Genomic DNA, 56153 nt, shown 5'->3' on the forward strand with positions numbered 1-56153 from the left:
GTGGCTGATGGCGATGCCAAGCTTACCCACCGCTTGGGTGATGTCAAACGAAAAATCTGCCCCCGGCATCTTGCAATCCGCGCAGGGCTTGCGCCCCCTGCGATTGCGGTGGCGCGGAATGTTTCATTGTCGATTTAGGTCGCTGCCGCCACACTCCATTCAGCCACTCCCGCCCCACCCGGACGCCCCGCGCGGCGTCCCCGCATGGAACCCCGGCCCTTATGCGACCGCTCCCGACCCTGCTCACGCTTGCCCTGGCCGCCGCCTTCGGCGGCTTCACCGCCAGTGCCATCAACGCCCACCTGGACAACCGCGCCCAGGCCTCCACCGGCGCCATGCTGCCCGCCACCGCGGCGCTGCCGGCGGCGGTCGCCGGCCAGCCGGTGCCGTCGCTGGCACCGATGCTGGAACGGGTGATGCCGGCCGTGGTCAGCGTCAACACCAAGCAGGTGGTGCGGGTGCGCAACCCGTTCTTCGACGACCCGTTCTTCCGCCGCCTGTTCCCGCAGGTACCGCAGGAGCGCATCAACGAGTCGCTGGGCTCGGGGGTGATCATCGACGCGGCCAGGGGCTACGTGCTGACCAACCACCACGTGATCGAGAACGCCGACGATGTGCAGGTGACGCTGGCCGACGGGCGCACGGTCAAGGCCGAATTCCTCGGGTCGGACCGCGACACCGACATCGCGCTGATCCGCATTCCCGCTGAAAAGCTCACCGCGCTGCCGCTGGGCGACAGCGACCAGCTGCGCACCGGCGATTTCGTGGTGGCCATCGGCAACCCGTTCGGCTTCAGCCAGACGGTGACCTCGGGCATCGTCTCGGCGGTGGGCCGCAGCGGCATCCGCGGGCTGGGCTACCAGAATTTCATCCAGACCGACGCCTCGATCAACCCGGGCAACTCCGGCGGCGCGCTGGTCAACCTGGCCGGGCAACTGGTCGGCATCAACACCGCCAGCTTCAACCCGCAGGGCAGCATGGCCGGCAACATCGGCCTGGGCCTGGCCATTCCCTCCAACCTCGCCCGCGACGTGGTCGAGCAGCTGATCACCAAGGGCGTGGTGGTGCGCGGCACGCTGGGCGTGGAAACCCAGAACCTGAGCCCGCAGATCGCGCAGGGGCTGGGCCTGGCCGAAGCGCGCGGCGCGCTGGTCACCCGCGTGCTGGCCGGCTCGGCCGCGGCGGCGGCCGGGCTGCGCGCCGGCGACGTGGTCACCGCGATCAACGGCCAGCGCGTGGACAACGCCCAGGCACTGCACAACTTCGAGGGCCTGCAGCCGGTCGGCCGCGTCGTCGAGCTCGACGTGCGCCGCGACGGCAAGCCGCTGCAGCTCAAGGCCACGCTCAAGGAACAGCCGCGCGCGGTGACCGGTGATACGCTGGACCCGCGCCTGTCCGGCGCCACGTTCGTCGACCTGCCCGAGTCCGCGCGCCAGTCCGGCCTCAACGGCGTCCTGGTCAGTGAGGTGGCGCGTGGCAGCCGCGCCGCGCAGTCCGGCCTGGCCAGCGGCGATATCGTGCTGGCCGCGAGCAGCGGCGAGTTCGTCGACCTGGCCAGCTGGCGCGCCAGTTTCAGCCCGCGCCCGCCGCAGCTGGTGCTGCGCATCGTGCGCGGCACCACCCAGGGACAACTGCTGATGCGCTGATCGGCCGGCGCTCGTAACGTTCCTTACACCCGGCCGCTGGTATTGCTTTCCCTGCGCCGCCCCGCTGGCGTCCCCCCGAACCGAAGGAGACGAAACAATGAGCCCCACGAACACCGACACCATGAAGGACCACCTGGGCGACGCCGGATCGCACCTGAAATCGGCCGCGCGCGCCGCCGGCACGGCGGTCAAGGACGCGGCCGGCCTGGCCGGTGACGAACTGCGCCTGGGCAAGGCCAACGTGAAGGCCGAGCTGTCCGACAGCGCCCTGTCCGGGCTGGCCGCGGCCGAACTGTCGGGCGCCGCCGCCAAGGAACAGATGGACGCGCTGATGGACAAGGGCAAGGACCTGATCGACAGCGCCGCCGACCTGATCCGCGAGCGCCCGCTGGCCTCGTTCGGCGTGGCGTTCGCCGCCGGCTGGATCATCGCCAAGCTCGCCCGCAGCAACGACTGACGCGGGCGTGGGCGACAACGCGCCACCATCGGGCGCCACCGGAAACGGCAACGACGAGGCCGGCAAGGCAGCGCCCGGGCTGGAGGAGAGCATCCGCGAGGTCGGCAGCGCCGGCCGGCAGACGCTGGATGCGGCGACCCACACGCTGCGCTCGCTGCGGCGGCTGGCCTCGGCTGATTTCGCGCTGGCCCGCAGCGCCTTCGGCCGTGGCCTGGCCTGGAGCGGCGTGGCCATCGTGTTCGGCGCCTCGGCGTGGCTGCTGCTGGCGGCCACGCTGATCGCCCTGCTGCACGCGCTGGGCCTGTCCTGGTTCGTGTCGCTGCTGGTCACTTCGCTGGCCAGCCTGGCGGTCACCGGCTATGCGATCTGGCGGGTCAGCTACTTCTTCCACCACACCGGCATGCATGCCACCCGCCGGCAGCTGTCGCGACTGGGCCTGTTCGATGAACCGGCCGAGGACGACCCCGACGCCGACGTCGAGATCCCCGGGGACCGGACGCCATGAACTTCGATGCCCTGCAGCGCCGCGTGCGCCGCGCCGAAGCCGTCGTGCAGGTACGCATGGACGAGACCGTGCGGCAATGGCACACGCTGGAAGCGGCCTGGCGCCGCAGCTGGACGCCGGGCCGCATCCTCATCGCCGGGCTCGCCGGTGGCTTTGTCGCCGGCAGGCTGGAACCCGGCGGCGCCTTCAGCGGCGCGCGCTGGCTGCAGATGATCGGCTCGGTATCCGGGTTGGTCGCCTCGGCGCAGGCCTCGATCGCCACGCTGCAGGAGGCCGGGCTGGCCGCGGCCGCCGCGGCGACCGCGGAAGCGGCCGGCGACGACGCCCCGCAGGCGGACCCGCCCACGCCGGCAGCAGGGGCGACGCCCGCGACCGCGGGCACGCCGCCGCAGGCAGCAGCCGCCGCCACCGAACTGTCAGAATCCTGAGCCGCGTGGCCGCCGGCCACGCCCCTTCCGCACCGGAGTGCCGCCCGATGTCCGCACTGCCGTCCGACACCGCTGCGCCCGACACCGCCGCCACCACCGAACCGGCCGCGCCGGCGCCGCGCCCGCGCGCCTCCACCGCCCTACTGGTGCTGGCCACGCTGGCGGTCGGCGCGACCCTGTGGGCCGCGCAGGACGTGGTCCTGCCGGTGCTGCTGGCGATGTTCTTCGCCCTGGTCGGCAACCCGATCATCCGCCTGCTGCAGAAACTGCGCCTGCCGCGCTTCCTGGCCGCGCTGCTGGTGCTGGTGCTGGGCCTGGCCAGTGCCGGCGCGCTGGCGGTGCAACTGGCCGGGCCGGCCGCCGACTGGTTCGCCGAGACGCCGCAGCAGCTGCGCGAGGTGTCGCGCAAGGTCCGCGACCTGGTGCGGCCGGTGCAGCAGGCCAACCAGGCCGCCGAGAGCTTCGCCCGGGCCGCCGGCGGCGAGGACAACCGCAAGGTGGAAGTGATCCGCACCCGGCTCGACGACCCGTACAAGGTACTGGTGCGCACGCCGCGGCTGGCCGCTTCGGCACTGGCGGTGGTGCTGCTGACCCTGTTCTTCATGATCTACGGCGAAACCCTGCAGCGGCACGTGATCGCGCTGCTGCCCAACCGCCAGCAGAAGCGTTTCACCACCGACATCCTGCGCGCGATGGAACGCGAGATCTCGCGCTATGTGCTGACCATCACCATCATCAATGCCCTGGTCGGGCTGGCCCTGGCCGGGGTGCTGGTGCTGCTGGGCATCGCCGCGCCCGAGGCGCTGCTGTGGGGCACGGTGGCGATGCTGCTGAATTTCGCACCCTACGTGGGCCCGCTGATCGGCATCGCGCTGATGCTGCTGGTCGGCCTGACCCAGTTCCGCGAGCCGCTGGCCGTCGCGGCGCCGGCGCTGGCCTACCTGGCGCTGCATACGCTGGAGGGACAGCTAGTCACCCCGATCGTGCTCGGCCGGCGCATGGCGATCTCGCCGTTGATGCTGGTCCTGGCGCTGATGCTGTTCGGCTGGCTGTGGGGCATCGTCGGCCTGTTGCTGGCGGTACCGCTGCTGGTCTGCGCCAAGCTGGTACTGGCGCGGCTGGACGGCATGCACGGCTGGGCGCGCCTGCTGGAATAGGCAAGGCGCCGCGTGCCGCGCTGCCGTAAAATGGCCCGGTGAACTTTCCTGTCCTAGCCATCACCCTCGACCTGGACGACACGCTCTGGCCGTTCGCACCCATCGGTGCCCGCATCGACCAGGTGCTGCACGACTGGATGCGCGTCCACAGCCCGGCCACGGCGGCGATGTACCCGGTGGAGGCCATGCGCGAACTGCGCGTGCGCACCTTCGACGACAACCCGCACCTGCACTACGACCTGAGCGCGCTGCGCCGCCTCACCCTGGCCGAAGCGCTGGAAAAGAGCGGTGCCGGCCTGGCGCTGCTGGAACCGGCCTACGAGGCGTTCTACGCCGCACGCAACCAGGTGGAGTTCTATCCCGACGCGCTGGACGCGCTGCGGCGCATCGCCGCGCGCGTGCCGGTGGCCGCGGTCAGCAATGGCAACGCCGACCTGCAGCGCATCGGCATCGGCGACCTGTTCGCGTTCCAGCTGGGCTCGCGCGAATTCGGCGCGGCCAAGCCGGACCCGGGCATCTTCCACGCCGCCTGCGCCCGGCTGGGTGTCGAGCGCACCCATGTCCTGCACGTGGGCGACCACGCCGAAATGGACGTGGCCGGGGCCATCCGCGCGGGCCTGCGCGGCTGTTGGATCAACCGCGAATCGCACCCCTGGACCCACGCCGGCCTGCAGCCGGACCTGCAGTTCGACACCCTCACCGGGCTGGCCGACTGGCTGGACGCGCAGGAGTGAGGCCATGTCGCAACTGGGCCGCATCGAGCACTGGAACGACGGCAAGGGCCATGGGTTCGTGCGCCCGCTGCAATCGCAGGCCGGTGCCGGCGACGCGGCGCGCGCCTTCGTCCACATCAAGGCGATTGCAGGGGCCGGCCGCCGCCCCGCCGATGGCGACCTCATCCGCTACGACTGCGAGCGTGATGCGCGCGGCCGTTTGAACGCGGTGGACGTCACGCTGGTCAATGCCGCTGGGATGCGTACCCGGGCGCAGCGGCGCGTGGCGGCGAAGACCACCGCCCGCCAGCGGCGTGGCGCGGCCGCGCCGATCGACGCCGTGCAGCGTTGCATTCTTGCCTGTGCGCTCATCGCGCTGGCCGCCGGCGGCGCGCTGCGGCTCTGGCCGCTGCCGGTGACGCTGGCCTATGTGGCGATGGGCACGGTGTCGTTCTTCGCCTATGCCCGGGACAAGAACGCCGCCGGTAACGGCCAATGGCGCACGCGCGAAAGCACCCTGCACGCCTTCGACCTGCTGTGCGGCTGGCCGGGCGGCCTGCTGGCGCAGCAGGCATTCCGCCACAAGACCCGCAAGATCGGCTTCCAGCTCGGCTTCTGGACCAGCGCGGTGCTGAACTGCGCCGCCCTCTACTGGCTGCTTCCACGTATCGGAACGGCATCATGACAACGGGCGGCCGGCCATCGCGCGCCACCGCCCCCCATTACCAGGAATGACCCCCATGTCTGCTTCGCCATCCATTGGTTTCACCTCCGATGCCAACAACGCCCTGCCGCTGCACGTACTCGACAAGGCGTCGTTCGCTGCGTGGCTGGACGCCCAGCCGGCGGCCACGCAGGCGTGGCTGAAGAGCCAGCAGTTCACCGCCGCGCCGGGCAGCGTGGCGTTGCTGCCCGGCAACGACGGGCTGGCCGGCGCGGTGCTGGGCGTCGGCGACCGCGCCGATGCCCATGCCTACGCGCACGGCCCGTTCGCACTGCCGGCCGGCAGCCGCTGGCAGCTTGCCAGCGCGCTCGATGCCGCCGGGCTTTCCAACCTGCACCTGGGCTGGGGCCTGGGCAGCTACCGCTTTGCCCGCTACCGCAAGCCGGCACGGCAACCGGCACAACTGCTGGCCACGCCGTCAGCGGAGGTACAGGACGTGCTTGCCGCGTGCCTGCGCGTGCGCGACTGGGTCAACACCCCGACCGAGGACATGGGCCCGCAGCACCTGGAAGACGCCGCGCGCGCGCTGGCCGACGCCCACGGCGGCACGCTGGAAGTGATCGCCGGCGACGAACTGCTGGAGATGAATTTCCCCACCATCCACGCGGTCGGCCGCGCCTCGCACCGCGCGCCGCGGCTGATCGTGCTGCGCTGGGGCCAGGACACCGCCCCGCACCTGGCGCTGGTCGGCAAGGGCGTGTGCTTCGACACCGGCGGGCTGGACCTGAAGCCGGCCGACGGCATGCGCAACATGAAGAAGGACATGGGCGGCGCCGCGCATGCGCTGGCGCTGGCCGGGCTGGTGATGGCACAGAAGCTGCCGGTGCGGCTGACCCTGGTGGTGCCGGCGGTGGAGAACGCGGTCGGCCCCGACGCGTTCCGCCCGGGCGAAGTGATCACCACGCGCAAGGGCATCACCGTGGAGATCGACAACACCGACGCCGAGGGCCGCCTGATCCTGTGCGACGCACTGGCCTACGCCAGCGAGATGCAGCCCGACGCGATCATCGATTTCGCCACCCTGACCGGTGCCGCGCGCATCGCCCTGGGCCCGGACCTGCCGGCGCTGTTCGCCAACGACGACACGCTCGCCCGGCAGTGGCTGGAGGCCGGCGAGCAGACCCGCGACCCGGTGTGGCGCATGCCGTTGTGGCGGCCGTACCAGCGCTACCTCAACAGTGGCATCGCCGACATGGCCAACGCCGGCTCGCGCATGGCCGGCAGCGTCACCGCGGCGCTGTACCTGGAGCGCTTCGTCGACGAGGGCCGCGCGTGGGCGCACCTGGACGTCTACGCCTGGAACGACAGCGACCGCCCGGGGCGCCCGGCCGGCGGCGAGGCGCTGGCGCTGCGCTCGGCGTGGGCGATGCTCAAGGCCCGCTACGGCTGATGCCGGCACTGCCGGCCGGAGCGGTCCGGCCGGCGCTGCCCGGGGCGGGGAATATCTGACGAAAAATTGAATTTTTCCGGCTGCCCGGTTCTGCGACGATGTGCGGGCCCTTCCCATGCTCGACCCAGGCAGGACCGCGACATGCCACTGCTCCCTCCTCCCCCTGCAGGCCAGGATCCACAGGCGCCCGGCCGCCACACCGCCTTGCCCTGGATCGCGCTGATCGCGCTGATCCTGGGTGCCGCCGCGCTGGCCTTTGCCTGGCTGGCCGGCTGGATCGGCCGCGAACGGCTGACCGCGCAGCGTTTCACCGACACCATCGAGGCGACCGGCGCGGCCCATCCCGGCTTCCGCCGCGCGCACAGCAAGGGCGTGTGCGTGAGCGGCTGGTTCGAACCCAGCGCGCAGGCGCCGTCGCTGTCGCGGGCACGCGTGTTCACGCAGCCGCGGGTGCCGGTGCTCGGCCGGCTGTCGATCGGCGGCGGCGATCCGCATGGCGCCGACGGCAATGCGCGGGTGCGCAGCATCGCCCTGCGCCTGGCCAGCGACGATGGCCAGGAATGGCGGATGGCGATGAACAGTTTCCCGTTCTTCGCGGTGCCCACGCCCGAGGCGTTCTACGAACAGACCCGCGCGCAGGTGCCGGATCCGGCCACCGGCAAGCCCGACCCGGCGAAAATGGCCGCGGTGCTGGCGAAATACCCCAGCGCGCAGGCGTTCCAGCAGTGGGCGCGGACCGCGCCGTGGACCGACAGCTGGGCCAACACCACGTTCAACGGCATCAACAGCTTCTGGTTCACCAATGCGCAGGGCCAGGCGCGTGCCGTGCGCTGGCGCTGGCAGCCGCAGGCGCCGGTGGTCGAGCTCGACCCACAGGCGCGCAGGCACGCGGACGCGGATTTCCTCAGCCAGGACCTGCAGCGCCGGCTGGCCGCCGGTCCGCTGCGCTGGAACCTGGTGGTCAGCCTCGCCGGCCCCGGCGATGCGGTCGACGATCCCTCGGTGCCGTGGCCGGCGTCGCGTCCGGAAGTGATGGCCGGCGTGCTCAGCCTGGAGCGCATGCAGTCGCAGGAACAGGGCGCCTGCGGCGAACTGAACTTCGACCCGCTGATCCTGCCCACCGGCATGCGCGGCAGCGATGACCCGGTGCTGGCGGCACGCTCGGCGATCTATTCGCAGTCGTTCAACCGCCGCGAGCGCGAACGCGCCGCCGGCGCCCCGGCGCAGCCGCGGGAGGCCACGCGATGAGCACCGGCAACGGCCATTTCAACCTGCTGGCGCGGGTGTTGCACTGGTCCATGGCGCTGATGATCGTGGCCATGCTGTTCATCGGCGTGAGCATGGTCGCTTCGCTGCACCTGCGGCCGCTGCTGATCGACCTGCACCGCCCGCTGGGCATCGCCATCGGCGTGCTGGCGCTGCTGCGCCTGTACAACCGGCTGCGCCACCGCCCGCCACCGCTGCCGGCGGACCTGCCGCCATGGCAGGCACTGGCGGCCAGGGCCTCGCACGCGGTGCTGTACGCGCTGATGCTGGCGATGCCGCTGATCGGCTGGGCCATGCTGTCGGCCGGCGGTTATCCCATCGTGCTGTGGGGCGGCGTGCACCTGCCGGCGATCGTGCCGCATACGCCGGCGCTGTACGCGGCGCTGCGCGCTGCCCACGGCGTGCTGGCCTATGCGCTGTTCGCCACGGTGCTGGCGCACGTCGGCGCGGCGCTGTTCCACCTGTGGGTGCGGCGCGACGGCGTGTTCCAGGCGATGGCCCGCGGCAGGGACTGAGGTTCCACCGCGCGGCGTGGGCGCCCACACCGCGCGGCGCCGCCGCAAGCCTCGCGCTGCCGTCGCCTCAGGTATCGCCACCTGGCGACCGGTGGCGGCGGATCCCGACTACAGCCAACCCTTCTGCCGTGCCAGCCGGTGCGCCTCGATGCGATTGGCCACGCCCAGCTTGCCGATGCAGTCGGACAGGTAGTTGCGCACGGTGCCGTGCGACAGCCCGAGCTGTTCGGCGATCTCGTTGGCCGAGCGGCCCTCGCCCGCCAGCCGCAGCACCTGGCGCTCGCGGTCGTTGAGCGGGTCGGCCTCGGACCAGGCTTCCACCGCCAGTTGCGGATCGATGGCGCGGCCGCCGCGGTGCACCTGGCGCAGGGCCTCGGCCAGCTTTTCCGCCGGCGCGTCCTTCAGCAAGTAGCCCTGCACCCCGGCGTCCAGGGCGCGGCGCAGGAAGCCGCCGCGGGCGAAGGTGGTGACGATCACCACTTTCGCCGCCAGCCCATGGCGCTGCACCCGCTGGGCCAGCTCCAGCCCGGTCAGCCCCGGCATCTCGATATCGGTGACCAGCACGTCCGGGGCCAGCCGCTGCAGCTCGCGCCACGCCGCCTCGCCGTCGGCCGCGGTGCCCACCACCTCGATGTCCAGTTCCAGGTTCAGCAGCGCCGACAAGGCGCCGCGCACCATGGCCTGGTCTTCGGCCAGCAGGATGCGGATCATGCGCGCGCCTCCATTGCCGGTGTGGGTGCCTCGGGCGCGGTGCCGGGGGCGGCGCCCGGTTCGCCGAGCGGCACGGTTACCGCCAGCCGCGTGCCGCCGCCGCGCGGCGAGTCGATGCGCAGGCTGCCGCCCAGTGCCGCCACCCGTTCGCGCATGCCGGCCAGGCCGTTGCCGTTGGCGGATACGCCGCCGCGGCCGTCATCGGCCACCTCCAGCACCACCGCCCCGTCCTCCACCCGCAGCGCGATCAGCGCCTCGCTGGCCTGCGCGTGGCGGGCGATGTTGGTGACCGCTTCGCGCAGCACCATGGCCAGCCCGCATTCGATCCAGGCCGGCATGGGCGGTGGGGGTGTGTGCCGCAGGTGCACCCGCGAGGACTCCAGCAGCAGGTGCGCCGAGGCCAGCTCGGCGGCCATGTCGGCGGCGCGGAAGCCGGTGACGGCGCTGCGCACCTGCGCCAGCGCGTCGCGCGCGATCTGCTCGGCCTCGGCCAGCTCACGCCGCGAACGCGCCGGGTCGCGCTCGAACAGCTTGCGCGACAGCTCCATTTTCAGCGTGATCAGCGACAGCGTGTGCCCGAGCAGGTCGTGCAGGTCGCGGCCGATGCGCTCGCGCTCGGCGGTGGCCGCCAGCCGGCGCACCTCCTCGTGCGACAGCCGCAGCGCGGCGTCCTTCTCGCTGCTGGCGCGCTCGACGTTGACGATCAGGCCGATGATCACGGTCAAGGCCGGGATCCACGCGACGACCTGCCACGGGTAACCGATCCACGCGGCCAGCGCGACGAAGCCGGTGTTGAGCAGCGCCAGCTCCAGCAGGTAGCGGCGCACGCTGATGCAGCGGTTGGAGCGCAGCATCACGCAGCCGAACACGAAGTAGTTCATGCCCGACGGATAGCTGCGCAGCAGCGCCATGGACAGCACGATCATCGCCAGCGCGAACAGCGGTGCGTTGCGCCGCGACGCCACCAGGGTCATCACGAACAGCACCAGGAACAGCGGGTACGACCACAGCGTGATCAGCACCCAGCGCAGGGTGAAGCCGGCGCCGAACATCGGCGTGAGGAACACCCACACCGTCCACAGCAGGTGCACCGCGTCGATCCACGGCCATTTGCCGAGCTTGAGGTTGTCGGCCACCACCGAATCGGGGGCGGGCGTCAGCCAGGCGGGGATATGGCGGTGGTTCACGAGGCGGTTCCTGTCGCGCAGGCGTCGATGATGCCATCAGCCATGGCGGCGCAGGCGGTGCACGGCCAGCGCCAGGACCACGGCGGTGAACCCGGCCAGCCACAGCACGTGCGGTCCGGCGGCGCCGGTGCCCAGGCCCAGCGCCGACTGCGCCAGCGCGTTGAGGTGGTAGCTGGGCCACAGCGGCGCCTGCGCGCGCAGCAGCGGCGGCAGCATCTGCAACGGGAACCACAACCCGGACAGGAACGCCATGGGCAGGTACAGCAGGTTGACCATGGCCGGCGCGCCCTGGCCCTTGACCAGGGTGCCCAGCAACAGCCCCAGCGCGCAGAACGGCACCGCGCCGAGGATGCAGACCAGCGCCAGCCGCAGCATCTGCGCCGCCTGCAGCTGCACGTGCGCCAGGGTCAGCCCCAGCGCCTGCAGCAGGCAGGTGATCAGCGCCGCCATCAGCATGGCCATCGCGGTCTTGCCGAGCAGGTAGGCGGCCGGCGGCATCGGCAGCGCGCGCTTGAGGGTGAGCAGGCCGTTGTCGCGCTCCAGCGCCAGCGACATGCCGAAGCCGAACAGGCCCGGCGCCATCACCCCGAAAGTGGAATACGACGCCAGCAGGAAGCGCGGCACCTCGGCCGCGCCGCGGCCGCCCAGCACCACCGCGAACATCACGAAGAACACCGCCGGGAACAGCAGCGTCGGCAGCAGGAACGACGGGCTGCGCAGGTAACGCAGGCATTCGGCGCGCGTCTCCTGCAGGTAGGCGGCAACCACGCGGCCGCGCGGCATCGGCGGCTGGGTGGCGGAACAGGCAGGCACGGTGTCCATCAGGCGGCCTCGCGCAGAACGGAGCAGGCGACGCGGTCGTCGCGGGTCAGGTCGCAGAACGCCTCGTCCAGGCCGGCGGCCTGTACTTCCAGGCCGGCCAGTGCCGGATCGGCCTCGAGCAGGCGCCGCACCACGGTTTCCACCTGGTCGCTGGAGACCTGCAGCCAGGTGCCATCGTGATCGACCTGGCGTACGCCGGGCCAGCCGGCCACGGCGCTGGCCGCGAGCGTGGACCGGCAGCGGATACGGCGGGTCTGTACCCGGGCGCGCAGCGCGTCGACGCTGCCGTCGCTGACGATACGCCCGCGCATGAGCACGCAGACGCGGTCGGCCAGGTGCCCGGCCTCCTCCAGATAATGCGTGGTCAACACCACGCCCACGCCTTCGCCGGCCAGCGTGCGCACGGCGGCCCACAGCCGCTGCCGCGCCGGCAGGTCCAGGCCCACCGTGGGCTCGTCCAGGAACAGCAGCCGCGGGCGCCCGCACAACGCGATGGCGAACTGCACGCGCCGCTGCTGGCCGCCGGACAGCTTGCCGTAGGGCCGCCCGAGCAGATCCTCGATCCCGGCCATTGCCGCGCTCTCGGCCAGCGGCCGCGGCGCCGGGTAGTAGCTGGCAGTCAGCCGCAGCAGCTCGCCGACCTTCAGCGTCGGCGGCAGCGCCGCGTCCTGCAGCATCACGCCGATGCCGCGACGTGACCCCATCTGCTGCGGGTCCCGCCCGAACAGGCGCACCTGGCCGGCGTCGGCGCGCAGCAGGCCCAGCAGCAGGCCGATGGTGGTGGTCTTGCCGGCGCCGTTGGGCCCAAGCAAGGCCAGCACCTGCCCGGCATGCAGGTCCAGGTCCACGCCATCCAGCGCCTGCAGCGCGCCATAGCGCTTGCGCACCCCGCGCAGGCTCGCCAGTACTTGCCCCCTCGCGTCCATCCACCCACCTCCGCTGATCGATGGCGCCACGGTATCCAGCCGCGCCGCCGGCGCGCAGTGGCGGCGGTCAGGCCAGGCGGGTGACACCCGTCACCTGCGCGGTGGAAGCGCGCCACCTAGAATCGGTCCCCGCCACCGGCCGCCCGCCAGCGCCGGTTTGGGTTACCTTCCGTCACTTCTTCCCGCCTCCCGTTCCGGTACCGATGAACACCTCCGCCGACCTGCTCAAGGAACTCCGCATCGACCGCTCGGCGCCGCCGCCGACCGGCCCCGCCGCCCCGCGCCGCTGGCTGTGGTGGGTGCTGGGGCTGCTGGCGCTGCTGGTGCTCGCGGTCGTCGCCGGCATTTTCTTCAGCCGTGGCAAGCCGGTGGTGGTGGAGACCGCAGCGGTGGTCGCCATCGGCCAGGACAGCGCCAGTGCATCGGTGCTCGACGCCAGCGGCTACGTGGTGGCGCGGCGCATGGCCACCGTGTCGGCCAAGATCACCGGCAAGGTGCGCGAGGTGATGATCGAGGAAGGCATGCGCGTGGAGGAGGGCCAGGTCATGGCCACCCTCGACCCGATCGACGCCAACGCGCAGCGCGCGCTCAACGCCGCCCAGCTCGACGCCGCGCGCAGCCAGGTCGACGGCCTGCAGGCGCAGTTGCGCCAGGCCGAGGCCGACGCCCAGCGCCTGCAGCAGCTGGTCGGCCGGCAGCTGGTGTCGCGCTCGCAGTACGACCAGTCCGTGGCCCAGCGCGACAGCCTGCGCGCGCAGCTGGCCACCGCCCGCCACAACGCCACCGTCGCCCGCGACGCGCTGGCCATCGCCGACCTGGGCGTGGACAACAATGTGGTGCGCGCGCCGTTCGCCGGCGTGGTCACCGCCAAGGCCGCGCAGCCGGGCGAAATCGTCTCGCCGCTGTCGGCCGGCGGCGGCTTCACCCGCACCGGCATCGGCACCATCGTCGACATGGATTCGCTGGAGATCGAAGTCGAGGTGGGCGAGGCCTACATCGGTCGCGTGCAGCCGAAGATGCCGGTCGAAGCCGTGCTGAACGCCTACCCGGACTGGAAGATTCCGGCCGAAGTGATCGCCATCATCCCCACCGCCGACCGCGGCAAGGCCACGGTCAAGGTGCGCGTGGCGCTGAAGGTGAAGGACCCGCGCATCGTGCCGGAGATGGGCGTGCGGGTGAGCTTCCTGGAAAAGCCGGCGGCCGCCGGCGAGAAGAAGCCCGAGGGCGTGCGCGTGCCGGCGACGGCGATCGTGCAGCGCGGGCAGGACACGGTGGCGTTCGTGGTCGGCGGCGACGACACGGTGCAGGCGCAGGCGCTGAAGACCGGCATGGAAATGGGCAAGGACCGGCAGGTGCTGTCGGGCCTGTCGGCGGGACAGACGGTGGTGGTGAACCCGCCGCCGACACTGAAGGACGGCGACAAGGTGGCACTGGCCAGCGACGCGGCGCAATGACCGGGTGCCCTTCTCCCCGGGGGGAGAAGGTGCCCGGATGGCGGATGAGGACGCACGGCGCCGGGGATGGCTGATCCATCCGGGCTCCATCGCCCCTCACCGCAAGCCCCGCTCCAGGGCACACGCGCCAGTGGCACGCAGCCCGCGCCTTCTCCCCCGGAGGGCGAGGGGCCTGAAAACTGATCTCCGCGGTTGCTATTGCTGTTGCTGTTGCTGTTGCTGTTGCTGTTGCTGTTGCTGTTGCTGTTGCTCGTGACTCTGCTCCCGCTTTTGATTTCCGCCCCCCCTTCCGCAGCGACGGAGCCGGCGGGAAAAACCCGAAGGGCGACGTGCATGGATGCACGTCGTTTTTCGACGAGACAGGGATGTCTCGTCGAAAAATCCCGCCGTCGGAGTGGACCCGGCGCGCGTAGCGCGTCGGGCGCGTAGGCAGGGCGTGCTTTCTCTTGGTTACTTCTCTTTGCACGAGCAAAGAGAAGTGACTCGCTCCTGCGAAGCAGGAGTGACAGCCCTGCTTTCAAGCTCTCGCTTGGGTTGTTGTTTCTTTCCAAAGCAAAGCCCCAAGCAACGGCTCAAGCAGGATCAGGAGCTTTCGCTCCTCCTTTGGGGCCCGCCGGGCTGCGCCCGCCGGTTCCCTGCGCTCCTCGCGGGCCAGGGGGACGGCCCGCTCTACGGCCTGAAGAAGTCAAAAGAAAACTGCAAAAGCAACCGCAACCGCAACCGCAACCGCCGAAGCATCGCCCCATTCACCGCTCCCGCCCACGCGGGAGAAAAAGCAGAACGGCGCGGCAGCGCCACCCACCGCACCACCGCAGAGGACCACCCATGACCGCCCTCGTCACCCTCCGCAACATCACCAAGACCTACCAGCGCGGCCCCGAGAAGGTGCAGGTGCTGCACGGCATCGACCTGGACATTGACCGCGGCGACTTCGTCGCGCTGATGGGTCCGTCCGGTTCGGGCAAGACCACCCTGCTCAACCTGATCGGCGGACTGGATACGCCCAGCGGCGGCGAGATCGCCATCGAAGGCCAGCGCATCGACCAGCTCGGCGCCGGCCAGCTTTCGACCTGGCGCAGCCACCACGTCGGCTTCGTGTTCCAGTTCTACAACCTGATGCCGATGCTCACCGCGCAGAAGAACGTGGAGCTGCCGCTGCTGCTGACCAACCTGTCGGCCGGCGAACGCAGGCGCCGCGCACAGATCGCGCTGGCCCTGGTCGGCCTGGCCGACCGCCGCGACCATCGCCCCAACGAGCTGTCCGGCGGCCAGCAGCAGCGCGTGGCCATCGCCCGCGCCATCGTCTCCGACCCGATGTTCCTGATCTGCGACGAGCCCACCGGCGACCTCGACCGGCAGAGTGCCGAGGAGGTGCTGGGCCTGCTGCAGCTGCTCAACCGCGAGCACGGCAAGACCATCATCATGGTCACCCATGACCCGAAGGCGGCCGAGTACGCCACCCACACCGTGCATCTGGACAAGGGCGAGCTGGTCGACGCCCCGGTGCACTGAAGGAGCCCGGCCATGAACATTCGACACGATCGCCGCGCTTCGGCGCACCGCCGCCCGCGCCACGGCGCGCAGGAGGGCAGGCCATGAAGTACTTCTCGCTGATCTGGGCGCAGCTGTTCCGCAGCCGCACCCGCACCCTGTTCACGCTGCTGTCGGTGGTCACCGCATTCCTGCTGTTCGGCATGCTCGATTCGGTCCGCGTGGCGTTCAGCAGCGGCGGCAGCAGCGTGGCCGGCGCCAACCGCCTGGTCGTCGCCTCGCGGCTGTCGATCACCCAGTCGTTGCCGATCCGCCTGGAATCGCAGATCCGCCAGGTACAGGGCGTGCACGACGTCACTTACGGCATGTGGTTCGGCGGCATCTACCAGGACCCGAAGAACTTCTTCCCCAACTTCTCGGTGGCGCCCAACTATTTCGACGTCTACCGCGAGTTCGAGATCCCGAAGGAGCAGCTGGACGCGTTCCACAACACCCGCACCGGTGCCATCGTCGGCGCGACGCTGGCCAACCAGTTCGGCTGGAAGATCGGCGACACCATCCCGCTGCAGGCCACGATCTTCCCGCGTGGCGGCAGCAACGACTGGCCGTTGCAGCTGGTGGGCGTGTTCCACTCGAAGAACACCGCCACCGCCGCCAACGACGAGCGCCAGTTGATGATGAACTGGAAGTACTTCGACGAATCCAACGACTACATCAAGAACCAGGTGAGCTGGTACACGGTCACGCTGGACAATGCCGACCACGCCTCGCGCGTGGCCCAGGCGATCGACGCGATCTCGGCCAATTCCGACCACGAGACCAAGAGCCAGACCGAGTCGGCGTTCCAGCAGGCCTTCATCAAGCAGTTCGCCGACATCGGCATGATCGTCACCTCGATCATGGGCGCGGTGTTCTTCACCCTGCTGCTGTTGACCGGCAACACCATGGCGCAGGCGGTGCGCGAGCGCATCCCGGAGCTGGCCACGCTCAAGACGCTGGGCTTCAAGGACGGCACCGTGCTGATGCTGGTGATGGTCGAATCGGTGCTGCTGGTCGGCCTGGGCGGCGCCCTCGGCCTTAGCCTGGCGGCGCTGGCACTGCCGCTGATGGCCCCCAAGACCATGGGCATGCTGCCGCCGCAGGTACCACTGCAGACCTGGTTCATGGGTCTGGGGCTGATCGTGCTGATCGGCCTGGTGGTGGGCGTGCTGCCGGCGCTGCGCGCCAAGCGGCTGAAGATCGTCGACGCACTGGCCGGGCGCTGAGGAGAACGACATGATCAAGAAACTCTCGATCTTTCTGGCACTACTGCTGGGCATCGCACTGGTGAGCTTCACCGCTCGTCCGTTCTCGCTGTTCGGACTGGCACTGATCACCGGTGGCATCCACGGCGCCCTGCAATGGTGGCGCGGACCAAAACCAGTGCGACCGGCGCAGCCACGGCGACAGACATGGAGCTGGGCATGGAATCTGCTCACCATCGTTCTGCTCGCCATCGGCCTGGGCATCTGGATCGCCCTCCCCTGGGTCGGCGTGCTGGCCGTGGCGGTCGCCATCGCATTGTGGCTGCCGCTCACCCGCAGCGGGCGGCTGGCGCTGGCCGCCACCCGCATCGGCATTTCCAGCCTGCCGCAGCGCTGGGGCGCGTCGTCGGTGATCGTGGTCGGCATCGCCGGCGTGGTCGGGGTGCTGGTGGCGATGCTGGCGATGGGCGAAGGCTTCCAGGCCACGCTCAACAGCACGGGCGATGACACCACCGCCATCGTGCTGCGCGGCGGCTCGCAGGCCGAGACCAACTCGGTCATCACCCGTGACCAGGTGCCGCTGCTGGGCACGCTGCCGGGGGTGGCGCGCGACGCGCAGGGGCGGCCGCTGCTGTCGGCCGAGCTGTCGCAGGTGGTCAACCTGGTCTCGCGTGCCGACGGCACCGACGTCAACGCACAGTTCCGCGGCGTCGGCGACATGGGCTGGGCGGTGCACGACAAGGTCAGGATCGTAAAGGGCCGCCCGTTCAAGCCGGGCCTGCGCGAGATCGTGGTCGGCGAGGGCGCGCAGGGCCAGTTCCGTGACATGGAAGTGGGCAAGACCCTCACCCTGGGCAACCAGGCGTGGACGGTGGTGGGCGTTTTCGCCTCCGGCGACGCGCACGATTCGGAGCTGTGGACCGACGTGCAGACCCTGGCCACCACCTACCAGCGTGGCGCCTACCAGTCGATCAGCGTGCGTACCGAGGGCAAGCCCGGCTTCGAGCAGTTCAAGGCGGCGGTGGCGGCCGACCCGCGGCTGAAGCTGGACGTGGAGACCACCCGCGCCTACTACCGCAAGCAGGGCGGCGGTTTGAACACGCTGATCAGCATCCTCGGCAAGGTGATCGGCGCGATCATGGCCATCGGCGCGGTGTTCGGCGCGCTCAACACCATGTACGCGGCCGTGGCCACCCGTGCCCGCGAGATCGCCACCATGCGCGCGATCGGCTTCCGCGGCCTGCCGGTGGTGACCGCGGTGATGCTCGAGACCATGCTGCTGGCGCTGGTCGGCGGCCTGCTCGGCTGCGCGGTGGCGTGGCTGGTGTTCAACGGCTACAGCGTGTCCACCATCGGCAGCAACTTCAGCGCGGTGGTGTTCAAGTTCCACGTCTCGCCCGAGCTGCTGTGGAGCGGGCTGAAGTGGGCACTGGGCATCGGCCTGGTCGGCGGCCTGTTCCCGGCGTTGCGCGCGGCGCGGCTGCCGATCACCACCGCGCTGCGCGAGACCTGACGGCCACGGTGGCGGCGCGTGCGCGCGCCGCCCCTTTGGCGACTACGGCGATCGGCCGGCAATGGCGGAGTTTGCCTCTTCACGCATCGATCCGTTTGGTCCATGATGCGCGCCCGCTGGAAACCCGGCGGGCAGCGCAGCTGCATGGCACGGATGCCGCGTCCCTCCCCCAACGGTGATCGCATCTGTTCAGGGCGCCCTTCCCGGGCGCCTTTTTTTCGTAGTCAGTAAAGGAAAACCGATGTACCTGAAGTCGACCCCGCTTCGCTCCGCCATCGCGCTGGCCCTGGCCACCGCATGCAGCGCCCCCGCCTTGGCGCAGTCCGGCAATGACGGCACCACCACCCTGGACCGCGTCGAGATCACCGGCTCGCGCATCCGCCAGGCCAGCGTCGAGACCGCCAAGCCGGTCATCGCGCTGAGCCGCGCCGAGATCGAGAAGAAGGGCTACGTCAACGTCGCCGACATCCTGCAGGACGTCACCGCGGCCGGCGCGCCGGCGCTGAGCCGCGCCTCGGCGCTGTCCTCGGCGCGCGATTACGGCGGCATGTTCGTCAGCCTGCGCAACCTCGGCCCGGAGCGCAGCCTGGTGCTGGTCGACGGCCGCCGCATGGGCGTGAGCGCCGGCGGCTACTCCGACGTGGGTTCGATCCCGTCGGCGATCGTCGAGCGCGTTGAAGTGCTGACCGACGGCGCCTCGGCGCTGTACGGCTCGGACGCCATCGCCGGCGTGGTCAACATCATCACCCGCAAGAACTTCGACGGCGGCCAGGCCAATGCCTATGTCGGCCAGTACGGCGAAGGCGACGGCCAGAAGCGTTCCTACAGCGCCACCTGGGGCAAGACCTTCGCGCGCGGCTGGGTCACCATCGGCGCCGAGAAGGTGAAGGAAGACCCGGTGCTGGGCGGCGCACGCGAGTTCACCGCCTATCCGAACGGCCCCTACCACCCCACCGACGGCCTCAACGGCACCACCGCCTGGGGTTCGGTCACGGTCGATGGCAAGGTGCTCAGCGTCGGCCCCGGCGGCGACCCGTCCAAGGTGGAGGACTTCAAGCCGCTCGACCGTTCGGCCTACGCCAACACCAAGACCAACATGACCCTGCTGTCCGGGCTGGAGCGCCGCTCGGCGTTCGCCAACGGCGGCTTCCAGATCAGCGACGACCTGCGCGTGGTCGCCGACGTGCTGTACAGCGAGCGCGAGTCGGTCAAGCAGCTGGCCGGCTACCCGTACTCGGTGTCCTCGGCGCAGGCCGCCAGCGGCACCCGCGCGATGCTGTCCAAGGACAGTGCGTTCAACCACTGGGGCAAGGACGTGCTGTTCTCGCACCGCACCGAGGAGTTCCCGCGCGCGACCAACAACAGCCTGACCACCAAGCGCGCCAGCGTCGGCCTGGAAGGCAGCTTCGAGACCGGTTCGCGCTTCTGGGACTGGAACGTGGGCTACATGTTCAACCGCAACGAGGGCGAGCGCCGCACGCTGCAGAGCATGTACCAGCCCAACGTCAACAAGGCGGTGGGCGCCTCCTTCATCGATGCCAACGGCGTGGCCCGCTGCGGCACCCCGGACAACGTGATCCAGGGCTGCGTGCCGTGGAACCCGCTGGCGCCGATGGGCAGCAACAGCCCCGGCTCGCTCAGCGGCGACCCGGCCGTGCGCGACTACCTGTTCCGCAGCTTCGTCGATGACATCCAGAGCACCACCAAGGTGGTCAGCGCCAACATCTCCGGCTCGCTGTTCAGCCTGCCGGCCGGCGACATCATGGCCGCGATGGGCGTGGAGCACCGCAGCGAGGAAGCCAGCTACACCCCGGACCTGATGGTGCAGAACGGCGAGATCGCCGGCACCAGCGGCCAGCCGACCCGTGGCGACTACACGCTGGACGAGGTCTACCTGGAACTGCAGGTGCCGCTGCTGGCCGACCTGCCGTTCGCGCGCGAGCTGTCGCTGGACGTGGCCGGGCGCTACTCGGACTACGACAACTTCGGCGGCACCACCAACGGCAAGTTCGGCCTGAAGTGGAAGCCGGTCGACGACCTGCTGGTCCGCGCCACCTACGGCACCGGCTTCCGCGCGCCCACCGTGGATGACCTGTACGGCGGCACGGTGACTACCCGCGACCGCATCACCGACCCGTGCGACCGCGCGTTCGGCGCCGCCGCGCGCAATGCCGAAGTGGCCGCGCGCTGCACCGCCGCCGGCCTGGGCGCCGGCTTCCGCCAGAAGACCGGCGACGGCGAACTGGCCAGCACCTCCGGCGTGCAGGCGGTGACCGACTTCACCTCCGGCTCCAACCCGGACCTGAAGCCCGAGACCGCCAAGACCTGGACCGTGGGCGTGGTCTACAGCCCGGACTTCGTCAGCGGCCTGGACCTGAGCCTGGACTGGTGGAAGATCCGCATCGACAACGTCATCGTCGGCGAGTCGGCCACCGACATCCTCAACCAGTGCTACGTGCAGGGCATCGCCTCGGCATGCTCGCGCTTCACCCGCTACACCTCCGGCAGCAACAAGGGCCAGGTCAGCGGCATGAACCGCTCGCTCAACAATGCCGGCTACCAGGAAACCGCCGGCTATGACCTCGGCGTGCGCTACCGCCTGCCGGAACTGGCCATCGGCCGCTTCGCGGTCAGCTGGAACACCACCTACGTCGACTACCTGTCGCGCAAGAGCGACAACGTGGACAGCACCCCGGTCGAGGAATTCACCGGCTGGGGCGGCAACTTCCGCGTGCGCTCCAACCTCAGCCTCGACTGGCAGTACGGCGACCTGGGCATCGGCTGGACCACGCGCTACTACTCGGGCATGAAGGAGAAGTGCTCGTACGATCTGGATGGCGGCCCGGAGTGCAACCTGCCCGACTTCCGTTCCGCGTACACCGACGTGCAGCCCAGCCGCAAGGTCGGCGCCAACACCTTCCATGACCTGCAGGTGCGCTACAGCCTGCCGTGGAACGGCACCGTGTCGCTGGGCGTGAACAACGTCTTCAAGCACGTCGGCCCGGTGATGTACAGCCAGCCCAACAGCAGCTTCACCTACTACGGCGGCTTCGACATCGGCCGCTTCATGTACATGAAGTACCAGCAGCGCTTCTGATCCCCGGATCCCGACCCGTTGCAACCGGCAAAGGCACCGCAAGGTGCCTTTGCCTTTTCCGGCGCCCGGCCCGCCCGGCGCGGCGCGAAACCAAACACCACACAACGGTCATGCATTTGTCATCGACGCGCGGTAGAGCCGCCGCGGCGCAGCCGCTACCGTGGCGACCCTCCCATTTTTTTTTTGGATCTCCGCCATGCTGCGTTCGCTGGCGCTGGCCGGCGTCTGCGTGATGCTGGCCGGCTTCGCCCTGTCTTCGCCGATGCCGCCGCTGTCGCTCAGCGCGCGCCTGGCCGCGCCCGGCGGCACCTCGCCGATGGTGCCCAGCGCGCGCATCGATGCCCTGCTCGCGCGCCTGCCGCACCGCCAGGGCCAGGTGCCCGGCGACGGCGGCGTGGCGCTGCACTGGCTCGCTTTCGATCCGGGCGACTACCGCCTGCATTACCGCTACCTCGGCCAGGGCGAACGCTTCCCCGAGTTCTCGATGCAGGCCAGTGCGCCGGCGGCGGGCGCGGCCCCGCCCGCACCGCGCGGCACGGTGATCCTGCTGCATGGCTGGATGATGGACGGCGGCTCGCTGCTGCCTTGGGCGCTGCAGCTGGCGCAGGGCGGCTACCGCACCATCGCCCTGGACCTGCGCAACCACGGCCGCTCCGGACAGGCGCCGTCCGGCTACGGCACGCGCGAGGGCCAGGATGTGGCCGCCGCGCTGCGCGCGCTCGATGCCCGCGGCGAGATCAGCGGCCCGGTGCACCTGCTCGGCGTGTCCTACGGCGCGGCCACCGCCATCTTCGCCGCGCGCGAGCTCGGCCCGCGGCTGCGCAGCGTGGTGGCGATGGAGTCCTTCGACAACGCCGGCCAGGCGATCCGCGCGATGGTGCCGCACATGCTGTCGCGGCCGCCCGAGCGCCTGGGCGACTACCTGGCGCTGCCGCTGGCGCGCTGGCAGTACGGCGGCAGCGGGCTGGACCAGGCCATCGCCGCCGCCGACCGCCGGCTCGGCCTCGACCTGGACCGCGTGGACGTGGGCCAGGCGCTGGCGCAGGTGCCGGCCTGCGTGCTGCTGCTGCACGGCCGCGACGATGCCCACATCCCGGTGGCGCAGGGCCGCGCGCTGGCCGCCGCCGCGCCACGCGCGCGCTACCTGGAACTGGCGGGCGAGGACCACCTGACCCTGCCGCTGCGGCTGGATCGCCTCTCCGGCGTGGTCGAGGACTGGTTCGCGCGCGCCGGCAACGACGGCGGGCCGTGTCCGTTGCCCGCCGCGCCCGCCTCGGGGTGGACGCACCGGGCGGACGCGGCAGCGCTCACGCCGGAGCGCCGTCGAGGAGCGCCGGCACCGGCGCGGCCGCCCCCTGGCGGGCGGCAGGGCCTAGGCGGCGGGCGCCCGGGTTCGTGAGCGCGCGGCCGCACGCACGCCGTTGACGGCGAACACCGCCAGCCCGGCCCAGATCAACCCGAAGCCGACCAGCTGCGAGGACGCGAACGGTTCGTGCAGGACCAGCACACCTATCAGGAACTGCAGCGTCGGGCCGATGTACTGCAGCAGCCCGACCACCGACAACGGGATGCGGCGCACGCCGTAGGCGAAGGCGATCAGTGGCACCGCGCTGACCACGCCGGCCAGCACCAGCAGCGCGTCGTTGCGCCAGCCCCAGCCGGAGATGAAGCCGCCGCCATGGCCGTTCTCCGCCCACAGCGCGAAGGCCAGCGCCGGCGCCAGCATGAACAGGCTTTCCACGCCCAGCCCGGTCACCGCCTCGACCACCACCAGTTTGCGCAGCAGTCCGTACAGGCCGAAGGTGATGGACAACCCGATGGCGATCCACGGCGCGCGCCCGCTCTGCCAGGTCAGCCAGGCCACGCCCAGCGCCGCCAGCGCCACCGCCAGCCATTGCAGGCGGCCCAGGCGCTCGCGCAGCACCACCACGCCCAGCACCACGCTCAGCAGCGGGTTGATGAAGTAGCCCAGGCTGGTCTCGACCACGTGGCCGGCATTCACCGCCCAGATGTACAGGCTCCAGTTGGCGCCGATCAGCAGGCTCGACAGGCCCAGCAGCCAGAACCGCCGCGGCGTGGCCCACACCTCGCGCAGCCAGCCCCAGCCACGCACGATGGCCAGGCCGCCGACCAGCAGCACCGCGCTCCAGATCACCCGGTGGGCGATGATCAGGAACGACGGCACCTCGATCAGCAACCGCCAGTACAGCGGGAACAGCCCCCAGATGACGAACGCCAGGGTGGTCGCCAGCAGGCCGTTGCGGTGCTCGTGCGCGGGCGTCATGCGCGGCGCAGCCGGGCCAGGGTGATGACCACGACGCCGGCCAGGATGACCGCCATCGCACCGATGTCCGCCGCACTGAAGCGCTCGTGCGCGATCCACGCGCCCAGCGCCACCGCGATCACCGGGTTGACGTAGGCATAGCTGCTGGCCAGCACCGGGCGCACGTTGTGCAGCAGCCACACGTAGGCGGTGAAGGCGACGATCGAACCGAACACGGTCAGGTAGCCCACCGCCAGCATGCCCTGCAGCGATGGCGGCCCGTCCATGCGCTCGCCGCGCAGCAGCCCGGCCACCACCAGAATCGCGCCACCGCACAGCATCTGTGCGGCGGCGGTCATGAACGGCGACGGCAGGTCGCGCCCGCGCGACCAGATCGAGCCGGCCGCCCAGCCCAGCGGTGCCACCAGCAGGAACACCAGTCCGGCCGGGGTCGCGGTCAGGCTGCTGCCGGCGTTGAGCCACAGCACGCCGGCGAAACCGACCGCGATGCCCAGCCATTCGCCAGCGGTCACCTTCTGTCCGCGGAAGGCGGAGAACAGCGCCATCCACAACGGCACCGAGGCCACCGCCACCGCGGCCAGCCCGGAGGACACGTCGCGCTCGGCCATGACCACCATGCCGTTGCCCAGGAACAGCAGGCTGAAGCCCATCACCGCCAGGGTCGGCCACTGCGCGCGCGTCGGCGCGGGCACGCCGCGCCAGCGCAGCAGCGCGTACAGCACCCCGCCGGCGATCACGAAGCGGGTGCCGGAGATCACCGACAGCGGCGGCATGCCGCCTTCCAGCGCCAGGTGGATGCCGAGATAGGTCGAACCCCAGACCACGTACACGAGGAGCAGGGCCAGTACGACAAGGCCGCTCCGTGGAGCAGCCGATGTGGTGGGGGGCGCAGACATGGGGCAGGTACCGCCATCCGGGGAATGCGGATTCTAGGGCACCACGACGCCGCCGATCAGCCCGAAAAACGGCATGCTGTATCCGCCGCGGCCGGCCCCCGGCATGCGTCGCCCACGCCGCTACTTTCCGGGCTGCGCATTGGCCCCTGCGCAGCCGCACCCGGCGGCACGCCGGCCAGTGGAGCGAGGCGCAACCGCAGGCGCCCGCGTGCATGCGCGATGCCTGCCCGCCGGGCGCACGTTCCGCCGGGTGGACGCAACCGCGGAGCAGGCGCAGGCACGCGCCGCGGCATGCCTGCGGTCAGCGCCTGGCGGTGTCGCTCGCTTCGCGCGCGGCCTCGAACTCCGCGCCCTGGTCCCACGCCGGCCAGCGCCGGCTGTTGGCCAGCTCCAGGCCCAGGTCGTAGACCAGCAGCGTGTCGGCGGCCAGGCCACGCGGGTCCCACTGCGGCGACCATGCGTCGCAGGCCTGGTGGTAGCAGCGGGCGAAATAGGCATCGCGCAGCGCGCGCCCGGCGGCGACGCCGCCGTCGCGCTTGTCCAGGCCGGCGCCGACGGTGATCGCCGGCACGCCCTTGCGGGCGAAGGCGAAATGGTCGGCGCGGTAGAAGAAGCCCGCTTCCAGGTTCGGGTCCGGCGACCAGCGGCGGCCGCGCGCCCGCGCGACGCGGTCCACGTCCGCCTCCAGCGAAACCCGGCCCTTGCCCCAGGTGGCGATGTCGGCGGTCTCGCCGTCGGGGCTGAACATCTCGATGTTCAGGACCGCGGCCGTGGTCTCCAGCGGCGCCAGCGGATGCTCGGCGTAGTAGCTGGCACCCAGCAGGCCCTTTTCCTCCGCGGTCAGGGCGATGAAGTACAGCGTGCGCTGCGGGCGCGGGCCGGCGGCGAACACCCGCGCCAGTTCCAGCACCGAGGCCACGCCGGTGGCGTTGTCGATGGCGCCATGGCGCACGGTGTCACCGCTGGCGTCGGGCTGGCCGATGCCGAACGCATCCCAGTGCGCGGAGAAGATCACCGATTCGTCCGGATGCGTCGCGCCTTCCAGCTTCGCCACCACGTTGCGGGTGACCACCGGTTCGCGCTTGACCTTGAAGCGCGCCGACAGGCGTGCGTCGCCCAGTTCCACCGGGTGGAAGTCGGCGCGCATCGCCCTGCGCTTCTCCGCGTCGAAATCCAGCCCGGCCGCGGCGAAGATGCGCTCGGCCAGCGTGCGCTGCATCCAGCCACGCAGCGGGGTGTGCAGCGCGCGCGCATCGGCCTCGCTGCGCTGGATGTCGAACAGCGGCGAGGTGCCGGACGCCTTCACCGTCGCCCACGGATACGCCGCCGGCGCGGTCTCGTGCACGATCAGCACGCCTTCGGCGCCACGCCGCGCGGCTTCCTCGAACTTGTAGGTCCAGCGGCCGTAGTAGGTCACCGCCCTGCCGTCGAACGCGCCCGGTGCGTCGGCCTCGAAATCGGCGTCGTTGATCAGCACCACCGCGATCTTGCCGCGCAGGTCGACGTCCTTGTAATCGTTCCAGCGCCGTTCCGGCGCGTCGATGCCGTAGCCGACGAACACCATCGGCACGTCCTTCAGATCCACCGCGCCGAGCGGGCTGAGGCTCTGCAGGGTCACGTCCTCGCCGTTGGCCAGCGGCAGGCGCTTGCCCGCCAGCCGCAGGCTGGCGTCGACCGCGCCGTCGACCTGCGCGCGCACCAGCGGCACCTCCTGCACCCAGCTGCCGTCCTTGCCGCCCGGCTGCACGCCGGCCAGGCGGAACTGCTCGACCAGGTAATCGACGGTGCGCTGCTCGCCGGCGGTGGCCGGGGCGCGGCCTTCGAACTCGTCCGAGGCCAGCATGCGCACATGCCGCGACAGCGCCGCCGGGTCGATGCCGCCGCCGGGCAGGTCGTTGGCGGCGCTGGCGATGCCGCCGACGAACAGGCAGGACGACAGCAACAGCATGCGCATCGGATTCACGGCGGCACCAGACAACAGGAGGATTGCGGGATTTTACCCGTAGATGCGGGGCTTGCCGCGCATGAAGCTGCAACGACGATGCCCCGTGCCGGGCGCGCCCGGCAGCTACGGCTTCGCGCGGTCCAGCCAGCACGCCAGCCCCTGCGCGTTGAGCTCGATGTCCATCTCGAGCACGCGCAGCACGCCGGCGTCGTCGAGCCGGCAGCCATGCGCGCGGGCGCGCTCCAGGTACAGCGCGCCCAGCGCCGCCACCAGCGCGCGGTGGCGGTCGCCGCGGCCATCGCAGGCGCGGGCGATGGCGGTCATCGCGTCGATCTGCGCGTGCAGGTCGGCGGCCAGCCGCGCGGCGTCCTGCACGCGGCCATAGTGGGTCAGGTACATCGCCTGCGGAGCCCGCGCCACCAGCCGCTCGATCGAGGCGTGCAGCGCATCGGGTTCGAACTGCACCGGCGAGGTGGTGGGGATGATGAACGCGCCGCGGGCGCTGTCCAGTTCGCGGTAGGACAGACCGAACGTGTCGCCGGTGAACCAGCTGCGGCTGGCCGCATCCCACACGCACAGGTGGTGGCGGGCATGGCCGGGGGTGTCGATGCACAGCAGTTCACGTCCGCCCAGCGACAGGCGATGGCCGTCTTCGGCCACCACCACGCGCTCGGCCGCCACCGGCACGATCTGCCCGTAGCTGCGCGCCATCTCCGCCTCGCCGTAGACCGCGGTGGCGCCGGCCACCAGCCGCGCCGGGTCGATCATGTGCGGCGCGCCGCGCGGGTGCACCAGCAGGCGTGCGTTGGGCAGCTGCCGCATCAGCGCACCGGCGCCGCCGGCGTGGTCCAGATGGACGTGGGTGAGAATCACCCAGTCGATGGCGTCCACGCCGAGCCCGGCGTCGGCGATGGCCGTCAGCAGGCGCGGCAGCGCATGGCTGGTGCCGCAGTCGATGAAGGCGCCGCGGCCGTTGTTCACCAACAGATAGGCGGCATCGAAGTGGTCGCGCTGGAAGGCGGTGTCGATGACGTGGATGGCGTGTTCGGCATGCATGTGTCGGCTCCCGGGAGGCACACCGATGCTGTCACCGGCATGGCGGGCACCGCAATACGGCTTTCGTCGCGCGGGCGCCGGCGGCCACGGCTGTCGTCGCGCCCGTGGCCACCCCAGGTCAGGCGTGGCGCAGCACCCGCGGCCGCAGCAGCAGCGCCAGCACCATCACCGCAAGGAAGCCGCCATAGGCATAGAGCACCGCCAGGATCTGCCGCCACAGGCTGTCGGCATCCATCTCGGCCGCGCCGATGCGGTAGCCCCAATGCATCAGGCCGATGCTGACCAGCAGTGCCAGCACCAGCATGGCGGTGTCGTACACGGTACGCGCGCGGTGCCGCGGATGCCGCGGGAACCACCAGTACAGCGCGGCCATCACCGCGAACCAGGGCAGGAACAGCAACAACGACAACCAGGCCATCGTCAGCTCCATGTGCGGCGCGCGCCGGACGGGCGCGCGCCATGGCGGGTGGTGGGCGGCGCGGGCGCCGTGTCCGTGTCAGTCCGCTTCGCGCAGCTGGCGCAATGCCGCCAGCACCGGCTCGACGCCGGCCTCCAGGCGGAACAGCTCGCTCTGCAGCGCATCGCCCTGCTCGGCCTGCTTGAGCACGGCGATCAGCTGGCCGGCGTCGCGCGGCGAATCGAAGCCTTCGCTCTGCACCAGCAGCTGGCCCTCGCCGTCGAGCAGCTTGAAGTAGAACCGGCCGTCCTTCTCCCGGTACTGCTTGAACAGCGGCAGCGCGGCCTTGGCCGCGGCCACGGCCTTCGGCGCGTCGCCGGCGCTGGACAGGTCGCGCAGCCCCACCGCGTGGCGCAGTTCCTTCAGCAGCGGGATGGCGAACTGCTCGCGCAGCTGCTGGCCGCGGCGGCGCAGGATCGCCTCGATCTTCTCCGGCTCGGCCATCAGCGCGTTGTAGCGCTCGCGCAGCGGCGACAGTTCGCCGTCGATGCGCTCGAACAGCTGCTGCTTGGCATCACCCCAGCCGATGCCGGCGGCGAAGGCCTGCGCGAACGCGGCGGTCTGTTCCGGGGTGGCGAAGGCCTGGTACATCTGGAACAGCGCCGAGCCCTCGGTGTCCTTGGGTTCGCCGGGCGCGCGCGAATCGGTGACGATCGAGAACACCAGCTTCCGCAGCTCCTCGCGCGGGACGAACAGCGGGATGGTGTTGTGGTAGCTCTTGCTCATCTTGCGGCCGTCCAGGCCCGCCAGGGTCGCCACCTGCTCGTCGATGATCACTTCCGGCAGGGTGAAATACTCCTTGCCGTAGATGTGGTTGAAGCGCTGGGCGAAATCGCGCGCCATCTCGATGTGCTGGATCTGGTCGCGGCCGACCGGCACCTTGTCGGCATTGAAGATCAGGATGTCGGCGGCCATCAGCACCGGGTACATGAACAGCCCGGCGGTGACGCCGGCATCGTCGTCCAGCTGCTCCTCGCGGTTCTTGTCCACGGCCGCCTTGTAGGCGTGGGCGCGGTTGAGGATGCCCTTGCCGGCGACCACGGTCAGGAACCACATCAGCTCGGTGGTTTCCGGGATGTCGCTCTGCCGGTAGAACCACACCGAATCCGGGTCCAGGCCGCAGGCCAGCCAGCTGGCGGCGATCTCCAGGGTCGAGCGCTGGGTGCGCTCGGGTTCCTGCGACTTGATCAGGCTGTGCAGGTCGGCCAGGAAGAAGAAGCTTTCGATCCCCGGCGCGCGGCTGGCGGCGATGGCCGGGCGGATGGCGCCGACGTAGTTGCCGAGGTGGGGAGTGCCGGAGGGGGTGATGCCGGTAAGGACGCGGGTAGTCATGAACGCAGACGTGACGGACGGATTAACCGGCCCAGTGTAACCGCCGCGCGCCAACCCCGCCGCCCGCACCCGTCCGTTCATGGCCGCGTCCCCGCCAACGGAGCCCGCCATGTACCGCTTCCCCGCCTGCCTGCTTGCCATCCTGGCCCTGTGCGGCTTTCGCCCGGCGCCACCGCTGCCTCCGCCGATGCCGGTGGCGCTATCGCTGGTCGACCGCGACAGCGGCGATGAAGCCACGCCGTACCTGCATCGCGGCCAGCAGTGGGTCGCCGGCCCCCCGGGGCACCGCTATGCCGTGCGCCTGCGCAACCTCAGCGGCGAGCGCGTGCTGGTGGTGCTGTCGGTGGACGGGGTCAACGCCATCAGCGGCCAGACCGCGGCGCCGGACCAGGCCGGCTACGTGCTCGAGCCCTGGCAGGACAGCGAAATCACCGGCTGGCGCAAGTCGTCGGCGGAGGTGGCGCAGTTCGTGTTCACCGACCGCGGCGACAGCTACGCCAGCCGCACCGGCCGACCGGCCGATGTCGGTGTGGTCGGCATTGCGGTGTTCGCCGAAGCGCGGCCGCTGCCCATCGCCGCGGCGCCGGCGCCACGGCCCGCGCCGCTGCGCGCCCAGGACGCGCGGGCCGGGCGCGCGATGGACGCACCGGCATCGGCGGCCGCTGCCGCCGGCCGCGAACGCCAGCAACTGGGCACCGGCCATGGCGGGCGCGAGGCATCGGCCAGCCACGCCACCGTCTTCGAGCGCGCCAGCCACGCGCCCATCCAGGTCACCCAGGTCCGCTACGACACGCGGGCGCGCCTGGCACGGATGGGCATCGTGCCGGGCCAGCGCCGGGATTCCACGCCGCGAGCGTTCCCGGGCGGCTTCGTGCCCGACCCGCCGCCGCGCTGGCGCTGATCGCACAGACGCCGGACGGGCCGCGTGATGCGGCCCGTCCGGATGCTGCGGGGGGAGGTGGCGCGCTGGTTCAGCGCCAGTCCGGATGATCCCGGTGCAGCGTGTCCTGGAAGTCGCGCACTTCCTTCTCGGCGCGGTCCTTGGCCCAGCCATAGCGCTCCTGCAGGCGCCCGGCGAGGTACTCGGCGTTGCCCTCGGCCACCTTGAAGTCGTCGTCGGTCAGATCGCCCCACTTGGCCTGCGCCTTGCCCTTGAGCTGGCTCCACTTGCCGGAAATGATGTCTTTGTTCATGCGTGTCTCCTTGCTTTTCTTCGGGGGAATGGCGGCAGCTCCGCCGCACGGACAGCATGCAGGCGCGAATGTTGGCAGGGCATCGACGATTTGTGTGCAAGCGCTGATGTTCTTGAACGGCGCTTCAGCTTGCGCCGGATCCGGTAACGAAAAAGGCCGGCAGGATGCCGGCCTTCTCCACGTACACCAATCGCCGTGGGTCAGCGCTTGGCTGCGTCCTCCACCTTCTCGCCGGCCTTCTGCACGTCCTTGCCGGCACCGGCAACGGTATTGCAGCCGGACAGCACCGCGATCGAGAACAGCGACAGCATCATCAGGGCAACCATGCGCTTCATGTCTATCTCCTGGGTGGCTCTTGGATGGCGCGGCCCGCAGGGACCGCGGCGGGGATCAACACTTGCCGTCGCTGCAGTCGTGGGCCTTGTCCTCGACCTTCTCACCGGCCTTCTGCATGTCCTTGCCGGCGCCGGCGACGGTGTTGCAGGCGCTGAGCGTTCCCGCCGAAAACATTGCCAGCAGGGCCAGCATCAGTACTCGCTTCATCAGGTTTCTCCTCTGCTCGACTGGCGGCCGCCGGGTGGCGACGCCGCGTGTGGAGAGGAATCTGGCGGCATTCACGTGCAGCGGGCGTGAACGCCGCCGGTGCGGGTTCAGCGACGTCGTGCCGCCGTCAATCGCGCATCAGGGTCGATTTCCCGAACAGGCTCTCGACCAGGTCGACCGCGAGCTTGGCGGTACGGTTGCGGCGGTCCAGCAACGGGTTGAGCTCGACGATGTCCAGCGAGCCCATCAATCCGGTGTCGGCGATCATCTCCATCACCAGCTGCGCCTCGCGGTAGTTGACCCCGCCGGGCACCGTGGTGCCGACGCCCGGGGCGATGCTCGGGTCGAGGAAATCCACGTCGAAGCTGACGTGCAGGTGGGTATTGGCGTCGACGCCCTCGAGCGCGGCCTCCATCGCCCGCTTCATGCCGCTCTCGTCGATGTAGCGCATGTCGTACACGTCCACCTGGTGCTGTTTGATCAGGCGCTTCTCGTCCTGGTCCACCGAGCGGATGCCGATCTGCCGCACCTGCTGCGGCGAGATCGCCGGTGCGTCGCCGCCGAGCCGGGTCAGCGCCTCCGGGCCGAGCCCGCACAGGCACGCCACCGGCATGCCGTGGATGTTGCCCGATGGGGTGACTTCGGAGGTGTTGAAATCCGAATGCGCGTCCAGCCACAGCACGCGCAGCTGCTTGCCCTGCTCGCGGCACCAGCGCGCCACCGCGGTGATCGAACCGATGCCCAGGCAGTGGTCGCCACCGAGCATGATCGGCAGGCGCCCGTCACGCAGTTCGACCAGGGTCGCCTCCATCAGCGCGTGGTTCCACGCCACCACCTCGTCCAGGTGACGGTACCCGCCCACCGGTTCGGTCCATGGGTTGCGCGGCCCCTGCAGGTTGCCGACGTCGCGCACGGCCACGCCACGCGCGGCCAGCGCCTCGGGCAGCCCGGCAATGCGCAGCGCCTCCGGTCCCAGGCGCGCGCCGCGGTGGCCGGCACCGACGTCGGTGGGCACACCGATCAGCGAAACGGGACGATGAGTGGCCATGGTTCCTCCGGTTGCAAATGAAAGCAGTTTACCGGGCGCATGTGACCGTCGCCTGCGGCAACGCAGCAGCCTGCACGCCGGGGCTGGCGCGCCCGCCGTGCGGGCCGGGGCGAACCGGCGCCCTCCGTGGCCTGCGACAGGGGCCCGGCGCGGCGCGGTTGACGCACGTCAAGGACAAGCCGCCGGTGCCTGCCTAGGCTGCCGCAATGGACACTCCGTCTCCCCTGTTCGACCCCGAACTGCTGCGGCGCTACGACGCACCGGGGCCACGTTACACCTCCTATCCGACCGCCCCGCAGTTCACCCCGGGGTTCCAGGAAATCGACCTGCTGGAGATGGCGGCGACCAGCAACGGCGACCCGATCCCGCGCCCGCTGTCGCTGTACCTGCACATCCCGTTCTGCACCAGCCCCTGCTTCTACTGCGGCTGCAACCGCATCATCACCCGCGACACCGCGCGCGGCGCCGCCTACCTGACCCGGCTGTACCGCGAGATGGCGATGATGTCCACGCTGTTCGACCGCGACCGCGACGTCGAGCAGGTCCACTTCGGCGGCGGCACCCCCAACTTCCTCGCCCCGGCGCAGATCGCCGAGGCCATGGACGTGCTGCGCCGGCATTTCTCCTTCGCCCCGGCCGCGCGCCTGGACTGCTCGATCGAACTGGACCCGCGCTTCATCAGCCCCGGACAGATCGGCGAACTGGCCGCGGCCGGCTTCAACCGCGCCAGCCTCGGGGTGCAGGACTTCGACCCCGAGGTGCAGCGCGCGGTCAACCGCATCCAGGGCGTGGAACAGACCCTGGCGGTCATCGACGCCTGCCGCCGGCATGGGCTGCGCTCGGTCAACGTGGACCTGATCTACGGCTTGCCGCGGCAGACCCTGGAAGGCTTCTCGCGCACCCTGGACATCACCCTGCAGGCGCGCCCGGAGCGGCTGGCGATCTACGGCTATGCGCACCTGCCGTCGATGTTCCGCCCGCAGCAGCGCATCGACGCCAGCGCGCTGCCCGCGCCAGAGGCCAGGCTTGCGCTGCTGCAGTGCGCGATCGACAGGCTCGGCCAGGCCGGCTACGTCTACATCGGCATGGACCACTTCGCCCTGCCCGACGACAGCCTGGCGGTGGCCCAGCGCAATGGCAGCCTGCACCGCAACTTCATGGGCTACACCACCCATGCCGAAAGCGACCTGATCGGCCTGGGGGTCAGCGCCATCAGCCACATCGGCCCCAGCTTCAGCCAGAACCCGCGCGACCTCGGCAGCTGGGAGCAGGCCATCGACCGCGGCCACCTGCCGGTCTGGCGCGGCCTGCGCCTGGAAGAAGACGACCTGATCCGCGCCGATGTGATCCAGCAGCTGATGTGCCACGGCACCCTGGACTTCGGCGACATCGAGCGGCGGCATGTGATCGAGTTCCCGAATTATTTCGCAACGGCGCTGCAGCGGCTGCAGGCGCTGCAGCAGGACGGGCTGGTGGAGCTGTCCGCCAACGGCCTGGCGGCGACCTCGCGGGGGCGCCTACTGTTGCGTATCATCGCCATGTGCTTCGACCGCCACCTGCCCACCGCCGCCGCAGCGACGCCGTGCTTCTCGCGTACGGTGTAACCCCGACGGGAGTGCCCGAATGAGTTCGCCGCTGGTCTTTCCGCGTACCGACGCGCGCATCGTCGCCGACGACGGCGACGCCCTGACGTTCTGTTCCACCTGCGCGTTCTCGCAGGCGTGCCTGTCCGAGGGCATGGACAAGGGCGCGCTGGCCGACCTGCACGTGCTGGTCGAGCATGTCGGCCCGCTGCGCGCCGGCGAGCACGTATTCCGCGAGGGCGACCCGTTCGGCGCGATCGCCGCGGTCCGCGCCGGCACGGTCAAGACCTACCAGACCGACCGCAACGGCCACGAGCAGGTGCTGGGCTTCCACCTGCCGGGCGAGGTGATCGGCCTGAACGCGATCCACGGCGACCGCTATCCCTGCAATGCGGTGGCGCTGGACACGGTGATGCTGTGCCGTTTCTCGTTCCCGCGCATCGCGCTGCTGGCCACGCGCCTGCCCAACCTGCAGCAACACCTGTTCAAACTGATGAGCCGCGACATCGGCGTGGCCTCGCTGTTCGCGCGCGACAACAGCGCCGATGAGCGCATGGCGGCATTCCTGATCGGCCTGTCGCGACGCCTGGCCGCGCGCGGCTTCTCGCCGCGCCGGTTCCAGCTGACGATGGCCCGCACCGATATCGCCAACTACCTGCGCCAGGCGCCGGAAACGGTAAGCCGGGTGCTGCGCCGGTTCGAGCAGGACGGGCTGCTGCACATCAAGCAGCGCGACGTGGAGATCCTCGACCTGCCGCGGCTGGAGGCGATGGCGCTGGCGGTCCTGCGCGACTGAGCCTGCCTGGCGTTACGCTTTCCGCGCATCCCGAAGCCCCCTGGAGCCCGCCCCGTGCGGGCTCCTGTCATTGCAGCCGTTGCCGTTGATTCTGCCTTTGCCTTTGCCTTTGCCTTTGTCTTTGCCTCTGCCTTTGCCTCTGCGTTTGCCTCTGCCTTGGCTTCTGCCTTGGCTTCTGACTTCCGGATCCCCTTCCGCAGCGACGGAGCCGACGGACAAGACCCCGCAGGGGCGGCGAGCATGGGTTCGGCGGAAACAGGCGAAGCACTGCTTCGCCCCGCCGGACGGGCGGGCGCCGCACGGCGCCTGCCCCGGACTCGGCTGCGAAGCGGGCGAGCACGTCGTTTTTCGACGAGACAGGGGCGAACCGGAAACAGGCGAAGCACTGCTTCGCCCCGGTGAGCGGGCTGGCGCCGTGAGGCGACTGCCCCGGCCCCAGCTGCATCGCAGCTGGGTCTCGTCGAAAAATCCCGCTGGCGGAGTGGACCCGGCGCGCGTAGCGCGTCGGGCGCGTAGGCAGGGCGTGTTGACCAGCCATCCGGCTGTTGAAAAGCGCCTCTTTGGGCCACGTTTCTTTGCACGAGCAAAGAAGAGCTCTTCAACAGCCGAATGGCAGGTCAAGGTGGCTCGCTCCTGCGAAGAAGGAGTGAAAGCTCTGCTTTCAGGCTCCCGCTTTGGCTCTGCGTCTTGGCTGTTGTCGTGTAGTTCTGGAAAGCTGAAGCAACAGCAAGGGCAGAATCAAGAGCTTTCGCTCCCCTTCGGGGCGCGAGTTACTTCTCTTTGCTCGTGCAAAGAGAAGTAACCAAGAGAAACACGGGCCGGGACGCGATCCGTCGGGCTGCACCCGCCGGTTCCCTGTGCTCCTCGCGGATCAGGGGGACGGCGCACAACTCGCTTCGCTCAGACACGTGCGCCTCTTCGCCCCCTGCCCCGCTGCGGTGCTCGGCTCGCTCTACGGCCGTGAAAAGTCAAAAGCCAAGAGCAGAGCAAGATCACGGCAACTGCAACTGCAACTGCAACTGCAACGGCAACGGCATGAAGCTCTCGCCAGGGTGTCCGGACCGCAATCACCGGCATGCTTGACCTGCGTCATGGAGCCCCTTGGCGGCCACGCCGATGATGCGCCGGTATCCTCAGGAGAGCCGCATCATGAATTCGACACGCAAGCTATGGGTGGGGCTGGCGGCCCTGCTCATCGCCTCGTTCGCCGTCCTGCTATGGGTCGGCAGCGAGGTCCATCGCCAGGCCCCGCCCTTGCCCGAGAAGGTCGTGACCGAGGACGGCCAGGTCATCTTCACCCGCAACGACATCGAGACCGGCCGCCAGGTCTGGCAGTCGATCGGCGGCCAGCAGCTGGGCTCGATCTGGGGCCATGGCGGCTACGTCGCGCCGGACTGGGGCGCGGACTGGCTGCATCGTGAAGCCGAAGCGGTAATGGACCTGTGGGCCCGGCGCGAGGCCGGCGCGGAGAGCTACAAGCAGCTCGACGCGGCCACCCAGGCCGCCTACGCCAAGCGCGTGCAGACCCTGCTGCGGCCCAATACCTACGACGCCGTGGACGGCACGATCATCGTCGACAACGACCGCGCCGCGGCGATCGCCACGGTCGCCGCGCATTACCAGAGCCTGTTCTCGGCCGACCCGGCCACTGCCGGACTGCGCGAGGCCTACGCCATGCGCAACGACACCGTGCCCGACGCCGGGCACCGCCGCCAGCTCACCGCGTTCTACTGGTGGGCAGCCTGGGCCTCGGTGACCGAGCGCCCCGGCTCGGACATCACCTACACGGCCAACTGGCCGGCCGACAGCCTGGTCGGCAACACCGCGCCGCCGAGCACCTTCATCTGGACGGTGTTCAGCGTGCTGTTCCTGATCGCCGGCGTCGCCCTGCTCGGCTGGCATTACGCGGTCAACCACGGCGACGAAATGGCCCCGGTGCTGCCGAAGACCGATCCGCTGGCCGCGATCAAGGTGACCCCGTCGATGCGCGCCACCGCCAAGTACTTCTGGGTGGTGATCGCACTGTTCCTCACCCAGATCCTGCTCGGTGCCATCACCGCGCATTACCAGGTGGAAGGCCAACAGGCCTACGGTTTCGCCATCGCCGACGTGCTGCCGTACTCGCTCACCCGCACCTGGCACACGCAGCTGGCGGTGCTGTGGATCGCCACCGCCTGGCTGGGCATGGGCCTGTATATCGCGCCGGCGATCTCCGGCCATGAGCCTAAGTTCCAGCGGCTGGGAGTCAACTTCCTCTGGATCTGCCTGATCGTGATCGTGGTCGGCGCGTTCGCCGGGCAGTGGTTCGCGGTGATGCAGAAGCTGGGGCTGGAGCGTAACTTCTGGTTCGGCCACCAGGGCTGGGAATACGTGGACCTGGGCCGCTTCTGGCAGTGGTTCCTGTTCATCGGCCTGGTGCTGTGGCTGACCCTGGTGGGCCGGGCGCTGTGGCCGGCGATCAGGAACGGCGGCGAGTCCAAGTCGATCGTCAGCCTGCTGTTCCTGTCGGTGGTCGCCATCGGCCTGTTCTACGCCGCCGGCCTGATGTGGGGCGAGCATACCCACCTGTCGATGGTCGAGTACTGGCGCTGGTGGGTGGTGCACCTGTGGGTGGAAGGCTTCTTCGAAGTGTTCGCGGTGGCGGTCATCGCCTTCCTGTTCACCCGCCTGGGCATGCTGCAGGTGAAGTCGGCCACCGTGGCCGTGCTGTTCGCCACCATCGTGTTCATGGCCGGCGGCGTGCTCGGCACCCTGCACCACCTGTACTTCACCGGCACCCCGACCGCGGTCATCGCGCTGGGCGCCAGCTTCAGCGCGCTGGAAGTGGTGCCGCTGGCCTACGTGGGCTTCGAGGCGTACCACAACTACCGCATGGGCAAGGCCACGCCGTGGATGGCGAAGTACAAGTGGCCGATCCTGTTCTTCATCGCGGTCTCGTTCTGGAACCTGGTCGGCGCCGGCCTGTTCGGTTTCCTGATCAACCCGCCGCTGTCGCTGTACTACATGCAGGGCCTGAACCTGACCCCGACCCACGGCCACACCGCGCTGTTCGGCGTGTACGGCATGCTCGGCATCGGCCTGATGCTGTTCTGCCTGCGCGGGCTCAAGCCGGACGTGGTGTGGAACGAAAAGCTGCTCAAGGCCAGCTTCTGGGCGCTGAACCTGGGCCTGGCCGGCATGGCCGCGTTCACCCTGCTGCCGCTGGGCATCCTGCAGCTCAGCGCCGCGCTCAAGCACGGCTACTGGTATGCGCGCTCGGCCGAGTTCATGCAGCAGCCGATCGTGGACATGCTGGTGTGGATGCGGGTGCCGGCCGACACGTTGTTCAGCGTCGGCGCGCTGGCGCTGGCGTGGTTCGTGTTCCGCCTGTGGGTGGCGCCGAAGAAGGCAGCGCTGCCGGTGGGCGAGGCCGATCAGGCCTGATCGGATACATCGCACGATGCAACGGGAAGGGCCGCGCAAGCGGCTCTTCTTCTTTGGGCACTTCAGCCGGACGCCTGTTGTTGTTGGCGTTGCCGTGATTTTGTTTTTTCCTTTGCATTTGACTTCCGGGTCCCTTCCGCAGCGACGGAGCCGACGGACAAGACACCGCAGGGGCGACGTGCATGGGTTCGGCGGAAATAGGCGAAGCACTGCTTCGCCCCGCCGGACGGGCGGGCGCCGCACGGCGCCTGCCCCGGACTCGGCTGCGAAGCGGGCGAGCACGTCGTTTTTCGACGAGACAGGGGCGAACCGGAAACAGGTGAAGCACTGCTTCGCCCCGATGAGCGGGCTGGCGCCGTGAGGCGACTGCCCCGGCCCCAGCTGCATCGCAGCTGGGTCTCGTCGAAAAATCCCGGCGGTAGAGTGGACTCGGAGTGCCGCTGGTACGGAAAGCGCTGAGGCAGGGGCGTGTTGACCAGCCATCCGGCTGTTGAAAAGCGCCTCTTTGGGCCACGTTTCTTTGCACGAGCAAAGAAGGTGGCTCGCGCCCCGAAGGGGAGCGAAAGCCCCTGATTCCGCTTCCGCCATTGCTTGGGCTCCCCAAGGCCGGCCAGAGCGTCGACCAAGAGAACCGTGCCCGGCCGATAGCCGGGAAATCCAAAGGCAAAGCATGAAAGCAGGTGCTTGAAGCAGAGCTTTCACTCCTGCTTCGCAAGAGCGAGTTACTTCTCTTTGCTCGTGCAAAGAGAAGTAACCAAGAGAAAGCACGGGCCGGGACGCGATCCGTCGGGCTGCGCCCGCCGGTCCCCTGCGCTCCTCGCGTGCCGAGGGGACGGCGCACAACTCGCTTCGCTCAGACACGTGCGCCTCTTCGCCCCTCGTCCCGCTGCGGTGCTCGGCTCGCTCTACGGCCGGGGGACGTCAAATGCCAAGGGCAACGGCAAGATCAACAGCGACAGCAACCGCAAGGGCAAGGGCAAGAGCCGTCAGCCGCCGGCCCGCGACCAGCCCCAGACCTGACCCACGTCAAGGCACCGCCCACCGCCCGGTAGCAAGCTGCACCCCATGAAAACCGAAGCCACGCCGCCGCCCCGCCTCTCGCCCGCGTGGCTCGCCCACGCCCCGCACCGGCTGATGTTCTTTGTCGGCGCCGGCAATGTGCTGCTGGCGATGCTGTGGTGGGCGCTGTGGCTGGCAGCGGCGCGCTGGGGCGGCTGGACGATGCCGGCGCTGGCGATCCCCGCCGGCTGGCTGCATGCCTTCGTGATGCAGTACCTGGTGCTGCCCAGCTTCATCTTCGGCTTCCTGCTGACCGTGTTCCCGCGCTGGATGGGCCTGCCCGAGCTGGAACGCTGGCGCTATGTGCCGGTGGGCCTGGGCCTGATGGGCGGGCAGCTGGCCATCCTGCTCGGCGCGGCGGGATGGCAGGCCGGGCTGACCGTGGGCCTGTGGATGGCGCTGGCCGGCTGGACCTCGGCGCTGTTCACCCTGGGCCGCCTGCTGGCCGACGAGAAGGGCCATACCTGGCACGCGCGCTCATGCTTCGCCGGGCTGCTGCTGGGCTGGCTGGGGTTGGCGATGTTCATCGCCTTCGTGCTCGGCGCCTCGCCCGCCTGGGCCTTCGCCAGCATCAAGATCGGCGGAATCGGCCTGCTGCTGCCGGTGTACGTGACCGTGGCGCACCGCATGTTCCCGTTCTTCGCCAGCAACATCGTGCCGGGCTACCAGCCGTGGCGGCCGCTGCCGTGGCTGGGCGCGGTCTGGGTGCTGCTGCTGGTGCACCTTGGACTGGAACTGGTGCACGGCTATGCCTGGCTGTGGCTGGCCGACTTGCCGCTGCTGCTGTTGACCGGCTGGGCAGTATGGCGCTGGTGGCCGCGGCGGCGCATGCCCGGCCTGTTGGCGGTGCTGTTCGTCGGCAGCGCATGGCTGCCGGTGACCTTCGCGCTGTACCTGGTGCAGAGCGTGACGTACCTGGCCAGCGGTGATTTCATCCTCGGCCGCGCGCCAATGCACGCGCTGTTCATCGGCTTCTTCGGCAGCCTGCTGGTGGCGATGGTGACGCGGGTGACACAAGGCCACTCCGGGAGGCCGCTGGTGATGCCGAAGGTGGCGTGGTTCGCGTTCGGGTTGCTGCAGGCGGTGGCGGTGATGCGCATCGTCGCCGACATCGCGCCCGACGCGCTGGCGTGGCAGGCCGCGGCCGCGTTGGGCTGGCTGCTGGCGCTGGCGCCATGGGTCACCCGCATCGGCCGGATCTACCTGGCGCCGCGCGCGGACGGGCGCCCCGGATGAGCGCGATGCTGGCGTTCTACCCGGACATCAAGCTTGTCCACATCAGCGCGGCGATGACCAGCGGCACGCTGTTCGCGCTGCGTGCGTTGGCGCTGATGGCGGGCATGCGCTGGCCGCGGCTGGCCGCGGTGCGCTACCTGAGCTACAGCATCGATACCGTGCTGCTGACCGCGGCGATGATGCTGCTGACCCTGCTGCCGGCAGCGCTGTTCGCCAACGGCTGGCTGTGGGCCAAGCTCGCCTTCCTGGTGGCCTATGTGGGGCTGGGCATGGCCGCATTCCGGCGCGGACGCGAGGCGCGCGCGCGCGTGGTCCTGGTGGCAGCCGCGGCGCTGTGCTTCCTGCAGGTCTACGGCATCGCGCGGACGCATCATCCGCTGGGCTGGCTGCTGTGGCTGGGCGGTTGAGCGCGGTGGCGACGACCTGCCTGGACCTGCGCGGCCTGCCGGCCCCGCAGCCGATGGAGCAGATCCTCGCCTGCCTGCACACGCTGCCGGCGGGACAACGGCTGCTGGCGTTGACCCCACTGTATCCGGCGCCGCTGCTGCCGATGCTGGAACACATGGGCTTCGCCTGGGACGTGCACGGCCTCGCCGACGGCGCACGCCTGGTGGTCTGCCACGCCGCCGAGCGACACCTCCTGGATATCCCGCCGTCACCATGAGCGGCCTGGCGTTCGCCCAGGCGCCACCGCCCTCGCATCCGCTGCGCTTTCTTGCCACGTCCCTGCTCTGGGGCGCGGCGGCCGGTGCGTGGCTGCTGGTCGCGGGCGACAACCTGCTGCTGTCCCTGCATGCGCCGGCCACCCTCGCGCTGGTGCATGTGTTCACCCTGGGGCTGCTGGGCAACGCGATGCTCGGCAGCCTGGTGCAGTTCCTGCCGGTGGCCGCAGGCAGCCCGCTGCCGCTGGCGCGCGGCGTCGCACCGCTGCACGCCACGTTCAACCTGGGCGTGATGTTGCTGCTGCCGGCGATGGCCGCGCATTCGGCCGCATGCGGCGTGCTCGCGGTGCCCCTGCTGCTGGGCACGCTGGCACTGGCCGCAGGCGCGGTACTGGTCGCGGTGGCACGCGGCAGCGGCGCGCGCACCGTACGAACCGGCATTGGCCTGGCCGCGGCATCGCTGCTGGCGGCACTCGCCCTGGGCGCCGCATTGCTGTCGATGCGACTGGGATGGCTGGCGCCGGCCCGGCCGCTGACCGCCGCGCACGCCGGGTTCGGCCTGCTGGGCTGGGTACTGGGGCTGCTGGCCGCGGTAGGCAGCATGGCCATGCCGATGCTGCAGGGCGTGCGTTGCATCGCGCCGCCATGGCGGTGGGGCTGGCTGGTCCTGCTTGCCGGGGTGATGCTGGCCGCGGCGGCCGATGGCCTCGGCGCCACGCTGCCGGCGGCTGGGTCGCGCACCCTGGCGACGTTGCCGTTGCTGCTTTTCGCCGCCACGGTGATCGCGCTGCAACGGCGCGCGCCGCATCGCCGCGGCACCATGCTGCGGCGCTTCTGGGCACTGGGCAGCGTTGCGCTTGGCGGCGGCGCACTGGCGCTGTGGCTGCCGGGCCGCGAGCTGCTGGCCGGTACGCTGGTGATCGCGGTGGGCTTTCCCGCCCTGGTGTTGGGCATGGCCATGGAAATCACCGGCTTCCTCGCCTGGATCGCGCTGCGCCGGCGCATGCCACGTGGCACCCGCGTACCCGGCGTTGGCAGCCTGTTCGACGAACGGCACAAGCGACGGGTGTGGTGGCTGCATGCGGCCTCGTCGCTGTCGCTGACCCTGGCCTGCGTGCTGCCGGGACTGGCGCGCCTGGCCGGCGCATTGCTGTTGCTGGCCTGGCTGGGCGCCGCGTGGGCGCTATGGCGTTGCTGGCGCGCGGCATCGACCTGGCGCTCCTGAGCGCGGCGTTCCACGGTGCTGCGCGGACGTGCCCCCGCATGGGCTTTTGACATGGGTCAAGCCATGCGCAATTGCACTGCAATCAAGGCATTCCGGCGTGTCCGGATTGATCCGGATCAACGCTGGCGGGCAGTCCGCGCCGGGAACATGAACCCATCGGCCAGAGGCCATTCAAGGGGTAACATCATGAAGCGCCTGCACCACCCGTTCGTCGCCTGTGCACTCGCCGGCGCCATCGCCGCCGCCTTCGCCGGCAATGCCTTCGCCGCCAGGAAAGACGTCGCCGAAGCGCCGCTGGAAACGATCCAGGCCGTGCTGACCGCACCGCCGTTCGCGCCGCCACCGATCACCCGCAAGACGCCGGCCCATGTCGTCGTCGACCTGGAAATGGTCGAGAAGGAGATGCGCATGGCCGATGGCGTGAGCTACAACTTCTGGACCTTCGGCGGCACCGTGCCGGGCAGCTTCATCCGCGTGCGCAAGGGCGACACGGTGGAGTTCAAGCTGAAGAACCACCACAGCTCGCACTTCTCGCACAACATCGACCTGCATGCGGTCACCGGCCAGGGCGGCGGCGCCGAGGCCACGTTCACGCTGCCGGGCAAGGAAACCCAGTTCACGTTCAAGACGCTCAACCCGGGCCTGTACATCTACCACTGCGCGATGGCGCCGGTGGGCATGCACATCGCCAACGGCATGTATGGCCTGATCCTGGTCGAGCCGGAGGAAGGGCTGGAGCCGGTGGACAAGGAGTTCTACGTGGTGCAGGGCGACTTCTACACCGAGGGCGCGCACGGCGACCCCGGCCTGCAGGCCTTCAGCCTGGAGAAGGCCATCGACGAACACCCGACCTACGTGGTGTTCAACGGCTCGGTCGATTCGCTGCAGGGCGACAAGGCGCTGACCGCCAAGGCCGGCGAGAAGATCCGCATCTTCGTCGGCAACGGCGGCCCGAACCTGGTGTCGAGCTTCCACGTCATCGGCGAGATCTTCGACAAGGTCTACACCGAGGGCGGCTCGAAGTACCAGGAGAACGTGCAGACCACACTGGTCCCGGCCGGTGGTTCGGCGATCGTCGAGTTCAAGGCCGACGTGCCCGGCAACTTCGTGCTGGTCGACCACAGCATCTTCCGTACCTTCCACAAGGGCTCGCTGGGCATCCTCAAGGTCGAGGGCGAGAAGAACCCGGAGATCTACACCGGCCAGCAGCACGACATCGACTACACCGAAGGCGTGCCGCAGGGCAGCCAGTACAAGTAAGCAGGGCCCCGCACATGGAACGGACGCTTCTCCTGGTGTTGCTCCTGGCATCGGCCACGGCCGCTGCGGTGGAGGCCGATGACGGCTACCGCAACGTTCCCGGCGGGCCGTTCCGTTCCTCGGTGCGGTTCGAGGAGACCTCCGCCACGCGCGACGTGGCGGCGTTCTCGATGATGGCGCGCCCGGTCAGCAACGCGCAGTTCGCCGCATTCCTGGCGCGCAACCCGCAGTGGCGGCGCGACCAGGTTCCAACGGTGTTCTCCAGCCCCGGCTACCTCGGCCACTGGGCGCGGCCGGATGCACCCGGCGATGCGCTCGATCCGCGGGCACCGGTCACCCATGTGAACTGGTACGCGGCCGACGCCTATTGCCGTGCCGACCAGGCGCGCCTGCCGACGTTCCTCGAGTGGGAGTACGCGGCCGCCGCCGATGCCACCCGCGCTGATGCGCGCGATGACCGCCGCTGGCGCCTGCGCCAGGTCAACGACGGCACGCCGCATGCGCCCGATGCCGCCGCCGGCGCACCAGCCAACGTGCACGGCATCCACGCCCTGCACGGCGCGCACTGGGAGTGGAGCGAGGATTTCGCCTCGCTGCTGGCCGGCGGCGACCGCCGCGGCCAGGCCGACGGCGACGCCCTGCGCTACTGCGGCGCCAGCGCCATGGCCTTCAACGACCCGGGCGACTACGGCGTGGTCAAGCGCTTCGTCCTGCTGTCCGCGCTTCAACCCGGGGCCACCCTGGGCAATCTCGGTTTCCGCTGCGCAAGGAGCCAGCCATGAACAGACCCATCGCATTCGTGCTGCTCGGCCTGGCGCTGGGCGTGTCGCCCGCGCTCAATGCCGCCGACGCGCCGGTCGCGCCGGCGGCCAGCCTGCCCGGGCAGTCGTTGTACCACCTGCAGGTCACGCTCACCGACCAGCACGGCAAGGCCGTCCCCTGGGCATCGCTGCGCGGCCGCCCGCAGCTGGTGTCCATGTTCTACGGCAACTGCCACCTGATGTGCCCGCTCATCATCGAGAGCGCCAAGGCCGTGCACAAGCAGCTGCCGGCGGACCAGCGCACGCGCCTGGACGTGGACATGCTCACCCTGGATCCGGTGCGCGACACGCCCGCCGCGCTGGCCGGGATCGCGCAGCGCCACCGCGCGCCCGACGACTGGCGCTTCCTGCAACCGGCCGAGGGCGATGTGCGCGCGCTCGCCAACCTGCTGGATGTGCGCTACCGCTTCCGCGACGACGGCAGCATCAACCACACCAGCGTGCTGGTGCTGCTCGACGCGGAAGGCCGCGTGCGCGCGCGCAGCGAAGTGCAGGGCGTGGCCGCGGATCCGGAGCTGGTCGCCGCCATCGGCGCCGTGCTCGACGGCCGCTGACACCCGCGCTTCCGTCACGGCGTCGTAGCGCCCGGTAGCGGCGTAGCGGGCAGACGCATCGATCCGGCCGGGGCAGGTACCGGCGCATCCCGGGTACACATGCGGAGCGGGATCCGCTGGCCGCGCATCGGCGGCACGGAAAGCGGCACGCCCGGCGCCGCACGGGCGCCGACGTGGCCATGGCCGGCAACGATGCGTGGAGCGGCACCATGCAGCCACCGCTCCACCAGGCCATGGCCTCAGGCGGGCGGTGCCTCCGACGCGGCATCGGCCTGGCGGCCACCGCCAGGCAGCATGCGCCGCAGGGTGTTGTCCTTCTGCACGTAGTGGTGCGCCAGCGCGGCCAACGCATGGATGCCGATCAGCCAGTAGCCGAACGTGCCGATGGTCTCGTGCAGCTCCTCAAGCGTGTCGGCCAGCGTGGCGTCCGCGGCCACCAGCGGCGGCAGGACCAGGCCGAAGAACGGCACCGGCTTGCCGGCGGCGCTCAGCACCAGCCAGCCCAGCAGCGGCTGCGCGATCATGAACACGTAGAGCAGCACGTGGACCGAGCTGGCCGCCCACCGTTGCCAGGCCGGCGGTGCCGGGACGATCGGGGGCGTGGTGGTCAGCAACCGCGTGAGCAGCCGCACCCACACCAGCGCGAGGATCGACAGGCCGATCGAGAAATGCAGGCTCTTCATCAGGTCGCGGGCCGCGGTGCCCCTCTCGAACATTCCGCGCAGTTCGATGGAGGCATACGCCAGCACGAACAGCAGCAGCATCAGCCAATGCAGCCCGATCGACCAGCGGTTGTAGGTGTCGTGTTTCATGGATTCCGGCTCCTGTGTCTGTTGCGGTTCTGCCAAGGCCTTCGACCCGGGACGCCGCGCGCGCGCCAGACCGGCGCCACCGACGGTTGTTCCGGTGGGTTATGCGTCACGATGCCGGCCATCCCCGCCGGACACCGCGGTTGGGGCCGTCCGACCCTCCCGCCGTCGCCCCCGCGATGGGCGCGCACCCCGCGCGGCCCACCAGGTACACGGACACGATACGCCCATCGCGTTCGCGCCGCTGGAAGACGTCGTACGCAGTGCCGGCCAGTGGGCCGTGCATCCACTCATGTGGTCGCGCGCGCAGTGACGCGTCGTGCCAGCCCGGGGCTTCGGACCGCTACAGATCCCATGCCATTGCCCGTGCGCACGGGCGATGGTTCCGTCGCACGAGCAGACGATGCCGCCGAGCGGTGGCGGTGGTGAGCCGACCCTGCGCCCTGAGGAGAATGGTGTGATGGCCGTGCGGAAGTCACCGGAGATGCGGACGCGCGGTTCGCCGCGGGCAAACGCATCGCCCGCCAAGCGTCGAACATGGGTGCGCCCGCTGGCCGTATGCGCGGACACCGGCACTTCAGCCGCGACGTGGTTTCGGCGATTGCCTGGACGCCCTTGAAACCGGGCATTGGTGCCGCTTATCCGAATCGAACGGATGACCTACTGTTTACAAGACAGTTGCTCTACCGACTGAGCTAAAGCGGCAAGGGTCCACGCGGCGCACCCGCGGTGCGCCCGGGCGGCATTCTAGCGCAGGCGCGCGCACTCCAGCGCCTGCCGCTGCGCCGCGCCGCTGCGCTTGTGCAGATCCGCCGCGCTGGCGGTGTCGGCATGGGCCACGTCCAGCCACCAGCTGGCGTCGGCCTCGACCCCGTTGCCGACGATCCGCACCGGGAAGCCCGCCGCCACCAGGGTGGCGAGACGACGTTCGGCGCCTTCACGGTTGCGGTATTGGCCCAGCGCCACCGCGTTGGCGTCTTCGCCCTGGGCGATGATGAAGTAATCGCTGAAGCCGGCTTCGACGATGCGCCGGGCCATGGCCTGCGCCTCCTCGCGGCTGGCGGCCGGGGCGGTGAGCACGCGGTAGCTGGCCGCTTTGGGCTGCACTTCGCGCAGCTGCGAGCGGGACAGGTCCGCGCGCAGCGCGGCCTGCGCCGCCTGCGCCTGTTCCCGGCTCGGGAAGGGCCCGAAACTCGCGCACTGCTGCTGCGGCGACGGCTGCGGCGCGGACACGGCAGCGGCTGGCGTAGCGGCGGCGGTAGCCGCAGCCCTGGCCGCATCCGGCGCCGTGGCCGGGGTAGGCGCCGGCGTTGCAGCAGCAGCCGTTGCGGCAGCACCGGTCGGCGCCGGTACGGCCGGCGCGCCGGCGCCCACGGCGTCCATGGGTACCAGTTCCAGCGTCGCGACGCCGGTTTCGCGGACGTCGGGCGCTGTGGCCGGTGCCGGCCGCGGCGTCATCCACCACAGCGCCACGCCGAGGTTGAGGATGGCCAGTGCGACGATCAGGAAGCGAATCAGCATGGCGCGATCCTAGCGCTCCGGCGTCGCCTGGTGCACGGCCCAGCGGGCCAGCCCGTCCAGCACCAGGGCGGGCCGGTGCTCGGCATCGGGCAGCAACGGCAACAGCGGGAGGGCGCCGCCGCCATGCACCAGCAGGGACGGCGCGGTCCCGAGCAGGTCGGCGCCATGCCGCAGGCTGCGCTCGACCAGTGCCACCGCGGCGCCGTCGCACCCGGACGCCAGCGCGTCGGCGGTGTCATTGGCGAACTCCGCATAGTCGCCGCCGCTGGCCGGCAGCTGTGCCGCGCGCGCATGCAGGGCCTCGCGCATGACCGTGGGCGAGGCGCCGATGCGGCCACCCAGATGGCGACCGTCGGCATCCATCAGGTCGATCGTCAGCGCCGTGCCCACGCCCACCACCAGCACCGGCCGTCGCGTGGCGGCCGCGGCGAGCAGGGCGAGGAAACGATCCACGCCGAGCTTTTCCGGGCGCGCATAGGCGATGGTGACGCCCGCGCATGCCGGCAGCGTCCGCGCCACCTGCACGTGTGCGAAGCGGGCCCGCAGCAGCTCCATGACCGTCGCGGTCAGTGCCGGCGCCGCGACGCTGGCCACCCAGGCGGTGTGGCCGCGCGGCAGGGCCTCCAGCGCGGCCGCGGTCATCGCCTCGGCGCCATGCGCCCATGCCTGCACGCTGCCGGCGACGGCACCGTCGAGCGGTGCGAACTTGAAGCGGGAATTGCCCAGGTCGAACAACCAGTCGCTCATTGCGCCCTCACGCTGACTTCGCCGGCATGGAAATGGCGTTCGCCGCCGTCGATGGCCAAGCGCAGCGCGCCGTCCTCGGCCAGGCCATGGGCGATGCCCTCGTGCAGGGTGCCCGCTTCCTCCACGCGCACCGCGCGCCCGGCCAGCACGTCCATCGCCGCGTAGCGTGGCAGGAATGGCGCCAGCCCCTGCTGTTCGAACAGGTCGAGCGCCGGCAGCAGCTGCGACAGCACTGCCGCGACCACCTGGTTGCGCGACACCGGCGCGCCGGCCAGGGTATCCAGATCGGCCCAGGGCTGGGTGATGTCGGCGGCGCTGGCGCCGGGCATGCGCACGTTCAGGCCAAGCCCGATCACCGCGCGCGCCGGGCCGGCGAACTCGCCGCCGCCCTCCACCAGCAGGCCGCCCAACTTGCGACCGTCGACCAGTACGTCGTTGGGCCATTTCAGCCCGGCCGCGGCGAAGCCCAGCGCATGCAGCGCTTCACCCACCGCCACGCCCGCGGCCAGGCTGAGCCCGCCCATGCGCGACAGGCCGCCGGCGAACGCCCGCGACACCGACAGGTAGATGTTGGCGGCCAGCGGCGATGCCCAGTGCCGGCCGCGGCGGCCGCGGCCACCGGTCTGGCGCTCGGCCAGCAGCACCTCGACCCCGCGCAAAGGCGCGCTGCGCCGCAGCAATTCGCTGTTGGTCGACCCCACCGTCCAGGCGATATCCAGCGCCGCGACCGAGCCCGCCACCGCGGGGGCCAGGTGTTCCAGGATGCGAGCGCGGTCCAGCAGTTCCAGCGGCTGCGCCAGCCGGTAGCCGTCGCCGGCACGGCCGTCGATGGCCACGCCGGCCGCCCGCAGCCCTTGGATACGCTTCCAGACGGCGGCGCGGGTCTGGCCCAGTTCACGCGCCAGGGCGTCGCCGGAAAAGGCGCCCTGGCCCAGCTTGGCCAGCAGTTCTCGGTCGTCCACGACGGATCTTCTGATCGCAACAGATCGGCCGATTATGCGTGAAGGCACCCGGACCGCCCATGGGGGCTTCCAATCCGGCCGGGAAAGCAGGCTAGAATCGGGAGCTCAACCGCCCCCGGATGTCGACGATGCGCCGTACCGCCCATTGCCTGATCCTGCTGCTGGCCCCCGTGGCCGCGCATGCCGCGGAGGCGATCGACACCCCGGCCCGCAACGGCTGCACCTATGCCCCGGGCGAAGTGGAACGCGTGGCGGCACCGGCGGCGTCGGTGAGCCTGGCCAACGCCGCCCCCCCGTCGCAGCCCAAGCACGCCGTGCCGGCGCCGCAGCAGGCCGGCGGCGGCAGCGACGAGGAGATCATCCCGCGGCTGCGCGCGCCGAAGTGGCACCGGTTGCTGCCGGGTATGTTCCGCTGATCCAGTCGTTCCTGCGCCGCTGGCGGCGCCCGCCGCCTTCCATTGACGAAACCCTCTGGCGCAGCACGTGCCAGGCATGCCCGTGGCTGCACGCGCTGGATGCCGGGCGCCAGGAGCGGCTGCGCGGCCTTGCGGCGCATTTCCTGCACCGCAAGGCGATCACCCCGGTGGCCGGGCTGACGCTGGACGACAGCCAGCGCCTGCTGCTGGCCGCGCTGTGCTGCCTGCCGCTGCTGGAGTTCGGCGAGCAGGGCCTGCAGGGGTGGTCGGAACTGGTGGTGTATCCGGATGCGTTCCGGGTACGCCGCAACCATGTGGACGCGGCCGGCGTGCTGCACGAGTGGGACGATGAACTGATCGGCGAAGCCTGGGACAGTGGCCCGCTGCTGCTGTCCTGGGCCGACGTGCAGGCCGACATCGCCGACCCGCAGGCGGGCTTCTGCGTGGCGGTGCACGAGATGGCGCACAAGATCGACGTGCTCGATGGCGCGCTCGACGGCACGCCGCCGCTGCCGCGCGACTGGCAGCGGCAATGGGCACGCGATTTCCAGCGCCGCTACGATGCCTTCTGTGCGCAGGTGGACGCCGGCCACGACACCGCGATCGATCCGTATGCGGCGGAAGCGCCGGAAGAGTTCTTCGCCGTGGCCACCGAGTACCACTTCTCCGCCCCGCACCTGCTGGAGCGGGACATGCCGGACGTGGCCGCGCACCTGCGCCGCTTTTACGGCCCCTCGCCGTTCGCTGCCCAGCCGCCGGAACGTGCGTAGGTGCGGGGCCCGCCCCGCACGCGCTGTCGTCGGTAAAGCCCCGATCGCGCCCTGAAGCGCTCACCCACGGGCCATCAACCGCGCCGGGTCACAGGCCCGGCGGCAGGGTCACTTCGAAACGCGCGCCACCCAGTTCCGGCGACCGCTTGACCTGCAGCTCGCCGCGGTAATCCTTGATCAGGTCCTGCACGATCGACAGGCCGATGCCGTGGCCCTGCACGCGCTCGTCGCCGCGCACGCCGCGCTGCAGGACCTTGGCGATGTTCTCCTCGGCGATACCGGGGCCGTCGTCGTCCACCGCCAGTTCCAGGCCCGCGCGCCGACCGGGCGCGGCGGGAATGGCGCGCACCGTCAACAGCACCCGGCGCCGCGCCCACTTGAAGGCATTCTCCAGCAGGTTGCCCAGCAGCTCCTGCAGGTCGCCGGGCTCGCCGTAGAAGTTCACGCCTGGCTGGATCTCGAACTCGCACAGCACGCCCTTGCTGGCGTAGACCTTCTCCAGCCCGCGCACGATCTCCTCGGCGTTGGCCTCGATCGGCACCGGCGCGGAGAACAGCTTGTGGCCCGACGACGCGGCGCGGGCCAGCTGGTAGGACACCAGGTTGTTCATGCGCTGCAGCTGCACGTCCAGCTCCTCGCGCAGCGCACCGTCGCCGGCACCGCTGTCCAGCTGCGTGCGCAGCACCGCGATCGGCGTCTTCAGGCTGTGCGCGAGATCGGCCAGGGTGTTGCGCTGCCGCTCCAGATTCTCGCGTTCGCTCTCGATGAAGGCGTTGATGCTGTCGGTCAGCGGCTCCAGCTCGCGCGGGTGCATCTCGCTCATGCGCTCGCGCTCGCCGCGCTGCACCCGGGTGAGTTCGTTGATCACGCGCTTGAGCGGACGCAGGCTCCACTGCAGCACCAGCGTCTGCAGCAGCAGCAGGATCAGGCCGGTGACGCCCAGCCAGAACCACACCGCGCTGCGGAACACGCGCAGCTGCTTGCCCAGCGCGCGTGAATCCTCGAGCACGTAGATGGTGTAGGGGAACTCGCTTTCGGGGCTGCCGTCACCGCCCCAGACCAGGCCCATGCCGTAGCGGTAGACCTCACCGGGCGTACCGTCGATCTGGGTGATCGGCAGCGGGCCTTCGAAGATCTCCTCGCGCGGGGCGAGCATGCGTCCGCTGACGTCCGGCAGGATCGGGCCTTCGGCCGACATGGAGTTGCCGGAGTGGCCGGGCATCACCACCTGCAGGTACAGGCCGCTGCCGGGCACGTCGAAGCGCGGGTCCGGCGGTTGTTCGCGGATGTAGAGCGAGCGGTCGCGGGTGAAGTCGATGCCGGCCGCGTAGGCGGTGGCGTAGTTCTTCAGGCGCTCGGAAAGATTGGCGCGCGCGGTGCCAGCGAAGGCGGCGTCCAGCGCATAGCCGGCCAGCGCAAGGAAGGCCACCAGGCCCACCGAGGCGGCCAGCAGCTGGCGCGCCTGCAACGAACGCGGCCGCCAGCGCCGGAAAAACCACAGACGGCCGTAGATCATGCCCGTACCGCGCGTGGCGGATCAGCCCTCGTTGCGTGGAATCGCGAAGCGGTAACCGCGCCCGCGCACCGTCTCGATCGGCTTCAGTTCGCCGTCCGGATCCAGCTTCTTGCGCAGGCGGCCGATGAACACTTCCAGCACGTTGGAATCGCGGTCGAAGTCCTGCTGGTAGATGTGCTCGGTGAGATCGGCCTTCGAGACCAGCTCACCGGCATGCATCATCAGGTATTCGAGGACCTTGTATTCGTAGCTGGTCAGATCGACATTGCTGCCGGCCACGCTGACCGTCTGCGCGGCCAGGTCCAGCGCGACCGGGCCGCACTCCAGGGTCGGCTTGGACCAGCCGGCGGCGCGGCGCAGCAGCGCGTTGACACGCGCCAACAGCTCTTCGACGTGGAACGGCTTGACCAGGTAGTCGTCGGCGCCCTGCTTCAGGCCCTCGACCTTGTCCTGCCAGCTGGAACGGGCGGTCAGGATCAGCACCGGGAACTTCTTGCCCTCGTCGCGCAGCGCCTTGATCAGCTCCATGCCCGACATCTTGGGCAGGCCCAGATCGATGATGCCGACATCGAACGGCACCTCGCGTCCCATGTACAGCCCTTCCTCTCCGTCCTGCGCGGCATCGACGGCAAAGCCTTCGCGCTTGAGCCGGGCTGCCAGGGTCTCGCGCAGCGGGGCTTCGTCTTCGACCAGAAGGATACGCATGAACTCTCCCTAGTTGCTTGGCCGGCGGTTCACCGGCATGGGTAAGCGGATTGCGGGACAACTATCGCCGTTCAGGGGTTATCGCCGCGTGGTGGCTGTTCGGCCTGGCGCGGCCCCCGGGGGGCGCGGGGCGACGGCGGCGCGTCATCCATGTAACGCACGCGGCCGCGGTCGTCCATGTACTTCACCCGGTTGATGTCGCGGCCATCGTAGGGCACGCGCTCGGCGCCGAGGATGCGGCCGCCGGTCTCGCGCTGGACGCGCCGCACCGCATCGGAAAGCGAACCGGCATTGTCGCGCATGCGGGCGCGCGGCATCTCCCGCTCGCCCCCCTGCATCTGCTGCGGCCGGCCGTCCTGCGCCCAGGCCTGCGCCATCGGCGTGCCGGCCGTGAAGACGGCCGCGGCGGCGAGGGCAAGAATGTGACGCGGAACCGGAAGCATGACGTGATCCTATCGGACTGCGGCGGATCGTTCAAAATCCGTGAAAACAAAGGCCCACGGGTTTTTTCACGAGACTTACGAAATCGAGGCAAATTCTTGATTTTTAGGGGTGAATCCGGTCTGAACCCTCCCCCCTCCGCAACCGCTCCATTCAGCTACATGAGCAAGATGAATACGCCCCGATGCTTCAGGCCGCACGTGCCGCTTGGTCGCGGGTGACCTGCACCGCCTGCTCGACCAGTGACCAGCCGGCGCCGGGCCGATGCGCGCCCTCGCTGAGCACCTTCCGGAAGCCGCGGCCACCGGGCTGGCCGTGGTACAGGCCAAGCAGGTGGCGGGTGATGTGCTTGAGCGCCAGCCCTGCCTGCAGCCGGGACTCGACATAGGGGCGCATCTGCTGCAGCAGGTCCTCGCGGCTGCGCGGGGCCGCGCCGGTCTGCGCCGCTTCCAGCAGGTGCAGGACATACGGGTCGTGGTAGGCGGCCCGGCCCAGCATCACCCCGTCCACGTGCGCCAGTTGCGCCTGCGCCGCCTCGACCGTGGCCAGGCCACCGTTGAGCACCACCGGCAGGCCCGGACGCTCGGCCTTCAGCCGGTAGGCCCAGTCGTAACGCAGCGGCGGCACCTCGCGGTTCTCCTTCGGCGACAGGCCCTGCAGCCACGCATTGCGCGCGTGCACGACCACCATTGCCGCCCCGGCCTGCACCTGGCGGTCGACGAACGCGGCGAACGCGGCGTAGTCGTTGTCCTGGTCCACGCCCAACCGGCACTTGACCGTGACCGGGATATCCACCGCCGCGACCATCGCCGCCACGCACTCGCCCACCAGCTCCGGCTCGCGCATCAAGCAGGCGCCGAAGCGCCCGGCCTGCACCCGGTCGGACGGACAGCCGCAGTTGAGGTTGACCTCGTCATAGCCCCAGTCCGCGGCGATGCGCGCGGCCTGCGCCAGCAACGCCGGGTCACTGCCGCCCAACTGCAGTGCCAGCGGGTGCTCGCTGGGGTCGAACCCCAGCAGCCGCTGGCGGTCGCCATGGATGACCGCATTGGCGTGGACCATCTCGGTATACAGCCGCGCGCCGGGCGCTAGGATGCGGTGGAACACCCGGCAATGTGTGTCGGTCCAGTCCATCATCGGCGCGACCGACAGCCTCAAACCCTCCAGAACGTAGGGCTTATGGGGCTTGGAGGCCTCGACGCGGGGCGTTTCGGTATGCGGCATGGTCCTGGTGCTTCTACGGGTCTGCGGGGCACAGCCCGTGCGGCGGCGTGGTGCATGTGCGCGACGGGAGCGGTCGCCGCCAGGCGCCGGGCCAAGGGCACAACATCTTACACGGGGCTTTTGCACCCACTGCTGAAGGCAACAGACAGGGTGCTGTACCTCAAACGCTCAGCCGACTCATCCCCTAAAGCAGCATAGCTGCCAGCGACGACAGCCGGCCGGTTCACGCAGCGATCCACGGACGGAGAAATCCGGCCCGGATGTCGACGCCAGCCAAACCGACCACGCTTGTACTCCGGCAACCCGGACGTGGCGGGGCAGCCACATCCCTCAGCTCAGCGGCTGCAGCCTGCACCACTTGTACGGATTCATCGTCTGGGCGGGATTCGCGTGGGCTCCGCCTGCGCCGGACCAGGCGCAGGCCCCACCGTCGCGGCGCGGCGGATGGGGCTCAGGGCGCCGACACCACCGCCGAGGGCACCCAGCCCTTGTTGCCCATCTCGTCCTCGACTTCGAGCATGTTCCCCTGGATGTTGCCGGTGGGAAACACCAGCATGCCGGTAGCCAGTTCGGCCACCGTGCCCGCCTGGCTGTTCGCGCCACTGAGCAGTCGCGCGGTGCGGCGCAGCGCGAGCGTACCCGCACCTGCCAGTTGCTTCAGCGCCAGTTGCGCGTCGGGCACCCCATCGGCGACTGCTGGCACGATGGTGGGCGCCACCGGCAGCCCGGGCACTGCCTCGACTTCGCCAGGCAGTGGCAGCGGCAGCGACGCGGCGGCCGCAGCGGCGAGCACCGGCATCACCGCGGTGGCCTGCGCGGCGATCGCCGGCGCGTCCAGGCGCGCCATCGGTTCGACCGCGGCCATGATTGCCGGGGCCTGCGGGGCCGCCTTCGGTTGCTGCCGCGCGAACACCCGGCTGCGTGGCTTCTGGATGTCCGCAACCATCTGCTCGAAGGCCTCTTCGTAGGCCTCCTGGATGACCTTGCCGATCTCGGTGTTCTCCCAGCTGCCCAGGCGCACGCCGGCGTTGCCCTGCGCATTCGACGCATTGACCATCGCCGACCACGCGCGATCGGTGATCTTCGCCTCGCCGGTCACGCTGACCAGCTGTTCGGACGTGCGTACGTCCACGAGCGTCAACACCACCTGCGCGGTCTGCTTGTTGCTGGACATCTTGCCCGCGATGCCAAGCGTGGCGACGTTGAGCATGCCGGCCATCAGGCCACGCTTCTGACCGGACGCCGCCTGCACGCCGACATTGCTGCCGCCCGCGTTCGGGTTCTGCGACACGATGTCGGGAATCAGCACGAAGTCGGCGCCCAGCATCTGCCCTGCCCCGATGTTCTGGTCGTCCTGCAGGTGGCCCGCCTGGGCCAGCGCGCGCTCGGCCTGCGCAGCCGCAAAGCCGACGCCCCGGTCCAGGACGGAGAAGCAGCGGGAGTCGTTCACCAGCACGCGCAGCATCCGCGTCGGTGCGGGCAGGCCGTACGATGCCCAGGCCCCCATGCCGTCGTCCGGCTCGACGATGCGCAGGGAGCCGGCACTTTCCGGACACTTCTTCGAGCCCAGCGCGGCGGTGATCAGGCGCCCCCCGGGAATGATCTTCGAGATCGCGGCATGGCTGGCAAAGCTGCTCGCTCCCAGAATGACGCCAAGGACAGCCGCGATCACAACGCGGGGCCGGATTGAAGTTTCCATCATCACCACATCTCCTGATTGCCCCTTGCCGGGACAGGTATCCAGACCCTCCGGCCTGCACGACGCACGCCACGGGCAGGCGCGCGCGACCGGGCACCATATAGGTTTGTGATGATTGTGTGAAGATGCATTTCCCCGGAAATCCAGGGCATTGGCGCGCGTTGTAGGCGGCACGACCCACCGATCCCGCAGCGGCGCAGAAGATCCATGCTGGACCCGCGGATGAAGCAGTCCGGGCGGATGCGGTGCGGCCCTCTCCACCGCGCACCGGGAACCGGCGCCGCGCCCTCGTGCTCAGCCCTCGGCCAGCCCGGGCAGCTCCACCGACACCACGCCTTCGACGCGGCCCAGCTGCTCCGCCCTGGCCAGCATCTGCGCGCGCGGCAGCGGCGGGTCGCAATCGATGTCGACGATGTCGTTGTCCTGCTCGCGCGGACGCAGGGTGATGCGCCGGACCGGCAGGCCCGCGTCGCTGGCGGCATTCTCCACCCGTGCCAGCGGCGTACCCGCCGCGATGCGCAGGCGCAACCGGCCGCTGTGTGCGCGACGGTGCAGGTAACGCTGTTCCAGCGGCTTGAGCAATGCCAGGATCGCCCACATCAGCAGCGTCGCCATGATCGCCGCCGCATAAAGGCCGGCGCCCGCAGCCAGGCCAACCGACGCCACCGCCCACAATCCAGCGGCGGTGGTCAGCCCGCGGATCACCTGCTCGCGCTGCAGGAAC

The 56153-nt window shown here is 70.3% G+C and carries 55 protein-coding genes and 1 tRNA gene (1 of these 56 cut by a window edge); 31 read left to right on the plus strand and 25 right to left on the minus strand.

Features of this window, described 5'->3' with window-relative positions; translation table 11 throughout:
* Positions 1–221 precede the first annotated feature (221 nt).
* The 10 genes from MKP15_RS08575 (at position 222) to MKP15_RS08620 (ending at position 8801) form a co-directional block, all read left to right on the plus strand.
* Positions 222–1646: a Do family serine endopeptidase gene (locus tag MKP15_RS08575; RefSeq protein ID WP_240212426.1), complete on the plus strand. Its 1425-nt coding sequence runs from the start codon at positions 222–224 to the stop codon at positions 1644–1646.
* A 97-nt stretch (positions 1647–1743) separates the two neighbouring features.
* A complete protein-coding gene (locus MKP15_RS08580; protein WP_104939780.1) occupies positions 1744–2103 on the plus strand; it encodes a hypothetical protein in 360 nt (119 codons plus the stop codon).
* Positions 2104–2182: 79 nt separating this feature from the next.
* Positions 2183–2608 (plus strand): hypothetical protein, encoded by a 426-nt coding sequence (locus MKP15_RS08585; RefSeq protein WP_104940289.1) that lies wholly within the window; start codon positions 2183–2185, stop codon positions 2606–2608.
* Complete coding sequence (locus tag MKP15_RS08590) at positions 2605–3036, plus strand: protein sip-5 (RefSeq protein WP_240212427.1); 432 nt, start codon at positions 2605–2607, stop codon at positions 3034–3036. Before MKP15_RS08585 ends, MKP15_RS08590 begins: the two co-directional genes overlap by 4 nt.
* Positions 3037–3083: 47 nt before the next feature.
* Complete coding sequence (locus MKP15_RS08595; protein ID WP_240212428.1) at positions 3084–4193, plus strand: AI-2E family transporter; 1110 nt, start codon at positions 3084–3086, stop codon at positions 4191–4193.
* A gap of 38 nt (positions 4194–4231) precedes the next feature.
* Complete coding sequence (locus MKP15_RS08600; RefSeq protein ID WP_104939783.1) at positions 4232–4927, plus strand: HAD family hydrolase; 696 nt, start codon at positions 4232–4234, stop codon at positions 4925–4927.
* Positions 4928–4931: 4 nt separating this feature from the next.
* Positions 4932–5591, plus strand: a complete 660-nt coding sequence (locus MKP15_RS08605; RefSeq protein ID WP_240212429.1) for a DUF1294 domain-containing protein — start codon at positions 4932–4934, stop codon at positions 5589–5591.
* 46 nt (positions 5592–5637) lie between these two features.
* A complete protein-coding gene (locus tag MKP15_RS08610) occupies positions 5638–7020 on the plus strand; it encodes a leucyl aminopeptidase family protein (RefSeq protein ID WP_240212430.1) in 1383 nt (460 codons plus the stop codon).
* A gap of 141 nt (positions 7021–7161) precedes the next feature.
* Positions 7162–8268, plus strand: a complete 1107-nt coding sequence (locus MKP15_RS08615) for a catalase family peroxidase (protein WP_240212431.1) — start codon at positions 7162–7164, stop codon at positions 8266–8268.
* A complete protein-coding gene (locus MKP15_RS08620; RefSeq protein ID WP_240212432.1) occupies positions 8265–8801 on the plus strand; it encodes a cytochrome b in 537 nt (178 codons plus the stop codon). Before MKP15_RS08615 ends, MKP15_RS08620 begins: the two co-directional genes overlap by 4 nt.
* A 108-nt stretch (positions 8802–8909) precedes the next feature.
* On the opposite strand, the gene MKP15_RS08625 is transcribed toward MKP15_RS08620, so the two are convergent.
* The 4 genes from MKP15_RS08625 to MKP15_RS08640 are packed head-to-tail and all read right to left on the minus strand — an operon-like array spanning position 8910 to position 12447.
* Entirely contained in the window at positions 8910–9512 is a 603-nt protein-coding gene (locus tag MKP15_RS08625) for a response regulator transcription factor (RefSeq protein ID WP_104939788.1), read from the minus strand.
* Positions 9509–10699, minus strand: coding sequence for a sensor histidine kinase (locus MKP15_RS08630; protein ID WP_240212433.1), 1191 nt, complete (start codon positions 10697–10699; stop codon positions 9509–9511). Before MKP15_RS08630 ends, MKP15_RS08625 begins: the two co-directional genes overlap by 4 nt.
* 36 nt (positions 10700–10735) lie before the next feature.
* Positions 10736–11521, minus strand: a complete 786-nt coding sequence (locus tag MKP15_RS08635; protein ID WP_240212434.1) for an ABC transporter permease — start codon at positions 11519–11521, stop codon at positions 10736–10738.
* A complete protein-coding gene (locus MKP15_RS08640) occupies positions 11521–12447 on the minus strand; it encodes an ABC transporter ATP-binding protein (protein WP_240212435.1) in 927 nt (308 codons plus the stop codon). Before MKP15_RS08640 ends, MKP15_RS08635 begins: the two co-directional genes overlap by 1 nt.
* A gap of 203 nt (positions 12448–12650) precedes the next feature.
* Between MKP15_RS08640 and MKP15_RS08645 the strand changes: the two genes are divergently transcribed.
* From MKP15_RS08645 to MKP15_RS08675, 7 genes are all read left to right on the plus strand, one after another.
* The gene (locus MKP15_RS08645) at positions 12651–13901 is read left to right on the plus strand and encodes an efflux RND transporter periplasmic adaptor subunit (protein WP_240212436.1); all 1251 of its coding nucleotides are present in this window, start codon (positions 12651–12653) and stop codon (positions 13899–13901) included.
* A gap of 502 nt (positions 13902–14403) precedes the next feature.
* On the plus strand, positions 14404–14730 hold the full coding sequence (locus tag MKP15_RS08650) for a hypothetical protein (protein WP_240212437.1): 327 nt from the start codon (positions 14404–14406) through the stop codon (positions 14728–14730).
* Positions 14727–15413, plus strand: coding sequence for an ABC transporter ATP-binding protein (locus tag MKP15_RS08655; protein ID WP_104939792.1), 687 nt, complete (start codon positions 14727–14729; stop codon positions 15411–15413). The genes MKP15_RS08650 and MKP15_RS08655 overlap by 4 nt, the downstream gene beginning before the upstream one ends.
* Positions 15414–15496: 83 nt before the next feature.
* A complete protein-coding gene (locus tag MKP15_RS08660; RefSeq protein WP_240212438.1) occupies positions 15497–16657 on the plus strand; it encodes an FtsX-like permease family protein in 1161 nt (386 codons plus the stop codon).
* Between the two features lie 10 nt (positions 16658–16667).
* Entirely contained in the window at positions 16668–18149 is a 1482-nt protein-coding gene (locus tag MKP15_RS08665; RefSeq protein ID WP_240212439.1) for an ABC transporter permease, read from the plus strand.
* 241 nt (positions 18150–18390) lie between these two features.
* Entirely contained in the window at positions 18391–21246 is a 2856-nt protein-coding gene (locus MKP15_RS08670; RefSeq protein WP_240212440.1) for a TonB-dependent receptor, read from the plus strand.
* Between the two features lie 196 nt (positions 21247–21442).
* Positions 21443–22645, plus strand: a complete 1203-nt coding sequence (locus tag MKP15_RS08675; RefSeq protein ID WP_240212441.1) for an alpha/beta fold hydrolase — start codon at positions 21443–21445, stop codon at positions 22643–22645.
* Here MKP15_RS08675 and rarD read toward each other — a convergent pair.
* The 6 genes from rarD to MKP15_RS08705 all read right to left on the minus strand — a co-directional run bounded on the left by rarD (position 22619) and on the right by MKP15_RS08705 (position 29216).
* Positions 22619–23530 carry an EamA family transporter RarD gene (gene rarD, locus MKP15_RS08680; protein WP_104939796.1) on the minus strand — a complete coding sequence of 304 codons (912 nt, stop codon included), beginning with the start codon at positions 23528–23530 and terminating at the stop codon, positions 22619–22621. The genes MKP15_RS08675 and rarD overlap by 27 nt on opposite strands.
* Positions 23527–24426, minus strand: a complete 900-nt coding sequence (gene yedA, locus MKP15_RS08685; RefSeq protein ID WP_240212442.1) for a drug/metabolite exporter YedA — start codon at positions 24424–24426, stop codon at positions 23527–23529. Before yedA ends, rarD begins: the two co-directional genes overlap by 4 nt.
* A gap of 301 nt (positions 24427–24727) precedes the next feature.
* Positions 24728–26380, minus strand: a complete 1653-nt coding sequence (locus tag MKP15_RS08690; protein ID WP_240212553.1) for a M28 family metallopeptidase — start codon at positions 26378–26380, stop codon at positions 24728–24730.
* Between the two features lie 114 nt (positions 26381–26494).
* Positions 26495–27427 carry an MBL fold metallo-hydrolase gene (locus MKP15_RS08695; protein ID WP_240212443.1) on the minus strand — a complete coding sequence of 311 codons (933 nt, stop codon included), beginning with the start codon at positions 27425–27427 and terminating at the stop codon, positions 26495–26497.
* Positions 27428–27545: 118 nt separating this feature from the next.
* Entirely contained in the window at positions 27546–27845 is a 300-nt protein-coding gene (locus tag MKP15_RS08700) for a hypothetical protein (RefSeq protein ID WP_161615355.1), read from the minus strand.
* Between the two features lie 78 nt (positions 27846–27923).
* On the minus strand, positions 27924–29216 hold the full coding sequence (locus MKP15_RS08705; protein ID WP_240212444.1) for a tryptophan--tRNA ligase: 1293 nt from the start codon (positions 29214–29216) through the stop codon (positions 27924–27926).
* A 109-nt stretch (positions 29217–29325) separates the two neighbouring features.
* Here MKP15_RS08705 and MKP15_RS08710 point away from each other — a divergent pair, with 109 nt between their 5' ends.
* Positions 29326–30117 carry a hypothetical protein gene (locus MKP15_RS08710; protein ID WP_240212445.1) on the plus strand — a complete coding sequence of 264 codons (792 nt, stop codon included), beginning with the start codon at positions 29326–29328 and terminating at the stop codon, positions 30115–30117.
* A gap of 70 nt (positions 30118–30187) precedes the next feature.
* Here MKP15_RS08710 and MKP15_RS08715 read toward each other — a convergent pair whose 3' ends face one another.
* From MKP15_RS08715 to rocF, 4 genes are all read right to left on the minus strand, one after another.
* Entirely contained in the window at positions 30188–30409 is a 222-nt protein-coding gene (locus MKP15_RS08715) for a CsbD family protein (RefSeq protein ID WP_054667983.1), read from the minus strand.
* Between the two features lie 200 nt (positions 30410–30609).
* Positions 30610–30744 carry an entericidin A/B family lipoprotein gene (locus tag MKP15_RS08720; protein ID WP_054667984.1) on the minus strand — a complete coding sequence of 45 codons (135 nt, stop codon included), beginning with the start codon at positions 30742–30744 and terminating at the stop codon, positions 30610–30612.
* Positions 30745–30799: 55 nt separating this feature from the next.
* On the minus strand, positions 30800–30952 hold the full coding sequence (locus tag MKP15_RS08725) for an entericidin A/B family lipoprotein (protein WP_054667986.1): 153 nt from the start codon (positions 30950–30952) through the stop codon (positions 30800–30802).
* Between the two features lie 127 nt (positions 30953–31079).
* Positions 31080–32000 carry an arginase gene (gene rocF / locus MKP15_RS08730; RefSeq protein WP_104939802.1) on the minus strand — a complete coding sequence of 307 codons (921 nt, stop codon included), beginning with the start codon at positions 31998–32000 and terminating at the stop codon, positions 31080–31082.
* 206 nt (positions 32001–32206) lie between these two features.
* On the opposite strand from rocF, the gene hemN reads away from it, so the two are divergent.
* From hemN to MKP15_RS08785, 11 genes are all read left to right on the plus strand, one after another.
* On the plus strand, positions 32207–33604 hold the full coding sequence (hemN, locus tag MKP15_RS08735; protein WP_240212446.1) for an oxygen-independent coproporphyrinogen III oxidase: 1398 nt from the start codon (positions 32207–32209) through the stop codon (positions 33602–33604).
* A gap of 19 nt (positions 33605–33623) precedes the next feature.
* A complete protein-coding gene (locus tag MKP15_RS08740; protein ID WP_104939804.1) occupies positions 33624–34379 on the plus strand; it encodes a helix-turn-helix domain-containing protein in 756 nt (251 codons plus the stop codon).
* Between the two features lie 1149 nt (positions 34380–35528).
* Positions 35529–37802 (plus strand): nitric-oxide reductase large subunit, encoded by a 2274-nt coding sequence (locus MKP15_RS08745; protein ID WP_240212447.1) that lies wholly within the window; start codon positions 35529–35531, stop codon positions 37800–37802.
* Positions 37803–38663: 861 nt separating this feature from the next.
* A complete protein-coding gene (locus MKP15_RS08750) occupies positions 38664–38822 on the plus strand; it encodes a hypothetical protein (protein WP_240212448.1) in 159 nt (52 codons plus the stop codon).
* Between the two features lie 45 nt (positions 38823–38867).
* Positions 38868–40097 carry an NnrS family protein gene (locus tag MKP15_RS08755; RefSeq protein WP_240212449.1) on the plus strand — a complete coding sequence of 410 codons (1230 nt, stop codon included), beginning with the start codon at positions 38868–38870 and terminating at the stop codon, positions 40095–40097.
* A complete protein-coding gene (locus MKP15_RS08760; protein ID WP_313230080.1) occupies positions 40094–40504 on the plus strand; it encodes a SirB2 family protein in 411 nt (136 codons plus the stop codon). The genes MKP15_RS08755 and MKP15_RS08760 overlap by 4 nt, the downstream gene beginning before the upstream one ends.
* Positions 40505–40509: 5 nt before the next feature.
* Positions 40510–40761 (plus strand): DUF2249 domain-containing protein, encoded by a 252-nt coding sequence (locus MKP15_RS08765; RefSeq protein ID WP_240212450.1) that lies wholly within the window; start codon positions 40510–40512, stop codon positions 40759–40761.
* Positions 40758–41984 carry a hypothetical protein gene (locus tag MKP15_RS08770; RefSeq protein WP_240212451.1) on the plus strand — a complete coding sequence of 409 codons (1227 nt, stop codon included), beginning with the start codon at positions 40758–40760 and terminating at the stop codon, positions 41982–41984. The genes MKP15_RS08765 and MKP15_RS08770 overlap by 4 nt, the downstream gene beginning before the upstream one ends.
* A gap of 186 nt (positions 41985–42170) precedes the next feature.
* A complete protein-coding gene (gene nirK, locus MKP15_RS08775; protein ID WP_161614847.1) occupies positions 42171–43244 on the plus strand; it encodes a copper-containing nitrite reductase in 1074 nt (357 codons plus the stop codon).
* 14 nt (positions 43245–43258) lie between these two features.
* Positions 43259–44026 (plus strand): formylglycine-generating enzyme family protein, encoded by a 768-nt coding sequence (locus MKP15_RS08780; RefSeq protein ID WP_240212452.1) that lies wholly within the window; start codon positions 43259–43261, stop codon positions 44024–44026.
* Positions 44023–44619, plus strand: a complete 597-nt coding sequence (locus MKP15_RS08785) for an SCO family protein (RefSeq protein WP_240212453.1) — start codon at positions 44023–44025, stop codon at positions 44617–44619. The genes MKP15_RS08780 and MKP15_RS08785 overlap by 4 nt, the downstream gene beginning before the upstream one ends.
* 239 nt (positions 44620–44858) lie before the next feature.
* Here the strand turns inward: MKP15_RS08785 and MKP15_RS08790 are convergent, their stop codons facing one another.
* The 5 genes from MKP15_RS08790 to birA form a co-directional block, all read right to left on the minus strand.
* Positions 44859–45431, minus strand: a complete 573-nt coding sequence (locus MKP15_RS08790; protein ID WP_240212454.1) for a cytochrome b — start codon at positions 45429–45431, stop codon at positions 44859–44861.
* Positions 45432–46057: 626 nt separating this feature from the next.
* Positions 46058–46133 (minus strand) — tRNA-Thr (locus MKP15_RS08795).
* 42 nt (positions 46134–46175) lie between these two features.
* A complete protein-coding gene (locus tag MKP15_RS08800; protein ID WP_240212455.1) occupies positions 46176–46949 on the minus strand; it encodes an SPOR domain-containing protein in 774 nt (257 codons plus the stop codon).
* 9 nt (positions 46950–46958) lie between these two features.
* Complete coding sequence (locus tag MKP15_RS08805; RefSeq protein ID WP_240212456.1) at positions 46959–47696, minus strand: type III pantothenate kinase; 738 nt, start codon at positions 47694–47696, stop codon at positions 46959–46961.
* Complete coding sequence (birA, locus tag MKP15_RS08810; RefSeq protein ID WP_240212457.1) at positions 47693–48658, minus strand: bifunctional biotin--[acetyl-CoA-carboxylase] ligase/biotin operon repressor BirA; 966 nt, start codon at positions 48656–48658, stop codon at positions 47693–47695. The genes MKP15_RS08805 and birA overlap by 4 nt, the downstream gene beginning before the upstream one ends.
* Before the next feature lie 128 nt (positions 48659–48786).
* Here birA and MKP15_RS08815 point away from each other — a divergent pair, with 128 nt between their 5' ends.
* Together MKP15_RS08815 and MKP15_RS08820 are read left to right on the plus strand one after the other, a co-directional pair.
* Entirely contained in the window at positions 48787–49074 is a 288-nt protein-coding gene (locus tag MKP15_RS08815; protein WP_161614855.1) for a hypothetical protein, read from the plus strand.
* Positions 49041–49844, plus strand: coding sequence for a M90 family metallopeptidase (locus tag MKP15_RS08820; RefSeq protein ID WP_240212458.1), 804 nt, complete (start codon positions 49041–49043; stop codon positions 49842–49844). Before MKP15_RS08815 ends, MKP15_RS08820 begins: the two co-directional genes overlap by 34 nt.
* A gap of 88 nt (positions 49845–49932) precedes the next feature.
* On the opposite strand, the gene MKP15_RS08825 is transcribed toward MKP15_RS08820, so the two are convergent.
* From MKP15_RS08825 to MKP15_RS08850, 6 genes are all read right to left on the minus strand, one after another.
* On the minus strand, positions 49933–51357 hold the full coding sequence (locus tag MKP15_RS08825) for an ATP-binding protein (RefSeq protein ID WP_199776834.1): 1425 nt from the start codon (positions 51355–51357) through the stop codon (positions 49933–49935).
* 24 nt (positions 51358–51381) lie between these two features.
* A complete protein-coding gene (locus tag MKP15_RS08830; RefSeq protein ID WP_004136763.1) occupies positions 51382–52065 on the minus strand; it encodes a response regulator transcription factor in 684 nt (227 codons plus the stop codon).
* A gap of 71 nt (positions 52066–52136) precedes the next feature.
* Positions 52137–52403 (minus strand): hypothetical protein, encoded by a 267-nt coding sequence (locus MKP15_RS08835; protein WP_233996394.1) that lies wholly within the window; start codon positions 52401–52403, stop codon positions 52137–52139.
* Positions 52404–52695: 292 nt separating this feature from the next.
* Positions 52696–53730, minus strand: coding sequence for a tRNA dihydrouridine(20/20a) synthase DusA (gene dusA, locus MKP15_RS08840; RefSeq protein WP_275692526.1), 1035 nt, complete (start codon positions 53728–53730; stop codon positions 52696–52698).
* A 451-nt stretch (positions 53731–54181) separates the two neighbouring features.
* Positions 54182–55432 (minus strand): CsgG/HfaB family protein, encoded by a 1251-nt coding sequence (locus MKP15_RS08845; protein ID WP_275692533.1) that lies wholly within the window; start codon positions 55430–55432, stop codon positions 54182–54184.
* 291 nt (positions 55433–55723) lie between these two features.
* Positions 55724–56153, minus strand: partial view of an MgtC/SapB family protein gene (locus MKP15_RS08850; RefSeq protein ID WP_240212460.1) — the 3' portion only. The gene runs 263 nt beyond the window's last position; only the last 430 of its 693 coding nucleotides appear in the window; its start codon lies beyond the right edge, outside the window; its stop codon occupies positions 55724–55726.

The sequence above is a fragment of the Stenotrophomonas sp. Y6 genome (assembly GCF_022436665.1).
GTDB lineage: Bacteria > Pseudomonadota > Gammaproteobacteria > Xanthomonadales > Xanthomonadaceae > Stenotrophomonas > Stenotrophomonas acidaminiphila_A.

Bases quoted from the DNA above. Each gene is read 5' to 3' on its own strand.
- MKP15_RS08655 (WP_104939792.1), top strand. From the start codon at position 14,727: ATGACCGCCCTCGTCACCCTCCGCAACATCACCAAGACCTACCAGCGC.
- MKP15_RS08710 (WP_240212445.1), top strand. From the start codon at position 29,326: ATGTACCGCTTCCCCGCCTGCCTGCTTGCCATCCTGGCCCTGTGCGGC.
- MKP15_RS08635 (WP_240212434.1), bottom strand. From the start codon at position 11,521: ATGGACACCGTGCCTGCCTGTTCCGCCACCCAGCCGCCGATGCCGCGC.
- MKP15_RS08830 (WP_004136763.1), bottom strand. From the start codon at position 52,065: ATGCGTATCCTTCTGGTCGAAGACGAAGCCCCGCTGCGCGAGACCCTG.
- MKP15_RS08645 (WP_240212436.1), top strand. From the start codon at position 12,651: ATGAACACCTCCGCCGACCTGCTCAAGGAACTCCGCATCGACCGCTCG.
- MKP15_RS08625 (WP_104939788.1), bottom strand. From the start codon at position 9,512: ATGATCCGCATCCTGCTGGCCGAAGACCAGGCCATGGTGCGCGGCGCC.
- MKP15_RS08690 (WP_240212553.1), bottom strand. From the start codon at position 26,380: ATGCGCATGCTGTTGCTGTCGTCCTGCCTGTTCGTCGGCGGCATCGCC.
- MKP15_RS08780 (WP_240212452.1), top strand. From the start codon at position 43,259: ATGGAACGGACGCTTCTCCTGGTGTTGCTCCTGGCATCGGCCACGGCC.
- yedA (WP_240212442.1), bottom strand. From the start codon at position 24,426: ATGTCTGCGCCCCCCACCACATCGGCTGCTCCACGGAGCGGCCTTGTC.
- MKP15_RS08755 (WP_240212449.1), top strand. From the start codon at position 38,868: ATGAAAACCGAAGCCACGCCGCCGCCCCGCCTCTCGCCCGCGTGGCTC.
- MKP15_RS08575 (WP_240212426.1), top strand. From the start codon at position 222: ATGCGACCGCTCCCGACCCTGCTCACGCTTGCCCTGGCCGCCGCCTTC.
- MKP15_RS08580 (WP_104939780.1), top strand. From the start codon at position 1,744: ATGAGCCCCACGAACACCGACACCATGAAGGACCACCTGGGCGACGCC.
- MKP15_RS08660 (WP_240212438.1), top strand. From the start codon at position 15,497: ATGAAGTACTTCTCGCTGATCTGGGCGCAGCTGTTCCGCAGCCGCACC.
- MKP15_RS08665 (WP_240212439.1), top strand. From the start codon at position 16,668: ATGATCAAGAAACTCTCGATCTTTCTGGCACTACTGCTGGGCATCGCA.
- nirK (WP_161614847.1), top strand. From the start codon at position 42,171: ATGAAGCGCCTGCACCACCCGTTCGTCGCCTGTGCACTCGCCGGCGCC.
- MKP15_RS08605 (WP_240212429.1), top strand. From the start codon at position 4,932: ATGTCGCAACTGGGCCGCATCGAGCACTGGAACGACGGCAAGGGCCAT.
- hemN (WP_240212446.1), top strand. From the start codon at position 32,207: ATGGACACTCCGTCTCCCCTGTTCGACCCCGAACTGCTGCGGCGCTAC.
- rocF (WP_104939802.1), bottom strand. From the start codon at position 32,000: ATGGCCACTCATCGTCCCGTTTCGCTGATCGGTGTGCCCACCGACGTC.
- MKP15_RS08725 (WP_054667986.1), bottom strand. From the start codon at position 30,952: ATGAAGCGAGTACTGATGCTGGCCCTGCTGGCAATGTTTTCGGCGGGA.
- MKP15_RS08595 (WP_240212428.1), top strand. From the start codon at position 3,084: ATGTCCGCACTGCCGTCCGACACCGCTGCGCCCGACACCGCCGCCACC.
- MKP15_RS08590 (WP_240212427.1), top strand. From the start codon at position 2,605: ATGAACTTCGATGCCCTGCAGCGCCGCGTGCGCCGCGCCGAAGCCGTC.
- MKP15_RS08695 (WP_240212443.1), bottom strand. From the start codon at position 27,427: ATGCATGCCGAACACGCCATCCACGTCATCGACACCGCCTTCCAGCGC.
- MKP15_RS08790 (WP_240212454.1), bottom strand. From the start codon at position 45,431: ATGAAACACGACACCTACAACCGCTGGTCGATCGGGCTGCATTGGCTG.
- MKP15_RS08715 (WP_054667983.1), bottom strand. From the start codon at position 30,409: ATGAACAAAGACATCATTTCCGGCAAGTGGAGCCAGCTCAAGGGCAAG.
- MKP15_RS08700 (WP_161615355.1), bottom strand. From the start codon at position 27,845: ATGGCCTGGTTGTCGTTGTTGCTGTTCCTGCCCTGGTTCGCGGTGATG.
- MKP15_RS08705 (WP_240212444.1), bottom strand. From the start codon at position 29,216: ATGACTACCCGCGTCCTTACCGGCATCACCCCCTCCGGCACTCCCCAC.
- MKP15_RS08740 (WP_104939804.1), top strand. From the start codon at position 33,624: ATGAGTTCGCCGCTGGTCTTTCCGCGTACCGACGCGCGCATCGTCGCC.
- MKP15_RS08835 (WP_233996394.1), bottom strand. From the start codon at position 52,403: ATGCAGGGGGGCGAGCGGGAGATGCCGCGCGCCCGCATGCGCGACAAT.
- MKP15_RS08845 (WP_275692533.1), bottom strand. From the start codon at position 55,432: ATGATGGAAACTTCAATCCGGCCCCGCGTTGTGATCGCGGCTGTCCTT.
- MKP15_RS08615 (WP_240212431.1), top strand. From the start codon at position 7,162: ATGCCACTGCTCCCTCCTCCCCCTGCAGGCCAGGATCCACAGGCGCCC.
- MKP15_RS08800 (WP_240212455.1), bottom strand. From the start codon at position 46,949: ATGCTGATTCGCTTCCTGATCGTCGCACTGGCCATCCTCAACCTCGGC.
- MKP15_RS08720 (WP_054667984.1), bottom strand. From the start codon at position 30,744: ATGAAGCGCATGGTTGCCCTGATGATGCTGTCGCTGTTCTCGATCGCG.
- MKP15_RS08805 (WP_240212456.1), bottom strand. From the start codon at position 47,696: ATGAGCGACTGGTTGTTCGACCTGGGCAATTCCCGCTTCAAGTTCGCA.
- MKP15_RS08745 (WP_240212447.1), top strand. From the start codon at position 35,529: ATGAATTCGACACGCAAGCTATGGGTGGGGCTGGCGGCCCTGCTCATC.
- MKP15_RS08760 (WP_313230080.1), top strand. From the start codon at position 40,094: ATGAGCGCGATGCTGGCGTTCTACCCGGACATCAAGCTTGTCCACATC.
- MKP15_RS08770 (WP_240212451.1), top strand. From the start codon at position 40,758: ATGAGCGGCCTGGCGTTCGCCCAGGCGCCACCGCCCTCGCATCCGCTG.
- dusA (WP_275692526.1), bottom strand. From the start codon at position 53,730: ATGCCGCATACCGAAACGCCCCGCGTCGAGGCCTCCAAGCCCCATAAG.
- MKP15_RS08610 (WP_240212430.1), top strand. From the start codon at position 5,638: ATGACCCCCATGTCTGCTTCGCCATCCATTGGTTTCACCTCCGATGCC.
- MKP15_RS08675 (WP_240212441.1), top strand. From the start codon at position 21,443: ATGCTGCGTTCGCTGGCGCTGGCCGGCGTCTGCGTGATGCTGGCCGGC.
- MKP15_RS08785 (WP_240212453.1), top strand. From the start codon at position 44,023: ATGAACAGACCCATCGCATTCGTGCTGCTCGGCCTGGCGCTGGGCGTG.
- MKP15_RS08815 (WP_161614855.1), top strand. From the start codon at position 48,787: ATGCGCCGTACCGCCCATTGCCTGATCCTGCTGCTGGCCCCCGTGGCC.
- MKP15_RS08640 (WP_240212435.1), bottom strand. From the start codon at position 12,447: ATGGACGCGAGGGGGCAAGTACTGGCGAGCCTGCGCGGGGTGCGCAAG.
- MKP15_RS08670 (WP_240212440.1), top strand. From the start codon at position 18,391: ATGTACCTGAAGTCGACCCCGCTTCGCTCCGCCATCGCGCTGGCCCTG.
- MKP15_RS08620 (WP_240212432.1), top strand. From the start codon at position 8,265: ATGAGCACCGGCAACGGCCATTTCAACCTGCTGGCGCGGGTGTTGCAC.
- rarD (WP_104939796.1), bottom strand. From the start codon at position 23,530: ATGACGCCCGCGCACGAGCACCGCAACGGCCTGCTGGCGACCACCCTG.